The organism is Alloyangia pacifica (assembly GCF_900116195.1).
GTDB lineage: Bacteria > Pseudomonadota > Alphaproteobacteria > Rhodobacterales > Rhodobacteraceae > Salipiger > Salipiger pacificus.
Genome location: NZ_FOZW01000001.1, coordinates 112032 through 166626 on the forward strand (window position 1 = coordinate 112032; position 54595 = coordinate 166626).

Sequence of the window (54595 nt, forward strand, 5' to 3'; positions counted from 1 at the left end):
CGGGCACGCCCTGTCCCTTCTTCGGCGACGACGAAGAGGGCGGAGACGAAGACGCTGTGCTGGCGGTGCTGTGGATTTGCCTGTCGGCCAATTCCCCGGCCGAGGTCGAAGTGCAACTGACCGAGCACGTGGCGGAATGCGGCGGCGTGGCGAGCAGCATCGAGGACATCAAGCTGATCTCGTCCCCTTCTGACCTGCCGCTCGACGAGGACGGCGCGCCGGATGAGGGGCTGCTGGAAGCGTTCAGCGATCCAGACCTGGGCGACGAGATCGTCTGGGGCGAAATCTATCTCTTCGGCGAGGAGCCAGAGTCATGACCGATCAGGCCTACAACTTCGCCTATCTCGACGAGCAGACCAAGCGGATGATCCGCCGCGCACTGCTCAAGGCGCTGGCGGTGCCGGGCTACCAGGTGCCCTTTGCCAGCCGCGAGATGCCGATGCCCTACGGCTGGGGGACGGGGGGCGTGCAGGTGACTGCCGCCTGCCTCACCCCCGAGGACCGGCTCAAGGTCATCGACCAGGGCGCCGATGACACCACCAACGCCGTCTCGATCCGCAAGTTCTTTGAGCGCACCGCCGAGGTCGAGACCACCGAGCACACGGCCGAGGCGACGGTCATCCAGACCCGCCACCGCATCCCCGAACAGCCACTCGAGGAGGGGCAGATCCTCGTCTACCAGGTGCCGATCCCCGAGCCGCTGCGCTTTCTGGAACCGCGCGAGACCGAGACCCGCAAGATGCACGCGCTGGAGGAATACGGGCTGATGCACGTCAAGCTCTACGAGGACATCGCTCATAACGGTGCGATCTCCACCGCCTATGCCTACCCGGTGAAGGTCGAGGGGCGCTACGTGATGGATCCCTCGCCGATCCCCAAGTTCGACAACCCAAAGCTCGAGAGCGCGGCGATCCAGCTCTTCGGCGCGGGCCGCGAGCAGCGCATCTACGCGCTGCCGCCGCACACCAAGGTCGTCAGCCTCGATTTCGAGGATCACCCATTCGAGGCCAGCAAGGCGGACCATGACTGCGATCTCTGCGGCTGCGGCTCCAGCTACCTCGACGAGGTGATCACCGACGATGCGGGCGGGCGGATGTTCGTCTGCTCGGACACCGATTTCTGCGCCACGCGGCAGGCCGAAGGGCATCGTGGCGCGCTCTCCCCGCAGGAGGAATACGCATGACCCCGCTGCTCTCCGTCCAGGGCGTCACCAAGCACTACGGCGCGCGGCTCGGCTGCGGCGACGTGAATTTCGATCTCTGGCCCGGCGAGGTCATGGGCATCGTCGGCGAGAGCGGCTCTGGCAAGTCGACGCTGCTGTCGTGCCTGTCGGGGCAGCTTGCCCCCGACGCGGGCAAGGTGGTCTTCGACACGCGGGCCGAAGGGCCGCGCGACGTGCTCACCATGTCCGAGCCCGAGCGCCGGATGCTGGCACGCACGGACTGGGCCTTCGTGCATCAGAACGCCCGCGACGGGCTGCGCATGGGCGTCTCGGCGGGCGGCAACGTCGGCGAACGGCTGATGGCCGTGGGCGCGCGCAACTACGCCGATATCCGCGCGCAGGCGATCGACTGGCTGGGCCGGGTTGAGATCTCGGAAGACCGCGTCGACGACCGGCCGCGGGCCTTCTCGGGCGGCATGCAGCAACGTCTGCAGATCGCCCGCAACCTCGTCACCGGCCCGCGTCTGGTGTTCATGGACGAGCCGACCGGCGGCCTCGACGTTTCGGTGCAGGCGCGTCTTCTGGACCTCTTGCGCGGACTGGTGCGCGAGATGGGGCTCTCGGCGGTGATCGTCACGCATGACCTCGCTGTGGTGCGGCTGCTTGCCGACCGGCTGATGGTGATGAAGGGCGGGCAGGTGGTCGAGACCGGCCTCACCGACCAGGTGCTCGACGATCCGCAGCATGGCTACACCCAGCTGCTGGTGTCGAGCGTGTTGCAGGTATGAGCGGCGCCGGGCCCGTGGTGCGGGCGGGATGTGCGTATTTGGAAAGAGAAGAAGGGCAGAAGCGATGATCCGGATCTCGGACGTGTCGAAGAGCTTCGTGCTGCACAACCAGGGCAGCGCGGTGATCCCGGTGATGGAGGGCGCCTCGCTCTCGGTGGCACCCGGCGAATGCGTGGCGTTGGTGGGCAATTCGGGTGCCGGAAAGTCCACGCTGATGCGGATGATCTACGGCAACTACCTTGCCGGGGCGGGGCGCATCATGGTGGGCGATGTGGACGTGGCGCGGGCCGAACCGCGCGAGATCCTGACGCTGCGCCGCGAGGTGCTGGGCTATGTAAGCCAGTTCCTGCGCGTGGTGCCGCGGGTGCCGACGCTGGAGGTGGTGGCCGAGCCGGTGCTGGCGGCGGGCGGCAGCGCTGGTAACGGCGAGGCGCGCGCGCGGGAGCTGCTGGCGCGGCTCAACATCCCCGAGCGGCTCTGGAGCCTCTCGCCCACCACCTTCTCGGGCGGCGAGCAGCAGCGGGTCAATATTGCGCGCGGTTTCGCCCATGGCTTCCCGGCGCTGCTGCTGGACGAGCCGACAGCGTCTCTGGATGCCACCAACCGCGCAGTTGTGCTGGCGCTGATCGAAGAGGCCAAGGCGCGCGGCGCGGCGATCATCGGCATCTTCCACGACGCCGCGGCGCGCGAGCGGGTCTGTGACCGTGAGATCGACGTCAGCGGCTTCACCCCGGCGCGGGCGGCATGACCGGCCCGGAGCATATGGCGCCGGTCTTTGCCCTCGTCGGCCCCTCGGGGGTGGGCAAGGACAGCCTGCTCGCCGCGGTGGCGCCGCGCGTGCCCGGCCTGCATGTGGTGCAGCGGGTGATCACCCGCGCGCCGGACGCGGGCGGCGAGCCCTGCCTTGCCGTAACGCTGGAGGAATTTGAGCGGATGCTGGAGGCAGGCGATTTCGCCCTGCATTGGGGCGCGCATGATCTGCGCTACGGCATCCGCTGGTCCGAGCTGGCGCCGCGCGCGGCGGGCCGCCCGGTGGTGTTCAACGGCTCGCGCCGGGCACTGGAGCAGGCCGCGGAATTGCTGCCCGAGCTCGAAGTGCTGCATGTCACCGCGCGGTCCGAGGTGCTGGCGGAGCGGCTGGCGGCGCGCGGGCGCGAGAGCACGGCACAGATCGCGGCGCGGCTGGCGCGCGCTGCGCTGCCGCTTCCGGGCGGGCTGCGGGTGCATGAGATCGACAACTCCGGCCCGCTGGAGGTCGCCGCGGCCCGGCTGGTGGCGTTGCTTCAGCCGGTGAGAGCGTAGCGGTGCAGCAGGTGGAAACGTCCGTCCTCGGCTTCTCCGAAGAGACAGAGGTCGCGCACCTCGAAGGGCTGCGGCAGCAGCGGCGCCAGCACCGGCTGCAGCACCTCGGCGACCTGCTCCGCCTCGCCGAAGGCCAGCTTGCCGGTGAGCGTGAGGTGGAATTTGAACTCCGCCATCACGTAGGGGTATCCCCAGCGCGCGAGGTTGTCTTCCTGCGCCGGGCTCAGGCGGGCGCGGCGCCGGCGCTCCAGTTCCGCCTCGCTGGGCGGGGCGCGGTGCGGGTCGAGCGCCTCGACCACCTCTCCGGCAAGACGCGCCAGTGGCGCGGCGGCGCCAAGGGTGGTCAGCGCAAGAAAGCTGCCGATGCGCGTGAGCGCAAGGCCCGGCAAGCCAACCGGGGCAAGACGCGCCGCCAGCGCCGAGAGGTCCTCGTGCAGCGCATCAACAGGGCCGGTGAGCCGCATGGGCGGCTTCAGCGTGCCGTGGAACCCGTATTTGCGCGGGGTCTCGGTGATCTCGGCGACCGGGCGGGGCAGGCCCTGCAGCTGTGGGTGCGGCACGAGGCAACCGGCAGCCGGGTCCCAGCCCAGCCATGCGGCGGCGAACTCGGCCAGCGGCCCCGGGCGCGGGGCGTAATAGACGGCGTATCGGGAATAATTTTGCATGGCGCGCTTCATGACAGCGTCATGTCACAGATGCATGACGGCGCAAAGAGCGCCGAGAGAAAGAGGTAGAGACATGGCACGGACCATCCTGAGCAATGCGCGGATCGTGCTCGAAGACGAGGTGATCGCCGGCACGCTGGTGATGCAAGGCGGGCGGATCGAGGCGGTCGATCCCGGCAACACCACCGTGGCGGGCGCGGAGGACTGCGCGGGCGATCTGCTGATCCCCGGGCTGATCGAGCTGCATACCGACAATCTCGAGCGCCACATGCAGCCGCGCCCGAAGGTGAACTGGCCGCATGCGGCGGCGATCCTCGCGCATGACGCCGAGCTTGCCTCCTGCGGTATCACCACGGTGTTCGACGCCATGCGGGTTGGCTCGGTGGTGACCGACGGCAAGTCGAAATACGGCAAATACGCGCGGGCGCTGGCAGGCGAGCTGCTCGAGGCGCGGGATCGCGAGATGCTGAAGATCAGCCATTTCCTGCACCTGCGGGCCGAGACCTGCTCTGAGACGCTGCTCGAGGAACTGGCCGAGTTCGGTGCGGCGGACCGCGTGGGCATCCTGTCGCTGATGGATCACACGCCGGGTCAGCGGCAGTTCCGCGACATCGAGAAATACCGCGATTACATGTGCGGCAAGCACGGGCTTTCCGCGGATGATTTCGACGCGCATGTCGGCCATCTGACGCGGCTGCGCGGCGAGCTCGGAGAGGCCCATGAGGCGGGGGCGGTTGCGGCGGCGCGCCGCCTCGGCGCTGTGCTGGCGAGCCACGACGACACGACCGCCGCGCATGTGGCGGTGAGCAAGGGGCACGGCGTGCGGCTGGCGGAATTCCCGACAACGGTCGAGGCGGCGCGGGCCTGCAAGGAGGTTGGCATCGCGGTGATGATGGGCGCGCCGAACCTCATCCGTGGCGGCTCGCACTCGGGCAATGTGGCGGCGGAGGAGCTGGCGCGGCGCGACCTACTGGACATCGTCTCGTCGGACTACGTGCCGGCGGCGCTGATGGGGGCGGCCTTCCTGCTCGCCGATCTCTGGGACGACCTGCCGCGCGGCATCGCCACGGTGAGCCGCGCGCCCGCCGCCGCCTCGGGGCTGGATGACCGGGGCCGTCTGGCGCCGGGTCTGCTGGCCGACGTGGTCCGGGTGAAGCGCATCGAGGGCCAGCCCTGCCTGCGCGGTGTCTGGAGCCACGGACGCCGCGTGGCTTGACGCACAGGATAGGCGTATTTGAAAAGAGAAGAAGGACCGGGAGCGCGCCAGGTCCTTCTTCTCTTCGGAAAATACGCCGGGGGTGAGGCGCGCAGCGACGAGGGGGCAGCGCCCCCTCAGCGGCCGTGCCAATGACGCAGCGCATGAAAAAGGGGCCCAGCGGGGCCCCTTCTTGTTCAGCTACGGTGCGGCTGGGATCAGCCGTCGTAATCGACCTCTTCGACCAGCCGCAGCGCCGCGCCGCGCTGTTCGGCGAGGGTCATCAGGTTGGTGTCGTCGGCGGTGAAGCTGCCCCAGCCCTTGACCAGATCATCAGCCTCGGTGCCGGGTGCGATCGGGTACTCATAGTTGGCGTGGGCGTAGATCTCCTGCGCCTCGGGCGAGGTCAGGTATTCCATCATCTTCAGCGCGTTCTCGCGGTTCGGCGCGGATTTGGTCATCGCCACGCCGGAGATGTTCACGTGGGTGCCACCGTTCTCGAAAACCGGGAAGAGCACGTTGACCGAGTCGGCCCATTCCACCTGCTCGGGGTCGCTGAGCATCTGGCCCATGTAGTAGGTGTTGCCGAGCGAGATGTCGCATTCGCCGGCCCAGATCGCCTTGACCTGCGCGCGGTCGTTGCCTTGCGGGCGGCGGGCGAGGTTGTCCTTCAGACCCTGCAGCCACTGCTTAGCATATTCCTCGCCGTGGTGGTGGATCATCGCCGCAACCAGCGCCACGTTGTAGTCATGGGTGCCCGAACGGGTGCAGATGCGGCCCTTCCATTTCGGGTCGGCGAGATCCTCATAGCTGGTGATCTCCGACGGATCGACGCGGTCCTTCGAGGCGTAGACGATGCGTGCGCGCGTGGTCAGGCCGAACCATTGCCCGTCGGGGTCGCGGTACTGCGCCGGCACGTTCTCTTCCAGAACGGCGCTTTCCACCGGCTGGGTCACGCCCGCTTGCACGGCGGCGGCAAGCCGCGAGATGTCGACGGTGAAAATGAGATCGGCGGGCGAGCGGTCGCCTTCGGCGACGAGGCGTTCTTCAAGACCCTTGTCGATATAGGCGACGTTCACCTCGATGCCGGTGGCCTCGGTGAAGGCGTCGGTCAGCGGCTGCAGCAGCTCGGGCTGACGGTAGGAGTAGAGATTCACCTCTTCGGCAAGTGCGGGTGCGGCAGTCGCAATCAGGGCGAGGGCGGTTCCGAGACGCAGCATCAATGTCCTCCGGTCATGCTTGTCGGTTTTGGCTAGTCGCTGGAAGCCAGTTACCCGAGTGAAATTATCAGATCAATGCCTTATCGGAAAGATCAGGAATTACTCCCTGGTTGCGTGCCGTTGGAACGGGGGCTGACATGGGCGGCCTTCTGCGCCTTTTCCGCGGCCTTGGCCTCGTCCCAGAGCGCGTCCATCTCGGCCAGATTGCTGTCCTCGGGGCGCTTGCCCTGCGCTTCCAGCGCGGTCTCGATGGACTTGAAGCGGCGGGTGAACTTGGCATTGGCCCGGCGCAGCGCCTGCTCGGGGTCGATCTTCATGTGGCGCGCGAGGTTGGCCATGACGAAGAGAAGGTCGCCGAATTCCTCCTCGGCGTGATCGGGATCGGTGGCCTCGCGCAGCTCCTGCGTTTCCTCGATCAGCTTGTCCATCACCTCGTCGGTCGACGGCCAGTCGAAGCCGACGCGCGCGGCGCGGTTCTGCAGCTTCACCGCGCGCAGCAGCGCGGGCAGCCCCATGGCGACGCCGTCAAGCACGCCCTTTTCCGCCTTGGCTGCGCGTTCGGCGGCCTTGATCTTTTCCCAGTCGGCGGTCTGCTGCTCGGGGGATTTCTCGTTGCTCTCGTCGCCGAAGACATGCGGGTGGCGGGTGACCATCTTGTCGGACATGGTGTTGGCCACGTCGTCGAAGCTGAACAGGCCGCGCTCCTCGGCCATCTGCGCGTGGAAGACCGACTGGAACAGCAGGTCGCCCAGCTCGCCCTTGAGCTCGGCCCATGCCTCGCGCTCGATGGCGTCGGCGACCTCGTAGGCCTCCTCGATGGTGTAGGGGGCGATGGTGCCGAAATCCTGTTCCAGATCCCAGGGGCAGCCGGTCTCGGGGTGTCGCAGGCGGCGCATGATTTCCAGCAGGCGAGGCATGCCGCCCCTGGGATCGTGGATCAGATCGTCACGCGGATCGAGGGTCATGGACATCTCCGGCAAATCGGTATTTGACCTTTTCCTGCTTCAAAGACCTTCAGGAGTCCACCCATGCCCATCGTGAACCGGATCGCGGATTACGCCGACGAGATGCGTACCTGGCGCCGTCATCTGCACCAGAACCCGGAGCTGAGCCTCGCCTGCCACGAGACGGCGAAATTCGTCGTGGCGCGGCTGCGCGAGTTCGGGATCACGGAGATCCACGAGGGCATTGCCCAATCCGGCGTCGTGGCGATCATCGAGGGGCAGGGCGAGGGGCCGGTGACCGGGCTGCGCGCCGATATGGACGCGCTGCCGATGGACGAGGAGACCGGCGCGGAGCACGCCAGCCTGGTGCCCGGCAAGATGCACGCCTGCGGCCACGACGGGCACACCACCATGCTGCTCGGCGCGGCGAAATACCTGTCGGAGACGCGCAACTTCGCAGGCAAGGTGGCGCTGATCTTCCAGCCCGCCGAGGAGACCATCGGCGGCGGCCGCATCATGGTCGAAGAGGGCATCATGGACCGCTTCGGCATTTCCGAGGTCTATGCCATCCACACCGACCCCTCGCTGCCGCTCGGCACCATGGCGACCACCCGCGGGCCGATCATGGCGGCGGTGGACGATTTCGAGCTGGTGCTGACCGGCAAGGGCGGCCACGCGGCGCATCCCGACCTCTGCATCGACCCGGTGCCCTGCGCGCTGGCGATCGGACAGGCGCTGCTGTCGGTGCCGTCGCGAAACGCCGACCCGCTGAAATCGCTGGTGGTGTCGCTGACCACGGTGCAGGGCGGCTCGGCCACCAACGTGATCCCCGAGACCATGCGTCTTGCAGGCACGATCCGCAGCTTCGATCCCGAGATCCGCGCCATGGCCGAGCGCCGCCTGCGCGAGATCGTCGACGGTCAGGCCATGGCCTATGGCGTCACCGCGGCACTGGATTTCCAGCCGAACTACCCGCCGACCGTCAACCACGCCGCGCAGACCGATTTCGCGGTGAAGGTTGCCCAGGGCGTGGTGCCCGAGGTGCTGGACGAGATCGCGCCGTCGATGGGGGCCGAGGATTTCTCCTACATGCTCGAGGCGCGGCCGGGGGCGTTTTGCTACCTCGGGCAGGGCATCGGCCCGTCGGTCCACCATCCGAAGTTCGACTTCAACGATGAGGCGGCACCGCTTGGCGCCTCCTATTTCGTGAAACTCATCGAGACTCGGCAACCCTTGCGGGCGTAACGCTTTTCGGTCTTCATTGCGGGCAAGACGCGACCCCGGCCATCCCGGCCGGGGAGAGACCGAGAGAAGACCCCGCATGCCCGTGATCAATTCCATCGCCGCCGACGCCGAGACGCTGAAGGCCTGGCGCCGCCACCTGCACCAGCATCCCGAGCTGCAGTACGACTGCCACGAGACCGCGAAATTCGTGGTCGGGAAGCTGAAGGACTTCGGCATCGCCGAGATCCATGAGGGCATCGCGCAATCGGGCGTGGTGGCGATCATCGAGGGCCGCGGCACTGGACGCACCATCGGGCTGCGCGCCGACATGGACGCGCTGCCGATGGAGGATCTCTCGGGCACCGCCTATGCCTCGAAGGTTCCGGGCGTGGCGCATACCTGCGGCCATGACGGCCACACCACCATGCTGCTCGCCGCCGCCAAGTATCTTGCCGAGACGCGCAATTTCGCCGGTCGCGTGGCGCTGATCTTCCAGCCCGCCGAAGAGGGCGGGGCCGGGGCCAAGGCGATGATCGACGAGGGCATCATGGACCGCTTCGACGTGTCCGAGGTCTACGGCATGCACAATGCGCCGGGCGATGCGCAGGGGCATTTCCTGACCACCGCTGGGCCGCTGCAGGCCTCGGCGGACGAGTTCCGTATCGACATCACCGGCAAGGGCGGCCACGGCGCTTCGCCGCAGGATTGCATCGACCCGATCCCGGCGGGGGCGGCCATCGTGCAGGCGATGCAGACCATCGTCAGCCGCAACGTCAACGCGCTCGACCGTCTGGTGGTCTCGGTGACGGAGGTCCACGCCGGAACGACCCACAATATCATCCCCGGCACTGCCTATCTGACGGGCACCGTACGCTGCTTCTCGACCGAGACGCGCGATCTGGCAGAGCGGCGCATCCGCGAAATCGTCGATCTGCAGGCGCAGGTCTACGGCTGCACCGCCGAGCTGACCTACGACCGGGGCTACCCGGTCACCGTGAACCACCCCGAGCAGGCGGCCTTTGCGGCGCAGGTGGCGCGCGAGATCGTGGGCGCAGACAAGGTGGTGGACGATTGCGACCCGATCATGCCCGCCGAGGATTTCTCGTACATGCTCGAAGCGCGGCCCGGCGCCTATCTCTTCCTCGGGCAGGGGGACACCTTCGGCTGCCACCACCCGAAATACGATTTCAACGACGAAATTGCGCCCATCGGCGCCAGTTTCTTCGCGCGGCTGATCGAGACCGCGCTGCCGCTGCAGGAGTGAGTGCATGGCCCTCGAGGACGCGAAGACCCAGATCGACCACGCCTTCACCCGCACCGAACTGAAGGGGCCAAGTTTCGAGAACGTCTTCGGGGGTGCCGCCTCCTTCCTGCGCCGGCGCTATACCAAGGACCTCTCGGGCGCCGACATCGCGGTGACCGGCGTGCCCTTCGACCAGGCGGTGACCAATCGCACCGGCACGCGCTTCGGTCCGCGCGCGATCCGCGAGGCCTCGCTGCTGCAGCCCTGCGATGCGCCCTATGGCTGGGGCTATGACGTGCTGTCGGAGGTCGCCATCGCCGACTATGGCGACCTGGCCTTCGACTATGCCAATGTCCCGGCCTTTCCCGGCACGCTCGAGGCGCATATCGCCGGGATCCTCGCGACGGACACGGCGGTGGTGACGCTGGGGGGCGATCATTCGATCACCCTGCCGATCCTCAAGGCCCATGCGGCCAAGTACGGTCCGCTCTCGGTGATCCAGTTCGACGCCCATACCGACACCTGGGCCGACGACGATTTCGGCCGGATCGATCACGGCACCTTCATGTACAAGGCGGTGAAGCTGGGGTTGGTGGACCCGCGCCGCTCCGTGCAGATCGGCATCCGCACCGACAATCCCGACACGCTGGGCTTCAACATCATCGACGCGCGCGAGCTGCACCGGATCGGGCCGGAGGCTGCGGCGGCCAAGGCGCGCGAGATCGTGCGCGGTCATCCGGTCTATCTGACCTTTGACATAGACGCGCTGGACCCGGCCTTCGCACCGGGCACGGGTACACCGGTCTGGGGTGGGCTCTCGAGCCATCAGGCTGCGGTCTGCCTGCGTGAGCTGGCGGGGGTCAACATGGTCGGTGGCGACGTCGTCGAGGTCTCGCCGCCCTTCGACACGACCGGCGCTACCGCCATCGCGGGGGCGCATGTGGCGACCGAACTGCTCTGCCTCTGGGGCTGGACCCGCCGTTGACGCGATGGGCACAATCCCGCGAGCGGCGCGCGAGCCGCTTTGATCGCGCGCGGTATTTGTGAAATCAGGAACCATCCGCCGCCCCGAGCGCGGCGGGCGGAGAGAGATGAAAGGAACGCGTGGTGCGCATGATAATCTGGATTGTGCTTCTGCTGGTTGTCGCCGGTCTGGCCTGGATACGGCTGGCGCCGTCGGACCCCGCCGTCTGGAACGTCGATCCGCAGGTGAGCGCCGATCAGGACCTCGCCAGCGGCGTGCGCCGACGCATCCCGGGCGGCGAGGAGACCTTCGAGACGCTGCACCGCATCATCCTGGAGAGCCCGCGCACCGAGGTGCTGGCGGGCAGCCCCTCGGAGGGCCGTGCAACCTACGTCTCGCGCTCGAAATGGATGGGCTTTCCCGACTACACCACGGTGCAGCAGGATGACGGTCAGCTCGGGCTCTATGCCCGCCAGCGGTTCGGCCAGTCGGACATGGGCGTGAACAAGGCCCGGGTCGATGCTTGGCTCAGTGAATTGGTCGCCCGGCAGAACTGAGCCAGAACCGAAGGGCGCAAGGTCCTTCGAAGGACCTTGCAAATCTCTTCGAAGAGATTTGAGTGCTCACTCCGCCGCGTAGCGCGGGGCGTTCTCCTCGAAGGGCGCCAGCTGCTCTGCCAGCGCCTCGCGAAAGGCGGGGCGGGCGGTGCAGCGCGCAAGATAATCCTCCAGTTTCGGGAATTGCGCGACGATCTGCGTGTGCCGGAGCCCACGCAGCACCGTCGCCATCAGCAGGTCGGCCGCGGTGAACCGCTCGGCAACCAGCCAGTCACGCCCCTCCATCGTCGCCTGCAACTGACCCAGACGGCGTTCGACCGCCTTGCGGACCTCGCGCTCCATGATCTCGGCGGCCTCCTTGTCCACGGCGAGCCGGGTCATCTGCTGGTGCATGGTGATTGGCGGCTCTACGGTATTGAGCGCGGCAAAGACCCAGCTCAGGGTGCGGTCACGGCCGGCGCGGTCGGGTGGTAGCAGAGCGTCGCCGCCGGCCTCGGCGATGCGCCAGAGAATTGCGCCGCTCTCGAACATCGGTGTCTGTGCTGCAGTCAGCACCGGCACCTGGCCGAATGGCTGGCGGGCGAGATGTGCCGGCTCGCCCTGCGTGCCCATGGCCAGCAGTTCGACCTCGTAGGGCAGGGCGGCTTCCTTAAGGGCCCAGCGGACGCGCAGGTCGCGCACGAGCCCCTGGGCAACGGGCGGGACCCAGTCAAAGGCGGTGAGGGTGAGCGGGGTGCCGGTCAAAGTCTCGGTCATGAAAGCGGGCCTTTCGGAATGCCTGAGAGGAAATAGAAAGGTTGATATCAACTGTTGCGTTGATATCAACCTTTCTGACTCGCGTCAAACACGTGAGCCGCGGCCAGGCGGTGGCTGGCCGATCCCGGCTCTTGACCGCCGCGCGGCAATCGGGAAAGGAGGTCGGCATGATCCCCGCAGACCGCCTTCACCAGATCCGTGACCGTTTCGAGTATGTCCAGGCCTGCATGGCCGAGGGCCGTGGCGACATCGCCGCGCTGGGACGGGAGTATGCAGAGCTCAAGCCGGTGGTCGACCAGATCGCCGAATGGGAGGCGCTGCAGTCCGACCTCGCCGAGGCCGAGGAGATGCTCGCCGACCCCGAGATGAAGACGCTGGCCGAGGAGGAGCTGCCGCAGCTGCGCGCCCGCCTCCCCGAGGCGGAGCATGCGTTGCAACTCGCGCTGCTGCCCCGCGATGCCGCCGATGCCCGCCCGGCGATCCTCGAAATCCGCCCCGGCACCGGCGGCGACGAGGCGGCGCTTTTCGCGGGCGATCTTGCCCGCATGTACCAGCGCTACGCCGAGACCCGCGGCTGGCGTTGGGAGGTGATCGAGGAGCAGATGTCCGAGCTGGGGGGGATCAAGGAACTTGTCGTTCGGATCGAGGGCGAGAACGTCTTTGCCCGGCTGAAGTTCGAAAGCGGCGTGCACCGCGTGCAGCGCGTGCCCGAGACCGAGAGCGGCGGACGCATCCACACCTCGGCGGCAACGGTGGCGGTGCTGCCAGAGGCCGAGGCGGTGGACATCGAGATCAATGCAAACGACATCCGGATCGACACCATGCGCAGCTCGGGGGCGGGGGGGCAGCACGTCAACACCACCGATTCCGCCGTGCGCATCACCCACATTCCGACCGGCCTCGTGGTGACCTCGTCGGAGAAGTCGCAGCACCGCAACCGCGAGATCGCGATGAACGTGCTGCGCGCCCGGCTCTACGACATGGAGCGCCAGAAGGCCGCCGACAGCCGCGCTTCGGACCGCAAGGCGCAGGTTGGCTCGGGCGACCGCTCGGAGCGCATCCGCACCTACAACTTCCCGCAGGGCCGGATGACCGATCATCGTATCGGTTTGACGCTTTACCGGCTCGACGCCATCCTTGGCGGCGATCTCGACGAGATCATCGACGCGCTGACCGCCGACGCGCAGGCAGCGCTGCTGGCGGAACTGGCATGACCACCGGCTCGGCACTGCTCGCCCGTGCCACGGCGCGGCTCGTCGAGGCCGGGGTGGCTGATCCCGGGCGCGACGCCCGGCGGCTGCTGGCACATGTGCTGAAGGTACCGCCAGGCCGGCTGACGCTGTTCCTGCCCGAGCCGATCGCGCCCGAGCACGCGGTGATCTTTGACGCGCTGATCGACCGCCGCGCCGCCCGCGTGCCGGTTTCGCACCTGATCGGGCGGCGGCAGTTCTACGGCCGCGAGTTTCTCGTCACCCCCGAGGTGCTCGACCCGCGCCCGGAGACCGAGATCCTGATCGAGGCGGCGCTCTCCGGCCCGTTCACCCGCGTGCTCGACCTCGGCACCGGCTCTGGCTGCATCCTGCTGACCCTGCTCGCCGAGCGCGAGGGGGCGACCGGGATCGGCACGGACCTCAGCGACAAGGCGCTTGAGGTGGCCTTCTGGAACCGAAACGCGTTGCAGCTCGAGCCACGCGCAGCGCTGGCACAGGGCAACTGGTGGGGGGCGCTGGGGCAGGCGCCCGAGCGCTTCGATCTCATCGTGTCGAACCCGCCCTACATCGCCCTGTCGGAAATGCCGGGCCTCTCGCCCGAGGTGCGCGAGCATGAGCCGCGCATGGCGCTGACCGACGAGGGCGACGGTCTTGCGGCCTATCGTGCGATCACGGCGCAGGCCGCGGCACATCTGTTGCCCGGCGGACGGTTGCTGGTCGAGATCGGACCGGCCCAGGGCGCGGATGTGGCGGCGCTCTTCGCGGCGGCGGGGCTGCGCGACGTGGCGGTGATCGCCGATCTCGACGGGCGCGACAGGGTGGTCAGCGGGCGACTTGAAGCGCTTTGAGCCGTCAAATTGACCCGCTCTCCGGGAAATCGACAGATTTCGGACGATTTTTCTCTTGTCAGGCCGGTCCACAAATGATTAGCAGGAGGGGTCGGAGCGGTGGATGCCTCACAGCGGTCCCGCTCGACGTTAACCCGACATTGGAGTGATCACGGTCAAGACCGCGCCGAACAGGTGCAGCGCCGAGATCACAGGGACAGTCAGACACAAGGCTGATAGCAGACAAGATGCGATCCTCGAAATCCCGCTCGCGGTCGAAGAATAACCGCAACCGCAACACCCTTGGGAACGTCGTCAACCGCGTGTTCGACAGTTCGGGCCCGGAGGGCAAGGTGCGCGGCACGCCGCAGCAGATCATCGACAAGTACAACCAGCTTGCCCGCGATGCGGCGCTCGGCAACGACCGCGTCGCCGCCGAGAACTTCCAGCAGCACGCCGAACACTACATGCGCCTGCTCTCGGAAGCGCAGAAAGAGGCCGACCAGCGCCGCGAGCAGCAGGAGCGTGAGAACCGCGAGCGCCAGGCGCAGCGCGACCGTGACCGCTCTGATCGCGACCAAAACCGCGACCAGGGCCGCAATGACGGCGGCCATCAGGGCGGCGGGCAGCAGGGCGGCGGCCAGCAGCCCGAGGCGAGCTACGAGCAGCCGCAGCCCAAGCCGCAACCCGAGGCGGAACAGTCCGGCCTGCCGGGCCTCGGCGACCAGCCCGACGTGCTGGGCAGCGAGGATGACGACAGCGGTCTCGTCGAGACGCCGGAAAGCCGCGCGGAAAGCACGCCCAAGGCAGCAGCCAAGCCGCGGCCCCGTCGCAGCAAGAAGCCCGAGGCCAGCGAGCCCGCGGCCGAGGCCGGGGCCGAGGCGCAACCCGCCGAGAAGCCCAAGCGCCCGCGCAAGCCGCGCAAGAAGCCCGAGGAAGCCGCCAGCGACGGTGGCTCCGCGCCGGACGCCGCCGAGTGATCCGGGGTTGATGACCTCGATGACAGACCTTGCAAAGGCCCCGCCGCATGGACGGGGCCTTTTGCTTGCACGCGGATGGGCCGGGGGGTGCGGATGACCCTGCATGTGGCGCTGCTGCGCGGGCTGAACGTCGGCGGGGCAAAAGCGCTTCCGATGCTCGAGCTGCGCACGCTTTGCGAAGGGCTCGGCTGGCGGGACGTGCAGACCCACCTTGCCTCGGGCAACCTGATCTTCGAGGCGGAGGGCACGCCCGCCGCGCTGGCCGAGGCGCTGCAGGAGGCGCTCGCCGCGCGCGGTCTCGCCGTGCCGGTGCTTGTGCTGCCGCCCGATGAGATCCGCCGTGCTCTTGCCGGCTGCCCCTTCGACCCCGCCGCGTCGAAGCTCGTGCACGCCGCCTTCCTTTTCCGTCCGGCGAAGCTGGACCGGGAGGTTTTCGATCGCTTCGCCGCCCCCGGCGACGAGATCGACGAGCAAGGCGGCATTCTCTGGCTGCACACCCCGGGCGGCTTCGGGCGTTCGAAGCTGGCGACCCGGCTCGAGGCCATCGCCGGCGCGCCGCTCACCGTGCGCAACCTGTCGTCGCTTGGCAAGCTCGTGCATTTGCTGGACGCAAGGGAACAGACGCGCTAGAAGCGGCTCATGACCCTGCGCATCACCACCCTGATTTGCTGCATTACCTGCTGATTTCTTCGGCGGGCCGGTCTTCTATTCCAATCGAGAGACGAAGTTGCTAATCCCGCCGCGACCGCCGCGAAGGAGCGCGACATGACCATCTCGCTGACCAACTCGAAGACCCGCCGCAAGGAGGTCTTCACGCCGATCGATCCCGAGAACGTCCGGATGTATGTCTGCGGGCCGACGGTCTACGACCGCGCGCACCTCGGCAACGCACGCCCGGCCATCGTCTTTGACGTGCTGGCGCGGCTGCTGCGGCATGCCTACGGGCACGATCACGTGACCTACGTGCGCAACTTCACCGACGTCGACGACAAGATCAATGCCACCGCGCAGGCGCGCAAGGCGGCGGGCGATCCGCGCAGCCTCGAGGAATTGATCGCCGAGCGCACCGAGGAAACCATCGGCTGGTACCTGCAGGACATGGGCGCGGTCGGCGTGGCCGAGCCCGATCACATGCCCCGCGCCACGCAGTTCATTGCCCAGATGATCGCGATGATCGAGGGGTTGATCGCCGACGGACACGCCTATGAGGCCGAAGGGCACGTGCTCTTCGCCGTCGAGAGTTACAAGAACTACGGCGCGCTCTCGGGTCGCTCGGTTGACGACATGATCGCCGGGGCGCGGGTCGAGGTCGCACCCTACAAGCGCAATCCGATGGATTTCGTGCTGTGGAAGCCTTCGGCCGATGACCTGCCGGGCTGGGACAGCCCGTGGGGCCGGGGCCGTCCGGGCTGGCACATCGAATGCTCGGCCATGGCCTACGATCTGCTGGGCGAGAGCTTCGACATCCACGGTGGCGGCAACGACCTGATGTTCCCGCACCACGAGAACGAGATCGCCCAGAGCTGCTGCGCGCACCCGCATGGGGAGTTCGCCAAGGTCTGGCTGCACAACGAGATGCTGCAGGTCGAGGGCAAGAAGATGTCGAAGTCGCTCGGCAACTTCTTCACCGTGCGCGATCTGCTCGACGGCCACGAGGGCATGCCCGCCGTGCCAGGTGAAGTGATCCGCTTCGTGATGCTGTCGACGCATTACCGCAAGCCGATGGACTGGACCGCCGAGAAGGCGGCGCAGGCCGAGGCGACCTTGCGCGGCTGGCGTTCGGTGACATCGGGCGTGGAGCCGGGCGAGGCGGATGCCGAGCTGGTGGCGCTGCTGTCGGACGATCTCAACACGTCGGGCGCGCTGACCCGGTTGCACAAGCTGGCCAAGGAGGCCGCAAGCGATCCTGCGGTAGCGGGCGTGTTGCTGACCTCGGCGCAGCTTCTGGGCCTGCTGACGGACCAAATGGGCGATTGGGTTAGCGCCGGGCCGGACCTTTCGGGCCTCGCCGAGCACCTCGCCGATGTCCGGGTCAAGGCCATGGAGACCAAGGATTTCTCCGAGGTCGACCGGCTCAAGACCACGCTGATCGAGGCCGGGGTCGAGGTGCGCATGTCCAAGGCGGGCGTCGAGCTTCTGCCCGGCGCTGGCTTCGACGCGGCCAAGCTGGAGGGGCTGCTGTGATGCGAAGCGGGGTGACCATGTGCCGGCGGGCAGCGGGAAGCGGGGGCCAGCCCCCGCGCCCCCGGAGTATTTCCGGAAAGATGAAAGGAGGGGCGTGATGGGGAAGGACCGTCTCTATATCTACGACACAACCCTGCGTGACGGGCAGCAGACCCAGGGCGTGCAGTTCTCCACCGCTGAGAAGCATCGCATCGTCGCGGCGCTGGACTCGCTGGGGGTCGATTACATCGAGGGCGGCTGGCCCGGGGCCAACCCCACCGACAGCGCCTTCTTCGACGAAGTCGGACAGACCCGCGCCACGATGACCGCCTTCGGCATGACCAAACGGGCCGGGCGCTCGGCGGCCAATGACGATGTGCTGGCAGCGGTGCTCAACGCCGGGACGGGTTCGGTCTGCCTCGTCGGAAAGACCCACGAGTTCCACGTCACCACAGCGCTCGGCATCACGCTGGAGGAAAACCTCGAGGCGATTTCCTCGTCGATCGGCCATTGTGTCTCGCAGCAGCGCGAGGCGCTGTTCGACGCGGAACACTTCTTCGACGGCTACAAGGCCAACCCCGGCTACGCGCTGGACTGCGTGAAGGCAGCGCTGGACAATGGCGCGCGCTGGGTCGTGCTTTGCGACACCAACGGTGGCACGCTGCCCGAGGAAGTGGGGCGCATCGTGCGCGAGGTGATCGCCGCGGGCGTGCCCGGCGAGAAGCTCGGCATCCACACCCACAATGACACCGAGAACGCCGTGGGCTGCACGCTGGCAGCGATCGACGCGGGGGTGCGGCAGCTTCAGGGCACCTTGAATGGTCTTGGTGAGCGCTGCGGCAATGCCAACCTCACCACGCTGATCCCGGTGCTGCTGCTCAAGGAGCCCTATGCCAGCCGCTACGAGACCGGAGTGAGCCTCGAAGCTGTCGAGGGCATCACGCAGGTCAGCCGGATGCTCGACGAGATCCTGAACCGCGTGCCGATGCGGCAGGCAGCCTTCGTCGGCAGTTCGGCCTTTGCCCACAAGGCGGGATTGCACGCCAGCGCGATCCTCAAGGACCCCAGCACCTACGAGCACATCGAGCCGGGGCTTGTCGGCAATCGCCGGGTCATCCCGATGTCGAACCAGGCCGGCCAGTCGAACCTGCGCCGCCGTCTTGCCGAGGCGGGGCTGGAAGTCGAGAAGGGCGATCCGGCGCTGGGTCGAATCCTCGAACGGATCAAGGCTCAGGAGGCCGAGGGCTACACCTACGACACCGCTCAGGCGAGCTTCGAGCTCTTGGCGCGCGACGAGCTGGGACTGCTGCCCGAGTTCTTCGAGGTGAAGCGCTACCGGGTGACCATCGAGCGCCGCAAGAACAAGTACGACCAGATGGTCTCGCTGTCGGAAGCGGTGGTGGTGGTCAAGATCGGCGGTGAGAAGAAACTCTCGGTGTCGGACAGCCTTGACACCGAGGGGCACGACCGCGGCCCGGTCAACGCGCTGTCGAAGGCGCTGGCCAAGGACCTCGGTCCCTACCAGTCGGTGATCGACGACATGCGGCTGGTCGACTTCAAGGTGCGCATCACCCAGGGCGGCACCGAGGCGGTGACCCGCGTCATCATCGACAGCGAGGACGGCTCGGGGCGACGCTGGCAGACGGTCGGCGTCAGCGCCAACATCGTCGATGCGTCGTTCGAGGCGCTGCTCGATGCGGTGCGCTGGAAGCTGATCCGCGACTGCGACGGGGTGGCGCGTGCAGCTCAGTGACGACCTGATCGCCTGCGCCGGGCTGATCGAACGCGGCGATCCAGATCGCTTCGCCGCCGCCATGGCCGCACCGCCCGAGGCGCGGCGCGTGCTCTTTCCGCTCTACGCGTTCAACCTCGAGGTTGCCCGCGCGCCCTGGGTGACGCAGGAGACGATGATCGCCGAGATGCGCCTGCAATGGTGGCGCGACGCTCTCGAGGAGATTGCCAAGGGCGGCGAGGTGCGGCGGCACGAGGTGGTCACGCCGCTGTCGAAGGTTCTGGACCGCGATACGGCGGCGCGGCTCGATCCGCTGGTTGGCGCGCGACGCTGGGACATCTACCGCGACCCTTTCGAGGACGAAGATCACCTGACCCGCTATATCGAGGAGACCTCGGGGCTGCTTTTGCTGGCCGCGGGGCAGGCGCTTGGCGGGATGGACGAAGAGGTGGCGCTGGACGCGGGCTATGCCTTTGGCCTTGCCGCTTTCCTGCGCGCAGTACCGGAACTGGAAAGCAAGGGCCGGGTGCCGCTGCTCGATGGCCGGCCCGAGGGCGTGGCGGCGCTGGCCCGCGGTGGGCTGGAGCGGCTGCAAAAGGCGCGCATGGGCTTCGGCGCGGTGCCGAAGGCGTCCCGCCCGGCGCTGCTTGCCGGATGGCAGGCAGGGCCGCTGCTCGCGCTGGCGGCGAAGGAGCCGCAGCGGGTGGCCGAGGGGACCTTGGAGCTTTCCGAGTTCTCGAAGCGCGCGCGGCTGATGAAGGCGGGGTTCACCGGGCGGGTCTGACGTGCCGCTCCGCCCGCGCGCCGCGATGTGCTATGATACGGGTGTGGAGGGAAGACCATGACCCCTCTTGCGATCACCCTGGCCGTCTTCGCGTCGGCCGCCACGGCGCATGACTGGTACGAGCCGGTGTGCTGCAGCGGCAGGGACTGCGTCCCGATCCGCGCCAGCGCCGTCGTGACGGACGGGGGTTGGCTCGTGAGGCTCGCGCCCGCTGACCATCCGATGCTGAACGTGGGGGCCGAGTATTTCGTGCCCTACGAGGATTTCAGGGTACGGCCCTCGCAGGATGACCGCTTCCACGTCTGCATCAGCAACGTCGAGCGCTATCTGCTTTGCCTCTACGTGCCGGAGGGCAAGGGGTGATAGGCGCAACTCTCTTGAAAGAGAGTTGCAAATTCCTTCGAAGGAATTTGCCTCACTCTGCTGGCTGTTCGACCGGACGCAGCACCAGCCAGATCAGCGCGCCGCCGGCAAGCACGAGGAAGGGCACCATCGCCATGATAACGGCGTTCCAGCCCTCCTGCGGCGTGCCGCCCGAGCAGTTCATCAGCCCGCCCGAGGCCAGCGAGCCAAAGGTCACCCCGCCGAAGACGAGAAGATCGTTGAGCCCCTGCATCCGGCCGCGCTCCTCGGCGGTATGCGCGCCGGACAGCATGGTGGTCGCCCCGATGAATCCGAAGTTCCAGCCGATCCCCAGCAGCACCAAAGCGATGAAGAAATTCTCCAGCTCGACCCCGGTCATCGCCACGGCGCCCGCGCCGGCGAGGATGAAGAGGCCGAGGCCCATGACCTTCTCGACGCCGAAGCGGTTGATGATCTGGCCGGTGAAGAACGACGGCGCGAACATCGCCAGCACGTGGGCGCTGACCACATTGGCCGCGTCCGAGGTCTCGTAGCCGCAGCCGACCACCGCGAGCGGGGTGGAGGTCATCACGAGGTTCATCAGCGCATAGCTCACCATCCCGCAGATCACCGCCACGGCGATGCGCGGGGTGGTGATCAGCTGCCAGCGGCTGCGGCCGTAGTCGCTGCCGGGGGCGGGGGCCGGGGGCTTGGGGATGTCGAGGAAGAGGAACAGCAGCGCGCCCACGAGGTTGATGGCGATCACCGTGGCATAGGTGCCGAAGAAGGGGATCACGTAGGCATCAGCGGTGAGCTTCACCAGTTGCGGGCCGATCAGCGCCGAGGCCAGGCCGCCCGCCATCACGTAGGAGATTGCCTTGGGGCGGAATTCGGGGCTGGCCGTGTCGGCGGCGGCGAAGCGGTAGAATCCCTGCGCCGACATGTAGAGCCCGGTCAGCAGGCTGCCGAACAGGAAGATCGGGAAGGACTGCAGGTAGAGCCCCGTCGCGCCGACGATGCCGCCCAGCGTGCCGCCGAACGTGCCGAGGAAGAAGCCCGCGCGGCGGCCAAAACGCTGCATGAAGGCCGAAACCGGGGTGGCCGAGAGCATGGAGCCCAGCACGATCAGCGAGATCGGCAGCGTCGCGAAGCAGGGGTTCGGTGCCAGCGACTGCCCGGCGAGCCCGCCGATGGTGAAAATCATCGGCATCTGCGCGCCGAGGAAGGCCTGCGCGAGAACCAGAACGGTGACATTGCGCCGGGCGCGGGACTCTGTTGTGCTGTGCATGCGCAATCGGTAGGGCGGGCTGCGGGGGAGCACAAGAGGGCACGGCTGCGGCCTGACGCCGCTCGGCGTCTCTTCGGTGGGTCTGAGTATTTGTTGAAAGATGAAAGGGAAGGCATGACGGATGCAGTGCGGCAGGTCGGACGGATCATCCACTCGGATGCCTGTGTAGCGGAAGGCTGCGTCTGGCTCGCGGAGGCCGAGCCGCGTTTTGCCCATGCGCTCGAGCTGACCGGCCCGCTGCCCCTGCGGCGGCGCGAGGACGGTTTCGGGCAGCTTCTGTCGGCCATCGTCAGCCAGCAGGTCAGCGTTGCCTCGGCGCGGGCGATCTGGGCGCGGCTCGAGGCGGCGGGGATGATCTCGCCCGAGGCGATCCTGTCGCAGGATATCGAGGGGCTGCGGGCGCTCGGCCTGTCGCGGCAGAAGGCCACCTACGCGCAGGCGCTGGCCGCCGAGGGCATCGACTTCGACGCGCTGCGCGACGCCCCGACACCGGTGGTGGTCGAGAGGCTGACGGCGGTGAAGGGCATCGGCGTCTGGACCGCCGAGATCTACGCCATGTTCTCGCTCGGCCACGCGGATGTCTTCGCGCCGGGGGACCTGGCGCTGCAGGAGGCGGCGCGGCTGCTCTTCGAACTCGACGAACGGCCCAAGGAGCGGGCGTTGCGGCAGATGGCGGAGGCCTGGAGCCCCTGGCGGGCTGTTGCGGCGCGCGCGCTCTGGGCCTACTACCATGTGCGCAAGCAAAGAGAAGGTATTGCATGACCCGCGTTCTTCAGGCCGGCCGCAAGGGCCCCGCATCGGGTGAAACCCGTTCCTGCGTCGTTTTCCTGCACGGCTATGGCGCCAATGGCGCCGACCTGCTGGGCCTCGCCGATCCGCTGGCCGAGCACCTGCCCGACACGATGTTCGTCGCCCCCGACGCGCCGGAGGATTGCGCCGGCTCGCCGATGGGCTTCCAGTGGTTCCCGATTCCTTGGATCGACGGCTCGTCCGAAGAGGAGGCGATGCAGGGCATGGCGCGCGCGGTCGAGGATCTGAACGCCTTTCTCGACGCGCTGATGGTCGACGAGGACCTGCTGCCCGAGCAGGTGGCGCTCTTCGGCTTCTCGCAGGGTTCGATGATGTCGCTGCACGTGGCGCCCCGGCGCGAGGACGAGGTCGCGGGGGTCGTGGCCTTTTCCGGACGGCTGGTCTCGCCCGAGCTGCTCGCCGACGAGGTGGTGAGCCGCCCGCCGGTGCTGCTGGTGCATGGCGACCAGGACGAGGTGGTGCCGCCGGAATCGCTGCCCGCCGCCGCCGAGGCGCTGCAGGGCGCGGGCTGGAAAGAGGTCTACGCCCATGTGATGAAGGGCACCGGCCACGGCATCGACCCCGAGGGGCTGGGCGTGGCGCTGGCCTTCCTGCGCGACAAGTGCGGGTTCTAGGTCGCGCCTTGCGCGACCGGCGCGTGTAGCGGGTCCGCGCTGCGGACCTGCGGGCGCGCGAGAGATCGGAGGTCGGCGCGAGGCAAGGCGCGCCGGCTGGTATCAAGCTCCGCTAAGCCCAGAGCTTCGGCTCGGCCAGTTCCACGGAATTCCCCGCCGGGTCGCGGAAGTAGATCGAGCGCGCGCCGTTCGGCCAGGTGAAATCTGCCTCGATCGCGACGCCGGCGGACTGCAGCCGCCTTCGCCAGCGCTCCAGCGCCTCGCCGGGCATGGCGAGGCACACGTGCCCCGGCCCGCGCGCGCCATGGCTCGGGACGGGAAGGGTGGGGTTGCGCGGCGGCTTCTCGGTTTCCTCGGGGTTGAAGATCAGCAGCACGCCGGTGCCGACGCGGTAGAACACGTGGCGGCTGTCGACGCGGGAGATTTTCTCGAGCCCCATGATGCCGCCGTAGAAGGCTTCGGCGGCATCGAGATCGGGGCAGTAGAGCGCGGCTTCGAGGAGAAAGCCGGGCGCGGTGGCGTCGGGCAAGGGCAGATCATTCATGCGAGAAGACTAGCCGATGCCGCGCCTTGGTGTCATGCTCATGTCATGAGCATCACCTATCCACAGGGGCATCAGGGCATATAGCGAGGCTTGTCAGAGGCTTTCCGCGATATATAGTGGTCTTGTAGCTGGGGCGGGTGGTCCCGTTCTGGTGCCCTTACGAGCAGACAGAGCGGGGGACGACTCACTCATGGACGGCGACTTCAGGACACATTTCGTACGAGAGCCCTCGGCGCTCCGCCAACACCCGGCGCTGGTGCTGAACGCGGATTACCGCCCGCTCTCCTACTACCCACTGTCGCTCTGGCCATGGCAGGAAGCGGTGAAGGCGGCCTTTCTCGACAGGGTCGATATCATCGCCGAATACGACGACGTGGTCCGAAGCCCCTCGATGGTGCTGAAGATACCCAGCGTGGTCGTCCTCAAAGACTATGTAAAACCGAGAAAGCGCGTGGCCTTCACGCGCTTTAATCTTTTCTTGAGGGACCAGTTCCGCTGTCAGTACTGCGGAAGCAAGGGCGATCTGACCTTCGACCACGTGGTGCCGCGCGCCTCGGGCGGCATCACCAGCTGGGAGAACGTGGTGGCGGCCTGCTCTCCGTGCAACCTGCGCAAGGGCTCGAAGAGCTTGCGCCGGGCCGGCATGTCGCTCTACCGCGCACCGCGCCAGCCCACGGCAGGGGAGTTGCTCGACGTCGGGCGCAAGTTCCCGCCCAACCACCTGCACGACAGCTGGCTGGATTTCCTCTACTGGGATGCCGAGCTGGAGGCCTGACGCGGTCCGGGACGATCCCAGGCACGTCCCGTCGGCAGCCCCGAGGGGCATGCCGCGCGAGGAGTGGCGGGTCGCAACTGTCAGGTAGCGACAAGTGGATGGCGGGCAAAAAAAACGCCGGGCGATGCCCGGCGTCGTTGTCTCTGGTCTTGGCCTTCCGGCTCAGCCCGCGGTCGGTTCCGCGGCAGCGGCGGGGGCCGGTGCGGCCCTGCCTTTGCCGGTCGCGAGCGGATCGTCAGCGCGCTGCACCGACCCCTCGAAATGAGCACCGGATTCGATCGCGATGGTCTTGTGGATGATGTCACCCTCGACGCGGGCGGTGGCGGTCAGGCGGACCTTGAGGCCCCGCACGCGACCAACGATGCGGCCGTTGATCACCACGTCATCGGCGACGATCTCGCCCTTGATGGTGGCGGACTCGCCGACGGTCAGTAGGTGGGCGCGGATGTCGCCCTCGATGGTGCCTTCGACCTGAATGTCGCCGGTGGTCTTGATGTTGCCCGTGATGTGCAGATCGCTCGACAGGACCGAAGCCGGCGGTTTGGCTTTCGGTGCGGTCGGTTTGAACTCGGTCGACCGGGGCGCATCGGAAACAGCGGGTTTCGCCGCGGTATCCTCGGCCTTGGGCCCGGGTTCATTGATCTTGCTCTTAGAAAACATCGTTAGCAGCCTTGATGTAGATCATGGGATTGACGGGTTCCCCACCAACGCGCACTTCATAGTGCAGGTGCGTGCCGGTCGACCGTCCTGTATTTCCCATAGCACCAACCTGCTGTCCGCGCGAGACCCTTTGGCCGACCTTCACGTTGATTTTGGACATGTGGGCGTAACGCGTCTCGATCCCGAACTCGTGCTGCACCTTCACCAGGCGGCCGTAACCCGACATCCAGCCCGCGTGGGTGACCACGCCGTCGGCGGTGGCGTAGATCGCCGTTCCATGCGGGGCGGCGAAATCGGTGCCCGCGTGCAGGCGGCCCCAGCGACGGCCGAAGCCCGAGGTGAAGCGGAACGGATCCTTCAGCGGTACCGAGAAGGGAGCCTTCTCGGCGGCGATGCGGTACATGTTCAGCTTGTCCATCTCGCCGAGAATGCGGTTGGCACGCTCGGCATCGGCAGAGGGTTCCTCGCCGCGGGTGCTGAAGGTCAGCGGGGTGAGCGGGCCGCCCTGGCCGGAGTAGCCTTTGCGCACCTGCTTGATCAGGCTGTCGGGGTTCATGCCGGCGGCCTTGAACATCTTGTCCAGCGGCTCGACCGAGATCGTCATCGCGTCCTCGAGTTGCCGGAAGATGATGTCGTTCTGTTCCTCGCGCAGCCGCAACTCGGTGGCGATCTCGTCGGCGCGCACCAGCGCGTCCTGTGCATCGGCGACAACCTGATCGCGCTCGGCAGCGGTCCGCGCGAGCATGTCCGACAGCAGGTCGACCGTGCCCTCGCCGTCGCTCGCGGCTGCCGCCAGCGCGGGGCCACCGCTGGCCACCTGCGCTTCGAGCGCGGCGAGCCGGTCGCTGGCGTCTTCGCGCTGCTTCATGGCGGTGCCGAGGGTCGATTGGATGACGTCTATGCCGGTTTCCAGCTCGCGGCGGCGGGTTTCGCTGTCGAGAAGCTGGGATTGCATCTCGGAGACCTGGGCAAGTGCGGTGTTGAACCGGTCCTGCGCGGCCTTCGCCTCGGCGGCGCGGATGTCGCGCTCGCGGGACAATTCGTTGAGGCGCTGCTGGTAGGTGGTCTGGTCGCGACGGGACTGTTCGCGGAAGTTGCCGGCGCTGATGCTGTCCATCAGCAGGATCGAGGTGGCGACGATGGTCCAGCCCACGGTCAGCGCGATGCCCAGAGTCGCGATCGCCTGTGTGCCGGAACGGAGGCGGATGAACCGCGTGTCGCTGTCCGATCTCAGAAAAAGCCGACGTTCCGGAAAATAGCGCTCAAGAAGCGCGTGCCATTTTATCGCGAGCCGCGTGCGCACGTGTCTGTCCCTTGTTCCGTCCCAATACCGGCTCAGGTCCCCTAGTCCCGAGCCTGCAAAGGGACTAACAGACCCCCTCGAAATCGCAACAATTTTGGGCTTGCGATTCGTTGCGGAAAGCGGAAGCGCGCGCAAACGGCGAAAACCCGCCGATCTCAGATACTTCTTTAGGATAGTTTTTGCCCGATTTCGCGGCGCATCGTGATCGGCGGCTGACGCAGGGGCATCCAGGCCGCCGTGCGGCGGCCCGGGCTTGGAAGGTGCCGTGCCTTGGGGCACGTTCTTCGACGGACTTGCAAGTCCGTTCAAGGGGAGGTGGTTCGGCTCAGGGCTCCTTGGCCGCGGCGAGCACCTCGTCGGCATGGCCGGGCACTTTCACCTTGCGCCATTCGCGCGCGATGCGGCCTTCGCCGTCGATCAGGAAAGTGCTGCGTTCGATGCCCATGAAGGTCTTGCCGTACATCTTCTTTTCCTTCCACGCGCCGAAGGCGGTGCAGGTCTGCGCGGTCTCGTCCGACAGCAGCGGCACGGTGAGCGCTTTCTTGCGCATGAACTTCTCGTGGCTTTCCAGCGAGTCCGCCGAGATGCCGAAGACCTTCACGCCGAGGGCCTCGAACTCGGGCAGAAGCCGGGTGAAATCCTGGTTTTCCACCGTGCAGCCCGAGGTATCGTCGCGCGGGTAGAAGAAGAGCACGACCTTTTCGGGGCGCAGGGCGGACAGGGTGATCTCTCCGCCGCCGGTGACGGGAAGGGTGAAATCGGGGGCCATGTCTGACATCGTGCATCTCCTTTGGGCGGTTCGCTTTACCGGGTTCTTGGGCTAGAACCCGATGTAGGACAATAGCCAGATGAGAGCGCGCTGCCAGTGACCGCGAGCCCGACCCAGAAGAAACGACGCTCGAGACGCCGCCGCGTCGTGATCTGGGGGTGTGGCTGCGGGCTGGGGGCGCTGCTGCTGGTGGCGCTGATGATCGGCGGCGGCATCTGGTACGCGATGGGCCGTTCGGTCTCGGCGCCGGACTGGCTGCGCAGCACGATCGAGGCCCGGATCGCCGATGCGCTGCCCGGCACGGAGGTGGATTTCGGCGACCTGCGGCTGCGGTTGCAGCCCGACGGGCTGGCGCGGATCGCACTGACCGATGTCGAACTGCGCGGTGCGGACGGCACGCCAATGCTCTCGCTCGGGCTGCTCGAGGCGGGGCTGGCGCCGACCAAGTTGCTGCGCGGAGAGTATGAGCTGCGCGTGGCGCGGGTCTCGGGGGTGCAGCTGACGGCGCGCCGCGATGCCGAAGGGCGCCTGACGATGGGGTTCGACGAGCTCTTCGGCTCAGGCGCGGCAGCCCCCGATATTCCGACGCTCATGGCGCAGATCGACAGGCTCGCCGCGGACCCGCGGCTCACCGGGCTGCGCTCGGTCGAGGCGGATGCGCTGACCCTGCGCTACGAGGACGCGCGGGCCGGGCGCGCCTGGACCGTCGACGGCGGCCGCATCGGGCTGCGCCGCAATGGGGGTACACTGGCGCTGTCGGGGGATGTGGCGCTGCTTGGACGCGGTGACGTTCCGGCGACCTTGTCCTTCAATGCCGAGAGCCCGATCGGCAGCGGGTCGGCCAGCTTCGGCGTGTCGCTCGGCAGTCTCGACGCGCAGGACATTGCCTCGCAGGGGCCGGCGTTGGCCTGGCTCAACGGCTTGCGCGCGCCGATTTCCGGGGCATTGCGCGGCGCGATCACCGGTGCCGGCGATCTCGGCGAGCTTTCGGCGACCCTGCAGATCGGCTCCGGTGTCCTGCAACCACGCGCGGACACGCAGCCGATCCCCTTCGAGGAGGCGCGCACCTATTTCTCTTTCGATCCGGCCAGCGCGACGCTCACCTTCGACGAGATCTCGGTCAAGAGCGCCATCGGGACCGTTGTTTCGGACGGGCGCGCGGTGCTCGAAGGCCTGTCCCGGGGGATGCCGGACGCGATGGTCGGCCAGTTCCGCTTTTCCCGGCTGGAGGCCGATCCCGAGGGGTTCTTCGAGGACAAGCTCCGGCTTGCCGGGGCCGAGACCGACTGGCGTCTGAGTTTCGATCCCTTCCGCTTCGAGCTGGGTCGGCTGCGGGTCATCGACCCGGCGCTGCCGCTGCGCGCCAGCGGCACGCTCGCGGCGGAGGAGGGCGGCTGGCGCTTCGCGCTCGACGCCCAGCTCGACACGCTGAGCCCGGAGACCCTGCTGGACTACTGGCCTCCTTCGGCCGGCGACAAGGCGCGCGACTGGGTCGAGAAGAACATCTACGCGGGCACCTTCCACGACGTGAAGGCGGCGCTGCGACTGGAGCCGGGCGGCCGCCTGGTGCCCTACCTTCAGAGCCGGTTCACCGGTGTCGAGCTGACCTATTCGCGCACCCTGCCGCGGCTCTACGAGGGCGTGGGGCAGCTTACCTTCCTGCGCAACCGGCTAACCGTGGCGCTGGACAGCGGCGAGGTCCGGCCCGGGCAGGGCGGCGTGCTGCAGGGCAAGGGTTCGAGCTTCGTCATCCCCGACCTGACCGAGCGGCCGATGACCGGCGAGGTGATGGTGCGTGCCACCGGCAGTCTCGAGGCGGCGCTCTCCTACCTCGACGCCGAGCCGCTCGAGGTGATGAAGAAGGCCAACAAGCCGGTGGCGCTCGGCAGTGGCGAGGTCGCGGCGGACGTGCGCATCGTGACGCCTCTCAAGAAGGGGATTCAGCGCGAGGAGATCACGGTGATCGCCGACGGCACCGTCACCGGGGTGGAAAGCGCCGAGATCGTACCGGGCAAGGTGCTGACGGCGGACAAGCTCCTTGTCGCGGTGGACGACACCGGGGTGAGCGTCAGCGGTCAGGGCGATCTCTCGGGGGTCCCTTTCGACGGGGCATGGACGCAGTCCTTCACCCCCGACACGCCGGGCAGGGTCGAAGGCGAGGTGGTGCTCTCCGAGGCGGTTTCCCAGGCGCTGGGGATCGGCCTGCCCAAGGGGACCTTTTCGGGAGAGGGGCGCGGCAGGGTCGACATCACGCTCGCGCATGGCCAGCCGCCGCGTCTGGAGCTGACCTCGGACATGGCGGGGCTGGGGGTGTCACTGCCGCAGCTCGGCTGGCGGCTGTCGCAGGGCGGCACCGGCTCGCTGAAGGTTGGCGCCACGCTGGGCTCGCCGGTCGCGGTCGACACGCTGGCGCTCAGCGCGCCGGGGCTGACGGCGCAAGGGTCGGTGTCGCTCAACGCCGATGGCACGCTCGGCCGGCTGTCGCTGCCGGTGTTGCGCGCGGGCGGCTGGCTCGACGGCGAGGCGGTGTTGACCGGGCGCGGGCGCAACGCCGCCCCGGCCATGCGGATCGTCGGCAACGCGCTCGATATGCGCGGCCTGCCACTGGGCGGCGCGGGCGGCAGTGGCAGCGGCGGGCCCATCGAGGTGGCGGTCAACCGGCTTCAGGTCACCGACAAGATCGCGATCAGCAACTTCCAGGGCCAGTTCGACACGCGGCGCGGGATCAACGGCACCTTCACCGGCGCGGTCGGCGGGCGTGCCCCGGTGCGCGGCGACGTGGTGCCGCAGAATGGCGGCACGGCGATCCGCATCCGTGCCCGGGATGCCGGCGATGTGCTGAAGGGCGCGGGCGTGATGAAAAACATCCAGGACGGCACCTTCGATCTGACGCTGGTCCCGGTGAAGGGCAAGAGCGGCGAATACGACGGGCTGCTGAAGATCGGCGGCACCCGGATGCAGAAGAACCCGGCGGTGGTGCAGTTGCTCGACGGTATCAGCGTGGTCGGTATCATCGACCAGCTGAACGGGCCGGGCATCTTCTTTTCCGAGGTCGAGGCGCGGTTCCGCATGACGCCGCAACAGATCATCCTCACCCGCTCCAGCGCCATCGGCCCCTCCATGGGCATCTCGATGGATGGTTATGCCAACCTCGCCACCGGGATGATGGACATGCAAGGCGTGCTCTCGCCGATCTACGTGATCAACGGAATCGGCCAGCTCTTCTCGCGCAAGGGCGAGGGGCTGATCGGCTTCAACTTCAACCTGCGCGGCCCTGTCGCCGATCCGGCGGTCAGCGTGAACCCGCTTTCGGTCTTCACTCCGGGCATGTTCCGTGACATTTTCCGCCGCCCGCCCCCGCAGGTGAGCCAGTAGCGCGCCAGACCCTGACAAAGCCCTTCCAAGAGTTCCCAAGACCCCATGCAGCTTTCCGATTTCGACTTCCCTCTGCCCGAGGACCTCATCGCCACGCGCCCGGCGCACCCACGCTCCTCGGCGCGGCTGCTGGTGGCCGAGGGCGAGACGATCACCGATGCCGTCGTGCGTGACCTGACGGACTGGCTGCACCCCGGCGACCGGCTGGTGCTGAATGACACCAAGGTGATCCCGGCGCGACTCTCGGGTCTGCGGCACCGCTCCAGCGCGCAGGGCGAGACCGAGGCACGGATCGAGATCACATTGCTCGAGCCCCGTGCGGGCGGGCTCTGGGCAGCGCTGGTCAAGCCGCTGAAGAAGCTGCGCGAGGGCGAGACGGTGGTGCTGTCCGAGCGGCTTTCAGCCACGCTCGAAGCGCGCGAGGAGGGGCAGGGCCTCTTCCGTTTCAACCTGACCGGCGAGGATTTCGACGCCGCGCTGGCCGAGGCTGGGGCGATGCCGCTGCCGCCCTATATCGCTGCCAAGCGCGCCGCCGACGAACAGGACAAGGAAGACTATCAGACGGTCTGGGCGCGGACCTCGGGTGCGGTCGCTGCCCCCACCGCCTCGCTGCATTTCGACGAGGCGCTGCTGGCGGCGCTGACGGCGCGGGGCGTGGAATTCACCCATGTGACGCTGCACGTCGGCGCGGGCACCTTCCTGCCGGTGAAGGTCGATGACGTGACCACCCACAAGATGCACGGCGAATGGGGCGAGGTGACGGAGACCGCCGCGGCCGAGATCGCCGCCACCAAGGCGGCCGGCGGCCGGGTGATCCCCGTGGGCACCACGGCGCTGCGCCTCATCGAGACCGCCGCCCGCGGGACCGGGGCGATCGCGCCCTGGACCGGCGTGACCGACATCTTCATCTACCCCGGCTTTCAATTCCACGTCGCCGACGCGCTGATGACCAACTTCCACCTGCCCAAGTCGACGCTGATGATGCTGGTCGCGGCCTTCATGGGCAAGGCGCGCATGGACCGCGTCTATGCCCATGCGCTGGCGGAGCGCTACCGCTTCTTCTCCTACGGCGACGCCTCGCTGCTGATCCCCTGAGCCGAGGACGAGCGACCTTCCGCCGCTTCAGGGCAGTTTAACCCTAAGCTGCCTATGCGGGTGCGGGACCTGTGCATGTTTTCGCGCCATTTTATAAATCTTCTTGCGCCGAACGCGCGGGGCAGGCAGGGCAGGGCCAAGGGCGGAATCGACGCTTCGTGACGCTGCGACATTCGAACGGAACGACGGACAAGGGATCTGAGCGATGGGCGAGGTTCTGAAACACTCCTGGGCGCTGCTGCTCGGGGTCATGCTGCTGATGGTCGGCAACGGTCTGCAGGGCTCGTTGCTCGGCGTGCGCGGCGGCAGCGCCGGCTTCTCGGCCTTCTCGATGTCCGTGGTCATGTCCGGCTACTTCGCCGGTTTCCTGCTGGCCTCGCGCATGACGCCCGGGATGATCCGCCGCGTCGGCCACGTGCGGGTCTTCGCCGCGCTCGGCTCGTTCATCTCGGCGGTGCTGATCCTCTACCCTGCCTTCCCGCACCCCATCATCTGGACCATCGAGCGGATGATTATCGGCTTCTGCTACTGCGGCGTCTACGTCACTGCCGAAAGCTGGCTGAACAACGCCTCGTCGAACGAGAACCGGGGCCAGGCGCTCTCGGCCTACATGATCGTGCAGATGTTCGGCATCATCGCGGCGCAGATGCTGCTGCTGGTGCCCGACCCCTCGGGCTTCCTGCTCTTCGTGATCCCCTCGGTGCTGGTGTCCATCGCCTTCGCGCCCATTCTGCTGTCGATCACGCCGACCCCGGCCTTCGACACCACCCGCCCGATGAGCCTGCGCGAGCTCTACACCGTCTCGCCGCTGGGCATGGTGGGCATGTTCCTGCTGGGCGGGGTCTTTGCCTCGCAGTTCGGCATGGCGGCGGTCTACGGCTCCGAGGCCGGGCTGAGCCTTCCCCAGATCTCGACCTTCGTCGCGGCCTTCTACGTCGGCGCATTGGTCACACAATACCCGCTGGGCTGGCTGTCGGACCGCATGGACCGGCGCATGCTGGTGGTGATCGTGGCGATGGTCGGTGGTCTCGCTGCCGCTGCGGCGGTCTCGCTGTCGGGTCATTTCACCGTGCTTCTCGCCGCGGCCTTTTTGGTCGGTGGCGCGTCGAACCCGCTCTACTCGATCCTCATTGCCCATACCAACGACTACCTCGGCACCGACCGCATGGCGGCGGGCTCGGCGGGGCTGCTGTTCATCAACGGCCTCGGCGCCATCGCTGGCCCGCTGATCTCGGGCTACGCGATGCAGACCATGGGGCCGGGTGGCTTCTTCGTGCTGATCGCCGCGCTGATGCTGGGGCTCACCGTCTATGCCGGTTGGCGCATGACCCGGCGCCCGGCGCCGGAGTCGGATGACGCCGCCAGCGTCACCGCCGTGGGCCCTGTGTCCTCGCCCGTCGCGGTCGAGCTGGCGCAGGAAGTGGCGATCGAGGCACAGGAGGCCGCAGAGGCCGAAGCCGAGGAAGCGGCGCGGCTCGACGTTGATAGCGATCCCATTGCGCGACGGATGCCTAAATTTTGGTCGTTGCGCAAATGAAGCAGGGATTGTCGCAATTGACAGAATTTGTGACTTCGCCTTGCCGCATGGGCGAATGTAAACTTTGAGTGACAGCGGAGCGGCACGTAAGGATGGAACTATGAAAGCCCCCGAGGACATTCTGGCATTCTGGCTCGACGAAACCGGGCCCGAGCAATGGTACAAGGCGGATGAGGCGCTGGACGCCGAGATCCGCTCCCGGTTCGAGGAGACCTGGGACGCCGCGATGGAGGGACGGTTCGGCCTCTGGCTCACCTATCCCAGCGGTGCCCTGGCTTACATTCTTCTGCTCGACCAGTTCTCCCGCAACATGTTCCGCGACACGGCCAAGGCCTTCGTGGCGGACGAGATCGCGCTGGCGGCGGCCAAGCAGGCGATCTGGCGCGGCTGGGACATGAAGATCGACGAGCCGGCGCGGCAGTTCTTTTACCTGCCGCTGATGCACTCCGAGAACCTCTGCGACCAGGAGCGCTGCATCCGCCTCATGAAGGAGCGGCTGCCCGAGACCGGCGCAAGCAACCTGTTGCACGCGCGCGCCCACCGCGAGGTGATCCGCGACTACGGGCGCTTCCCGACCCGCAACGCGGCGCTGTCGCGTCCCAGCACCACGCCCGAGAGCGGTTACCTGCAGGGCGGCGGCTACGGCGAGGTGCTGCGCAAGCTGCAGGCGGACCAGGCGGCCTGACCTCCGCCACAGTAGGTTCTTGAGGGCCCGCGCGATGCGATCGCGCGGGCCTTTTTGCGTTCCCGCGTTCCGGTTTCTATCAGCGGGTTGCGCATTCGGTCCTGGACCGTCACCTTGCTCTCAGCCCGGCAGTGCCCTAGCTGCCCATGGGGAAGGCGATCTTTCGCGGGTGGCGTTGAAGCCCCCTGGGAGATGGTTTAATATCAAACTAGTTTGACTCGGCGGGAGAGAGCCATGGCTTCGCAAAGCTTCGACATGATCGTCATCGGTGCAGGACCCGGGGGCTATGTCGCCGCCATCCGCGGCGCGCAGCTCGGCCTGAAGGTGGCCGTGGTGGAGCGCGAGCACATGGGCGGCATCTGCCTCAACTGGGGCTGCATTCCGACCAAGGCGCTGCTGCGCAGCTCGGAGATCTACCACTACATGGAGCGCGCCAAGGACTACGGGCTGACCGCCGAGAAGATCGGCTACGACCTCGACGCGGTGGTCAAGCGCTCGCGCGGCGTGGCCAAGCAGCTGAACTCCGGCGTCACCCACCTGCTGAAGAAGAACAAGATCACCGCGATCATGGGTGAGGCGACGATCCCCGCCAAGGGCAAGGTCACGGTCAAGACCGACAAGGGCACCGAGGAGCTGACGGCAAAGAACATCGTCATCGCCACCGGCGCGCGCGCCCGCGAGTTGCCCGGCCTCGAGGCCGACGGCGACTGCGTCTGGACCTACAAGCACGCGCTTGTGCCCGCGCGCATGCCCAAGAAGCTGCTGGTCATCGGCTCTGGCGCCATCGGCATCGAGTTCGCCAGCTTCTACAACACGCTCGGCGCCGACACGACGGTGGTCGAGGTGATGGACCGCATCCTGCCGGTGGAGGACGAGGAGATCTCGAAGTTCGCCAAGAAGCAGTTCGAGAAGCAGGGCATGACCATCCGCGAAAAGACCATGGTCAAGCAACTCGACCGCGCCAAGGGCAAGGTCACCGCGCATATCGAGCAGAACGGCAAGACCACCAAGGAAGAGTTCGACACGGTGATCTCGGCGGTCGGCATCGTCGGCAACACCGAGGGGCTGGGCCTCGAGGCGCTCGGCGTGAAGGTCGAGCGCACCCATGTGGTGGTGGACAAGCACTGCCGCACGGGCATCGAGGGTGTCTACGCCATCGGCGACATCGCCGGCGCCCCCTGGCTGGCACACAAGGCAAGCCACGAGGGCGTCATGGTGGCCGAGCTCATCGCCGGCGGGCACCCGCATGCAGTCGAGCCCTCGTCGATCGCCGGCTGCACCTATTGCCACCCGCAGGTCGCCTCGGTCGGGCTGACCGAGGCCAAGGCCAAGGAAGCTGGCTACAAGATCAAGGTCGGCCGTTTCCCCTTCATCGGCAACGGCAAGGCGATCGCGCTTGGCGAGCCCGAGGGCATGGTCAAGACGATCTTCGACGAGAAGACCGGCGAGCTGCTCGGCGCGCATATGGTCGGCGCGGAAGTCACCGAGCTGATCCAGGGCTACGTGGTGGGCCGCCAGCTCGAGACCACCGAAGAGGATCTGATGAACACCGTCTTCCCGCACCCGACGCTGTCGGAGATGATGCACGAGAGCGTGCTCGACGCCTGGGATCGCGCGATCCACTTCTGAGATCGCCATAGGTGCGAAAACACGAAGGGGCGCCCGCGAGGCGCCCTTTTTTCATGGCCGCGAAGGCGCCGGCCGGAAGAGCAGGGGGCTCTGCCCCCGCCCGCTGGCGCGGACTCCCCCGGGATATTTGGACCATATGGAATGGCAGGACTCGTCCGCTTCCATATGGTCCAAATATCCCGGGGGTGAATTCGCCGCAGGCGAAGAGGGGGCGGCGCCCCCTTTCAGGATTTCAGTGGGAGAGCCGCGCGAGAAAGGCCTCGACCTTCGGTGCGAGCCAGTCCCAGAGCTTCGGTGCGCCGCTCTTGATCTTCGGCGCCATCTTGCGCTCGAAGACCGGCCAGGTGACCTTGTAGTCGACCCAGGAACCGCCTTGGGTGACGAGGTTCATGTTCGGCGGCTGGAAGCGGTCCACCGACTTGGCGAAGCGCGCGTCGGGGGTTTCGTTGGCCTCGAACTCGTCCCAGAGGGCGCGCAGCGCGGCGCCCTGGTCGGCGGGCAGCAGGCCGAAGAGCCGGTCGGCGGCGGCGGATTCCTCGGCCTCCTTGGCGGCCTCGTCGACCTCGCCGAAGAACGGGTTGTCGCCGGCGTCGATCTCCACGAGGTCGTGCAGCAGCAGCATCTTGATGACCCGCTCGATGGTGACCCCCTCGGGAGCATGCTCGCCCAGCACCAGCGCGAAGAGCGCCAGGTGCCAGCTGTGCTCGGCGGAGTTCTCGAAGCGCGCGCCATCCGAGGTCTTGGTGGCGCGGGTCACGGCGGAGAGGCGGCCCGCCTCGATGAGGAAGGCCATCTGTGCGTCGAGGCGGTCGGTGCTCATGCCTCGCGGGTCCCGGTCTCGTCAATGCCGCCAGCAGCCTTTGCGGCGTTCAGCCGCTCGACGAGGAAGGCCCGCGCCCGACGCTCGGCGAGGCGCACGCGCACAGAGGTGAGATAGGCTTCTTCGAGCGTGGTGGAGGAGGCGCCGATGACCTTGGCGACCTCCATGAAGAAGCGGTCGTCGCCGGTGAGCTTCATCACCTTGAACGTGTCCTCGGCCAGCTTGTCGGCAAGCTCGTTGGTCAGGCTCATGGGCGCTCCTCTTGGTCGCATGGTCTTTGGCAGTGTTGTCTTTGGGCGTGGTCGTTTTGCGCCGCCTGCCGGCCCCTTGGGGCGCGGCGGAAATGCAGAGGCCGGCGCGGGGCCGGCCTCGGGGTCTTCGATCAGCGCGTGGTCTCGGTCAGGCGCCGCTTCACGTAGCCGGTGACGCTGTCGATCATCGTCTCCATGTGCGGCTCTTCGAAGAAGTGCCCGGCACCCTCCACCTGGTCGTGGGTGATGGTGATGCCCTTCTGCTCCTTGAGCTTGTTCACCAGCGTCGTGGTGTCCGCGGGCGGCGCCACGCGGTCATTGGTGCCGTTGATGATCAGCCCCGAGGAGGGGCAGGGGGCGAGGAAGGAGAAGTCGTACATGTTCGCCGGCGGCGAGACCGAGACGAAACCGGTGATCTCGGGGCGGCGCATCAGCAGCTGCATGCCGATCCAGGCGCCGAAGGAGAAGCCCGCGACCCAGCAGTGCTTGGAATTGTTGTTCATCGACTGCAGGTAATCGAGCGCCGAGGCGGCGTCGGAAAGCTCGCCGATGCCCTGGTCGTATTCGCCCTGGCTGCGCCCCACGCCACGGAAGTTGAACCGCAGCACGGTGAATCCCATGTTGTAGAAGGCGTAATGAAGGTTATAGACGACCTTGTTGTTCATCGTCCCGCCGAACTGCGGATGCGGATGCAGGACGATGGCAATGGGGGCGTCGTTGTCTTTCTGCGGATGATAGCGGCCTTCGAGGCGGCCTTCGGGTCCGGGAAAAATGACCTCGGGCATCGGGCGGAAGTGCTCCTGATCGGTGTGCGCGAAATTGTTGACGAAATTTCTGCGGCACTTTAGAACGTTTCTAAATCCCGTGCGGGCACGGGAGAGGGCTTGATTGCAGATATGCAATTGCCCGGTCAAGGTCAATCGGTTGGGCGCGATCGCGTCCGGGAGGCATGCGTGAAGCTCAGCACCAAGGGACGTTACGCGATGGTCGCGCTGGTCGATATCGCCCTGCAGCCCGAGGGGGACCTCGTGACGCTCGGCGATATCTCGAAGCGCCAGGACATTTCTCTGCCCTATCTCGAGCAGCTCTTCGTCAAGCTGCGGCGCGCGGGTCTGGTGGCCTCGGTCCGTGGTCCCGGTGGCGGCTACCGGCTGGCGCGCACGCCCGACGAGATCCGCGTGGTCGATATCCTCGGGGCCGTCGACGAGACGGTGGACGCGATGCACAAGGGGGCGGGTGCCTCGGGTGGTGCCTCGGGCAGCCGCGCGCAGTCGCTGTCGAACCGTCTCTGGCAGTCGCTCTCGGCGCATGTCTACGTCTACCTGCACCAGGCGCGGCTCTCGGATGTGGTCGGCAACGCCCTGGCGCCCTGTCCGGCGGTCCCCTCGCTCTTCGATGTTGTCGACGAGCAGGACGAGCTGCCGGTGGCCCAGGTTGGCGCAGCCGAGGTCTGAAGCGGGTCCGCCCGGGCGGCGGGCCGCGTATTTGTGGAACAATGAAAGAGGGGCGGCGTGACGCGGGCCTATCTCGATTGGAATGCCACGGCGCCGCTGCGCGCCGAGGCGCGCGACGCGATGATCGCGGCGATGGACGTGGTGGGGAACCCTTCTTCGGTGCATGCCGAGGGGCGCGCCGCCAAGAGCCTGATGGAGACGGCGCGGGCACAGGTCGCCTCGGCGCTTGGGGCCGACGGGGCCGATGTGGTTTTCGTCTCGGGTGCCACCGAGGCGGCGGCGCTGGCCTGCGCCGGGCGCGGGCTGCATGGTGCCGACATCGAGCATGACGCCATGGCCGCCTGGCTTACCTGCGATCTGCCGGTGGACCGGCAGGGGAGGGTGACCGTGAGCGATCCGGCGGTGACTGCCCTGCAGGCGGCGAATTCCGAGACCGGCGTCGTGCAGGAGCTGCCGCAGGGGCTGGCCGTGGTCGATGTCACGCAGGTCTTCGGCAAGCTCCCCTTTGCCTTCAACTGGTCCGGAGCGCAGATGGCCATCGTCTCGGCGCACAAGCTGGGCGGGCCGAAGGGAATCGGCGCGCTGGTGATGAAGCGCGGAACCGATCTGCCGCCGCAGATGAGAGGCGGCGGCCAGGAAATGGGCCGGCGGGCCGGCACCGAGAACCTGGTCGGCATAGCGGGATTTGGCGCAGCCGCAGAGGCAGCCGCGCGTGATCTGGCCGATGACGTATGGACAGGAATCGAAAAACTTAGAACAATTCTAGAAAACGCTATTGCGGCTGCCGCTCCAGAGACTATTTTTGTCGGGAATGGTGCGTTGCGCCTGCCGAACACCTCCTGCTTCGCCCTGCCGGGCTGGAAGGGAGAGACGCAGGTGATGCAGATGGACCTCGCCGGTTTCGCGATCTCGGCGGGATCGGCCTGTTCCAGCGGCAAGGTCCGCGCCTCCCGCGTGCTGCGGGCAATGGGATTTGACGACGACGTGGCCGGCAGCGCGATCCGCGTGAGCCTGGGCCCGACGACACGGGAAGAGGACGTGCTGCGCTTCGCCGAAGCCTGGGCACGTCAGTATCGGAAGAAATACGCGCCGGCCTCCTGAGGCCACGCGCGTCACCGGAAACGCAGGGCAGCCCGCATGGTGCGCCCCGGGACGACAGGAGATAAAGGCTGATGGCAGCTTTTGACAACATCACCGTGAAGGAAGGTGTCGAGCAGGAGACCGTGGACGCGGTCGAGGCCGTCTCGACCTACAAATACGGCTGGGACACCGACATCGAGATGGAATACGCACCGATGGGCCTCAACGAGGACATCGTGCGTCTGATTTCGTCGAAGAATGAAGAGCCCGAGTGGATGACCGAATGGCGCCTCGAGGCCTACCGCCGCTGGCTGCAGAAGGAAGAGCCCAGCTGGGCGATGGTCGACTATCCCAAGATGGACTTCCAGAAGCAGTATTACTATGCGCGCCCCAAGAGCATGGAGACCAAGCCGAAGTCGCTGGACGAGGTCGATCCCAAGCTGCTGGCCACCTATGAGAAGCTCGGCATCCCGCTCAAGGAGCAGATGATCCTGGCCGGTGTCGAGGGCGCCGAGAACGCCGCCCCCGCCGACGCGGGCAAGGATGCCGTCTCGGAGCTGTCCGAGACCGCAAGCTCGGGCCGCAAGGTCGCCGTCGACGCGGTCTTCGACTCCGTCTCGGTGGGCACCACCTTCCAGAAGGAGCTGGAGAAGGCGGGCGTGATCTTCTGCTCGATCTCCGAGGCCATCAAGAAGCACCCCGAGCTGGTCAAGAAGTACCTCGGCTCCGTCGTGCCGGTGTCGGACAACTTCTACGCCACGCTGAACTCGGCGGTCTTCTCGGACGGCTCCTTCGTCTACGTGCCGCCGGGCGTGCGCTGCCCGATGGAACTGTCGACCTACTTCCGCATCAACGCCGAGAACACCGGCCAGTTCGAACGTACGCTGATCATCGCGGACAAGGGGTCCTACGTCTCCTACCTCGAGGGCTGCACCGCGCCGAAGCGTGACACCGCGCAGCTGCACGCGGCGGTGGTCGAGATCATCATCGAGGAAGACGCCGAGGTGAAATACTCGACCGTCCAGAACTGGTTCCCCGGCGACGAGGACGGCAAGGGCGGCATCTACAACTTCGTCACCAAGCGTGCCGATTGCCGTGGCGACCGCGCCAAGGTGATGTGGACTCAGGTCGAGACCGGCTCGGCCGTGACCTGGAAGTACCCGTCGTGCATCCTGCGTGGCAACGAGAGCCAGGGCGAGTTCTACTCGATCGCCATCGCCAACAACCACCAGCAGGCCGACACTGGCACCAAGATGATCCACCTTGGCAAGAACACCAAGAGCCGGATCGTCTCGAAGGGCATCTCGGCGGGCGTGGCGCAGAACACCTATCGCGGTCTCGTGTCGATGCACCCGAAGGCGAAGAACTCGCGCAACTACACGCAGTGCGACAGCCTGCTGATCGGCGACAAATGCGGGGCCCACACGGTTCCCTACATCGAGGTGAAGAACAACTCCTCGCGCGTCGAGCACGAGGCGACCACCTCGAAGGTGGACGACGACCAGCTCTTCTACTGCCGCCAGCGCGGCATGGACGAGGAAGAGGCGGTGGCCCTGGTGGTCAACGGCTTCTGCAAGGAAGTGCTGCAGGCGCTGCCCATGGAGTTCGCCATGGAAGCCCAGCAGCTCGTCGCCATCTCGCTCGAAGGCTCGGTGGGCTAAGGCCCGCCGAAGGGGAGACGCCGGATGCTGCAACAGCTGGTACTCGACTCCGCCGGGGCGGCCATCGGGATCTTTCTCGGTGTGCTGATCGGTCTGGGCATGCGCAAGCGCAAGGGCAACACCGAGGGGCTTCTGGCCAACTCGGTGATGCTCACCGCGAGCGCGGCCGCCGGGCTGGCGCTGATCGTCATGATGGCGTTCCGCTACTTCCTGGGCTGAGGGCCGGCAGATGATCGTCACCACCACCCCGAACGTCGAAGGCCACCGCATCACGTCCTACAAGGGCGTGGTCGTGGGCGAGGCGATCATGGGGGCCAACGTGGTGCGCGATCTCTTCGCCCGGGTCACCGACGTCATCGGCGGGCGCTCCGGCGCCTACGAGACGAAGCTGCAGGATGCCCGCGAGGTTGCGATGCGCGAGCTCAGGGAGCGCGCCATCGCGCTCGGGGCAAACGCGGTGGTCGGCGTCGATCTCGACTACGAGGTGGTGGGCGACTCGATGCTCATGGTCTCGGTGTCGGGCACGGCCGTGGTGATCACGCCATGACCGAGCTGCTGACCCGGCCCGAGCTGACCCTGCCCGAGGCGGAGGCGGCGCTGCTGCGCGCGGAATACCAGCGTGCGGAGGTGATCCTCGAATACGGCTCGGGCGGCTCGACCGTTCTGGCCGGCGAGATGCCCGGCAAGACCGTCTTCTCGGTCGAGTCGGACAGGGACTGGGCGCAGATGATGCGCCGCTGGTTCACCGAGACCCCGCCCGCCGAGGGGGCCGAGGTGGACATCATCTGGTCCGACATCGGGCCGACCAAGGAATGGGGCCACCCGGTCGACGAGATCGAGTGGCGCAGCTTCCCGGAGTACCCGCTGAAGGTCTGGGAACTGCCCGAGTTTCGCCAGCCCGACGTGGTGCTGGTGGATGGCCGCTTTCGCGAGGGCTGCGCGCTTGCCGCCGCCTTCAGGGCTGAGAAACCGCTGGTGCTGCTCTTCGACGACTACGCGCCGCGGAAACATTATCACAAGGTCGAGCACTGGCTCGGCCGACCGCAAATGACCGGCCGCATGGCCCGGTTCGAGATCGTCCCTCAGGCCTTCCCGGTGAAGGATCTGCTGCGGATCATGAAACTGACCGTGCGGCCCTGACCGCACCCCCAAGGAGGGAAACCTATGCTGGAAATCAAGAACCTTCAGGTGAAGCTGGAAGAAGAGGACAAGCAGATCCTCAAGGGTGTGGACCTGACCGTGGAGCCGGGCAAGGTGCATGCGATCATGGGCCCGAACGGCTCGGGCAAGTCGACCCTGTCCTACGTGCTCTCGGGCAAGGACGGCTACGAGGTCACCGGCGGTGAGGCGCTGCTGGAAGGCCAGGACATCCTCGAGATGGAGCCCGAAGAGCGCGCCGCGGCGGGCCTTTTCCTGGCGTTCCAGTACCCGGTGGAAATCCCCGGCGTCGGCAACATGACCTTCCTGCGCACCGCGGTGAACGCGCAGCGCAAGGCCCGCGGCGAGGAGGAAATGTCCTCGACCGAGTTCCTCAAGGTCGTGCGCGAGAAGGCCAAGTCGCTGAAGATCGATGCCGAGATGCTCAAGCGCCCGGTCAACGTCGGCTTCTCGGGCGGTGAGAAGAAGCGCAACGAGATCCTGCAGATGGCGATGCTCGAGCCGAAGATGTGCATCCTCGACGAGACCGACTCCGGCCTCGACGTCGACGCCATGAAGCTGGTCGCGGACGGTGTGAACGCGCTGCGCGGCGAAGGCCGCTCCTTCCTGGTGATCACCCACTACCAGCGCCTGCTCGACCACATCAAACCGGACGTGGTGCACATCATGGCGAACGGCCGCATCATCAAGACCGGCGGCCCCGAGCTGGCGCTCGAGGTCGAGAACAACGGCTACGCAGACCTGATCGAGGAGGAGGCGTAATGGCACTTCCCCAAGTCAAGCAGACCGCGACCGACGCGCGTCTGGCCGCGCTCAGCCTGCCCGAGGGCGGCTGGTCGCGTCCGGCCCGCGAGGCGGCGCTGGCGCGCGTGCAGGCGATGGGCCTGCCCGGGGCCCGCGACGAGTACTGGAAATACACCCGCCCCGACACGCTGACCGCTGTCGAGGCACCTTCGGCCGCCGTGCTGAACGTCACCGACGAAGCACCGGTCTTCGGTGAGCGCGACCGCCTCAAGGTGGTCTTCGTCGACGGTGTGTTCAGCGCCGAGGACTCCGATGACCTGGCCCTCGAAGGGCTGACCATCGAGCGCCTGTCGGAAGCCTCGGACATCCATTGGGCCAAGGACCTCTACGGCACGCTGGAAGCAAACGGCCAGAGCCCGGTCGAGCGCCCGCTCGCCGCGCTCAACACCGCCTTCGCGACCGACGGCCTGCTGATCCGCGTGACCGGCAAGGTCGCCAAGCCGCTGCACCTGCTCTATCGCCACGAGGACGACTCCTCGGACGCGATCCTGCACCACGTGGTGAAGGTCGAAGAGGGCGGCGACGTGACGGTGCTGGAATCCGGTCCCGCCGCAGCGCGCTTCAACAAGGTGATGGAAGTGGACGTCGCCGATGGTGCCGGCTTCCACCACATCCGGGTTCAGGGCCGTGACCACGAGCGCCGCGCCGCGACGCATATCTTCGGCCGCCTCGGCACCGAGAGCACCTTCAAGACCTTCACCCTCACGGTGAATGGCGTGCTGACCCGCAACGAGTGCGTGCTCGAGCTGACCGGCGACGACGCGGTGTGCCACGTCGCGGGCGCCTGCATGGGCGACGGCGACTTCCACCACGACGACACGGTGTTCATCACCCATGACGCGGTGAACTGCGAAAGCCGCAAGGTCTTCAAGAAGGTGCTGCGCAACGGCGCCACCGGCGTCTTCCAGGGCAAGATCCTGGTCAAGCCCGACGCGCAGAAGACCGACGGCTACCAGATCAGCCAGTCGCTGCTTCTGGACGATGACAGCCAGTTCCTCGCCAAGCCGGAACTCGAGATCTACGCCGACGACGTGGCCTGCTCGCACGGCTCGACCTCGGGCGCGATCGACGAGGACGGCCTGTTCTACCTGCGTGCCCGCGGCGTGCCGCGCGGCATCGCCGAGGATCTGCTGACCATCGCCTTCATCGCCGAGGCGGTGCAGGAGGTCGAGGACGAGGGCATCCAGGAAGAGATCAACGAGCTGGTCGCGGCCTGGCTGGGCCGTCGCCGCGGCTGATGTCGCTCTCGCGCGAGATCGTCGCCACCTACCGGGGGCCGGGCGCGGTGATGCGCCGCCTGCTGTCGCAGGGCCCCCGCGAGGACCGGGCGCTGATGTTCGTCATGGCAGCCTGCGCGATGTTCTTCGTCGCGCAGATGCCGGCGCTCGCGCGGCAGGCGCATCTCGAGGGCACCGAGCTCAACCCGCTCATGGGCGCCTCTCTGCTCGCCTGCATGGTGATCCTGCCGCTTGCGCTCTACGTGCTGGCGGCGCTGAGCCACCTGGTGGCAAAGCTCTTCCGCGGCCGTGGCACTGGCTACGGCGCACGGCTGGCGCTCTTCTGGGCACTTGTGGCGGCCAGCCCGCTGCTGCTGCTCAACGGGCTTGTGGCGGGGTTCGTGGGACAGGGCGTGCAGCTCTCGCTCGTCGGGCTGCTGTGGTTCCTGGTGTTCCTGTGGTTCTGGGTCAGTTCGCTGAGGGTGGCCGAATGGCCAGCGGACCAGATGGCCGAACGGCCCGCCACATGACCGTGGCGGGTTTTCTGTCTCTGGCCTGGCAGACCCTGGTCGCACCGCGCGAGGTGGCGCGGATGCTGCTCGGCCTGCAGCTGTCGCGCGAGGCGCTGCTGACCGGCTTCGGCCTCGTGGTGGTGCTGAACGCGCTGATCGTCGGGTTGATGCAGATGGGCGGCGAGCTGGCGGCCATGGGCGGGCTGATGCCGGTCTCCATGGGGCTGCTGCTGGCGGTGATGCTGGCCGGGACCATCGGGGCGCTGACCTGGGCCGGGCGCAGCTTCGGCGGCAGGGCGCGGCTCGAGGATGTGGCGGTGCTGTTGATCTGGCTGCAGGGGTTGCGCGCGGTGGCGCAGGTCGGCGTGGCGCTGGTCGGGGCCGTCTCGGGCGGGCTGGCGGTGCTGCTGGTGCTGGCAGCGCTGCTGGTGGGGCTGTGGATCCTCGTGTGCTTTGTCGACGAGGCACATGGGTTCGGCAGCCCTTTAAAGGCACTTCTTGTGCTGATACTCGCGACCGCGGTGCTGGTCGCGGCGCTGATGATGATCGTCTCCCTGATGGGAGTGGGCCCGAACGGGATGGCTAGCTATGTATGACGTGCAGAAAATCCGCGAAGACTTTCCGATCCTCGCCCGCGAGGTGAACGGCAAGCCGCTGGTCTACCTCGACAATGGTGCCTCGGCACAGAAGCCGCAGGTGGTGATCGACGCGGTCACCCGCGGTTACGCCGAGGAATATTCCAACGTGCACCGCGGGCTGCACTACCTGTCGAACCTCGCCACCGAGAAATACGAGGGCGTGCGCGGCACCATCGCGCGCTTCCTCGGCGCGAAGGACGAGGAAGAGGTGGTCTTCACCAACGGCTCGACCATGGGCATCAACCTCGTCGCCTACGGCTGGGCCATGCCGCGCATGCAAGCCGGCGACGAGATCATCCTGTCGGTGATGGAACATCACGCCAATATCGTGCCCTGGCATTTCCTGCGCGAGCGGCAGGGCGTGGTGATCAAATGGGTCGATGTGGACGCCAGCGGCGCGCTCGACCCGCAGGCGGTGCTCGACGCGATCACCCCCAAGACCAAGCTGATCGCCGTCACGCAGGTGTCGAACGTGCTGGGCACGGTGGTCGACATCAAGGCGATTTCGGCGGGGGCGCGCGAGAAGGGCGTGCCGGTGCTGGTCGACGGCTCGCAGGGGGCGGTGCACATGCCGGTCAACGTCGAGGAGCTTGGCTGCGACTTCTACGCCATCACCGGCCACAAGCTTTACGGCCCCTCGGGCTCGGGCGCGATCTGGATCCGCAAGGACCGCCAGGCCGAGATGCAGCCCTTCATGGGCGGCGGCGACATGATCCGCGAGGTGCACAAGGACGGCATCACATACGCCGAGCCGCCGATGAAGTTCGAGGCGGGCACCCCCGGCATCGTGCAGCAGATCGGGCTTGGCGTGGCGCTGGAGTACATGATGGGCCTCGGCATGGAGAACATCGCCGCGCATGAGGCCAAGCTCGCGAAATATGCCGCCTCGAAGCTGCAGGGGCTGAACTGGCTCAACGTGCAGGGCACCACGCCCGGAAAGGCGGCGATCTTCTCCTTCACGCTCGACGGCGCGGCGCATGCGCATGACATCTCGACGATCCTCGACAAGAAGGGCGTCGCGGTGCGCGCGGGCCATCATTGCGCCGGGCCGCTAATGGATCACCTCGGCGTCTCGGCGACCTGCCGGGCATCGTTCGGGCTCTACAACACCGAGGCCGAGGTCGACACGCTGGTCGAGGCGCTGGAGCTGGCGCACGAGCTCTTCGCCTGAACCCTTGCCCTTGGGCGCGCCCGGCGGAGCTGCCGGGCCTGCGTATTTGGAAAGAGAAGGAGCCCCGGGGTCGCGCAGACCTCCGGGGCTTTTCCATTCAGCGCTTCCACATGGTTCAAATATCCCGGGGGAGTCCGCGAAGCGGACGGGGGCAGGGCCCCCTCTGCCTGGGACCGGGGCGCCGTTTACTCCACCGTCACCGATTTCGCGAGGTTGCGCGGTTGGTCGACGTCGGTGCCCTTGGCGATGGCGGCGTGATAGGCCAGCAGCTGCGCCGGCAGCGCGTAGAGCAGCGGTGCAAGCCGCTCGTCGACCTCGGGCAGGGTGATGCTCTGCCAGATGCCGTCCCCGGCCTCCTCGATCCCACGCGCGTCGGAGATCAGGCAGACCTTGCCACCGCGCGCCATCACCTCCTGCATGTTCGACACGGTCTTGTCGAAGAGCCCGTCGCGGGGCGCCATGACGATCACCGGCACCGACTTGTCGATGAGCGCGATCGGCCCGTGCTTCAGTTCTCCGCTCGCATAGGCCTCGGCGTGGATATAGCTGATCTCCTTGAGCTTCAGCGCGCCTTCGAGGGCCAGCGGATACATCATGCCGCGGCCGAGGAAGAGCACGTCGCGCGCCTCGGCGATCTGCCGCGCGGCGCTGGCGATGGTCGCGTCACGGTCGAGGGCGGCGTTGAACAGGCCGGGCAGGGCGCGCAGCTGCGCCAGAAGCTCGGACTTCTCGGCGGAGGCCATGCGCCCGCGCGCCTCGGCGGCCTTGATGGCGAGCAGCAGCAGCACGTTGAGCTGGCAGGTGAAGGCCTTGGTCGAGGCGACGCCCACTTCGACGCCGGCGTGGATCGGCAGCGCCAGATCGCTCTCGCGGGCGATGGTCGAGGTCTCGACATTGACCACCGAGACGATCCTGTCGGCCCGACCGGCGCAGTAGCGCAGCGCCGCGAGGGTGTCGGCGGTCTCGCCCGACTGGCTGACGAAGAGCGCCACGGTGCCTTTGGTCACCGGCGGCTCGCGGTAGCGGAATTCCGAGGCGATATCCACCTCGACCGGGATGCGCGCAAGCTTCTCGAACCAGTACTTGGCGGTCAGGCAGGCGTAATAGGCGGTGCCGCAGGCAACCAGCACCAGCCGGTCGACCTCGGCGAAGTTGAGCCCGGGAGCGGGCAGCTCGATCTCGTCGCCCTTGAGGTAGGCGCCGAGCGCCTCGGCCAGCACGGTCGGTTGCTGGGCGATCTCCTTGGCCATGAAATGCTTGTAGCCGGCCTTGTCGACTTGCGTCTGGTCGAGGCGGACCTGCTTGATCTCGCGCTCCACCGGCGTGCCGGTCTCGTCGAAGATCTCGGCGCCGGCGCGGGTCACCACGGCCCAGTCGCCTTCCTCAAGGTAGGTGATGCGGTCGGTCATCGGGGCGAGGGCAATGGCGTCGCTGCCCACGAACATCTCGCCCGAGCCATGGCCGATGGCCAGCGGCGAGCCCTTGCGGGCGGCGACAATGAGGTCCTCCTCGCCATCGAAGAGGAAGGCGAGGGCAAAGGCGCCCTCAAGCCGTCCAAGCGCCTTGGAGGCCGCCTCGACCGGGTTCAGGCCGCTGCCGAGGTAGTGAGAGACCAGCATGGCGACGGTCTCGGTGTCGGTGTCGGTCTCGGGGGCGAGCCCGGCGCGGGCAAGTTCCTCGCGCAGCTCGCGGAAGTTCTCGATGATGCCATTGTGCACGACAGAGACCTTGCCCGCCCGGTGCGGGTGGGCGTTGCGCTCGGTGGGAGCGCCATGGGTGGCCCAGCGGGTGTGACCGATCCCGGCCTTGCCCGCCAGCGGCTCGTGCACCAGCAAGTCCTGCAGGTTCACCAGCTTGCCGACGGCGCGGCGGCGGTCGAGCTTGCCGTTCTGCACGGTGGCGATGCCCGCGCTGTCATAGCCGCGGTACTCGAGACGCTTGAGCGCCTCCACCAGCATGGGGGCAACCTCGTGCTTGCCCAGAACGCCGACGATTCCGCACATGTGCTTATTCTCCCTTGGCGTCTTTGGGGGCGGTCTTCTGGGCCGCTTTCTTGGCCTTCAGCATGTCCCGCAATCTGGTGGCAAAGCCGGGCTTGGTCACCTGCTTCGTGCGTCCCAGCGCCAGCGCACCGGCGGGCACGTCCTCGGTCACCACCGAGCCGGAGCCTGTCATCGCGCCGTCGCCGACGGTGACCGGGGCGACCAGCATGGTGTCGGAGCCGATGAAGGCATTCTTGCCGATGGTGGTGCGGTGCTTGAAGAAGCCGTCGTAGTTGCAGGTGATGGTGCCGGCGCCGATGTTGGTCCGCTCGCCGATGTCCGCATCACCGATGTAGGTGAGGTGGTTGGCCTTCACGCCCTCCGCCAGATAGGCGTTTTTCACCTCGACGAAGTTGCCCACATGCACCTCCTCGGCCAGCTCGGCGCCCGGTCGCAGGCGGGCATAGGGGCCGACGATGGCGCCGCGGCTGACGTGGCAGCCCTCGAGGTGGCTGAAGGCGCGGATGCGGGCGCCGGTCTCGACGGTCACTCCGGGGCCGAAGACCACGTTGGGTTCGACCTCGGCATCGCGGCCGATATAGGTGTCCCAGGCGAAGAAGACGGTGTCGGGGGCGGTCATCAGCACGCCCTCGTCCAGCAGGTCCGCGCGCTTGCGGGCCTGGAAGGCGGCCTCGGCGGCGCGCAGCTCGGCGCGGGAGTTGATGCCCAGCGTCTCGGCTTCATCGCAGCGCACGACACCGGCAGAGAGACCGCGGGAGCGGGCGATCTCGACGATGTCGGTGAGGTAGTATTCGCCCGAGGCGTTGTCGTTGCCCACGGCATCGATCAGATCGAAAAGCGTCTTGCTGTCGGCGCAGACCACGCCCGAGTTGCACAGGGTGATGGCGCGCTCGGCGTCGGAGGCGTCCTTGAACTCGACGATGCGCTCCAGCGCGTCGCCCTGAGTCACGAGCCGCCCGTAGCGGCCCGGATCGACGGCCTCGAAGCCCAGAACCACGACATCATGCTGCGCGCGCGCCTCGCGCATCGCCTGCAGCGTCTCCTCGGAGATGAAGGGCGTGTCGCCGTAGAGCACCAGCGCATCGCCGTCGAAGCCGTCCAGCACGGGTTTCGCCTGCGCCACGGCGTGGGCGGTGCCGAGCTGTTCCTGCTGGATCACCACCTGCGCCTCGGGGGCGAAGTCGGCGGTGGAGGCGGTGACCTCCTCGGCGCCATGCCCGGCGACCACCACCGAGCGCGAGGGCTCCAGCGCCTGGCCGGCGCGCAGCGCGTGCCACAGCAGCGGGGCCTGGCCGAGGCGGTGCAGCACCTTGGGGAGGTCGGAGTCCATCCGGGTGCCCTTGCCCGCGGCAAGGAGGATCAGCGCGATGCTCATGCGGTTTCCTGTTTGTCTTCTGCCTGCGCCCGTTTTATCCGCTTGGGGCAGGGGGGCAAGGTGCCCCATGTCACGTTGGATTTCAGCCTGTGACAGGGCGGGGCGAAAGGGACAAGCAGAATGCGCACGGTGGTCTTCGATCTCGACGGCACGCTTGCCGACACCAGCGGTGACCTGATCGCCGCCGCCAACGCCTGTTTCGAGGGCATGGGGCTCGAGGTGCGGCTCGATCCGCAGGCCGACGCCGGGATCGCGGTGAAGGGCGGACGGGCCATGCTGACCGCCGGGCTGGAGCGCGCCGAGGCCTTCTCCGAGGAGCTGATCGCGCGCTGGTATCCCGAGCTTCTGACGGTCTACGGCGAGGCGATTGACCGCTACACCCGCTTCTACCCCGGCGCGCTCGAGGCCGTCGCGGGGCTGCGCGAGGCGGGCTACAAGGTCAGCATCTGCACCAACAAGCCCGAGGGGCTGGCCGAGACGCTGATGCAACGCATGGGCGCGCGGGCGCATTTCGATGCGCTGATCGGCGCGGACACGCTGCCGGTGCGCAAGCCCGACGCCGCGCCCTACGTCGCTGCCGTGGAGCGCGCCGGTGGACAGGTCTCGCAGAGCCTGCTTGTCGGAGACACCGCGACCGACCGCAACACCGCGCGGGCTGCGGGCGTGCCCTGCATCCTCGTCGGCTTCGGTCCCGACGGCGAGGCGGTCTCGGCGCTGGAGCCCGAGGCAATGATCGGCCATTTCGACGAGCTGGCCGGGGCGGTGGCCCGGCTCATCGGCTGAGCCGGGCGACTCCTGCCGGTATGCTGCGCAGCAGCGTCGCTAGCTTGCGTGCGACCCGCAGCGGTATTCCCAGTACGCGACGGCGTTTCGCCCGTCGGATCCTTGTGACCTCCGCCTGAGCGGCGGCCCGCTCGCGGGCGTAGTCGGTGTCGGGCTGACGCGCCTTGCGCATTGGCTGCAAAAGCACCTGCATGAGCGTCTTCCTTCTGATATTGAAAGATGTACGGCGCCTGACCCCAGTATGTTTGGGTGAGTGGCCGGCCGTTAGCCGCGAAGACGCGAAGGGGACTTTCAGAAATGAAAACCACTCCCAGCCTCGACGACATCGCGCTGTTCCTTGCGGTGGCCGACGCGGGCACCCTTGCGGGGGCTGCAAAGCGCAGCGGGGCGAGCCAGCCCACCCTCAGTCGCCGCATGACCGAGCTCGAGCGGCAGCTCGGCCAGCAGCTCTTTCAGCGCGGCGCGCAGCGCTACGGGCTCACCGCGGAGGGCCGACAACTGGCCGAGGAGATGCGCGGGCTGCGCGAGGTCTCTGCCCGGCTTGGGCGCTGGCAGCAGGGCACCGCCGGGCCCGTGCGCGTGCGGATCACCGCCGGGCTCTGGACCTCGCGCTTCCTCGCGCGCGGGCTGGCGCACGTCTGGTCGCCGGAGGCACCGTGGCTGCCGGAGTTCACCGCCTCCAATGCCGATCTCGACATAGCCCGCCGCGCCGCCGATATCGGCGTGCGCAACCGCCGGCCCGAGCAGCCCTGGCTGGCGGGCCGCCGCACCCGGCGGCTGGCCTATGCCGCCTATGGGCGGGATGCACAGGTGCAGGGTTACGTGACCCTGCCGCCTGGCGCCGCGACCACACCCTCGGAACGCTGGCTGCGCGAAACCCATCCGGACGAGATCGTCACCCATGCCTCCGACGCGCGGCTGGCGCTCGACATGGCGCTGGCGGGGGTCGCCCGGATCGTCATGCCCTGCTTTGCCGGTGACACCGAGCCCGGCCTCCTGCGTCTGTCTGATCCCATCGAGACGCTCTGCCACGACGAATGGCTCGTCGCCCACCACGAGGCCCGCCACGACCCGCCGGTGCGCGCCGCGCTCGACGCCTGCCACGCGCTGCTGACCGCGCCGGACCGGGCGGGCACATCGGCGTGATCCGTTCCGCATTGACCGCGGCGCGGTGCGGGCGCATCAATGCCCCATGACCGAGACGCCCATGATCGACAGCTTCGCGCCGGAACGGTTCACCGGCAGTTTCACCCAGCAGGAGCCGATCCCCGAGGCAGGGATCGCCGCGGCGCTGGAGGTGCTGCGCCATGGCCGGCTGCATCGCTACAACACCGCCGCCGGCGAGACCGCCGAGACCGCGCTGCTCGAGCAGGAGTTCGCCGCCTTCACCGGCGCGCGCTATTGCGTCGCCGTGGCCTCGGGCGGCTATGCGCTCGGCTGCGCCCTGCGTGCGCTCGAGGTGCAGCCCGGCGACAAGGTGCTGACCAATGCCTTCACCCTCGCGCCGGTGCCGGGGGCGATCGCCGCCCTGGGCGCGGTGCCGGTTTTCGTCGGGGTGACCGAGGATCTGGTGATCGACCTCGACGATCTCGCCGGCAAGCTGCCGCAGGCGCGGGTGCTGATGCTCAGCCACATGCGCGGGCACCTGTGCGACATGGACCGCCTGATGGCGCTTTGCGATGCCGCCGGGGTGCAGGTGGTCGAGGATTGCGCCCATACGATGGGGGCGTCCTGGAACGGCACGCCCTCGGGGCGGCACGGGGCGATCGGTTGCTACTCGACGCAGACATACAAGCACATGAACTCTGGCGAGGGCGGTTTTCTGGTCACCGATGACGAGGATCTGGCCGCCCGCGCGGTGATGCTCTCGGGCAGCTACATGCTCTACGAGCGCCACCTCGCTGCGCCCGGGCCGGAGGCCTTTGAGCGGGTGAAATACGTCACTCCCAATGTCTCGGGCCGGATGGACAACCTGCGCGCCGCGCTGCTGCGCCCGCAGCTTGTCGATCTGCCGGCGCAGATCGCGCGCTGGAATGACCGCTACCGGGTGGTCGAGGACGGTCTGCGCGGCACCCCCGGCCTGACGGTGATCGGCCGCCCTGCGCCCGAGCGGTTCGTCGGTTCCTCGATCCAGGCGCTGCTGCTGGACTGGACGCCCGAGGCGATCGGCGAGGTGCTCTCCCGCTGCGCCGCGCGCGGCGTCGAGCTGAAGTGGTTCGGGGGTCAGGAACCCGTGGCCTTCACCTCGCGTTACGACAGCTGGCGCTATGCCCCGTCCGAGCCGATGCCCGCCACCGACCGCATCCTGACCGGCATTCTCGACATGCGCCTGCCGCTGACCTTCAGCCTCGAGGATTGCGCGCTCATTGCCCGCATCATCCGCGCCGAGGTCTCGGCGGTTTACCAGCGGGCAAACTGAGCGCAGGGGCGGAGCCACTGCCCCAGGCCGCAACCCAGACGCGGAGGAGCGTTTGTCATGACCGACAGCACGACCGATCCGAAAGCCGCGAGCATCCGCGACTTCGACGCCATCCCCGAAACCGCGCTCGCCTGGCACCGCGCCGGCCGCAGGGCCGCGCTGGCCACGGTGATCCAGACCTGGGGCTCCGCCCCGCGCCGCACCGGCGCGCAGCTCGCCATCTCCGGCGACGGCGAGATCGAAGGCTCGGTCTCCGGTGGCTGCGTCGAGGGGGCGGTGATCACCGAGGCGCTTGAGGCGCTGGACGAGGGCAAGTCCCGCGAGCTGGAATTCGGCGTCTCGGACGATGATGCCTTCGCCGTCGGCCTGGCCTGCGGCGGCACCATCCGCGTGCTGGTCGAACCGGTGGGCTCGGCGTTGCCCGAAGCGCTGCTCGCCGAGCTCTGCGAGGCCCGCGCCGCCCGCACCCCGGTGGCTTACCTTGTCGACCTCGACAGCCAGGCGCGCGCGCTTGCCTACGACGGGCACGAGACGGCCTTCCGCATGGACCGTTCGGGCTTCGCCCCGGAGAGCCGGACCTTCGTCGCGATCCACAATCCGCCGTTGCGGCTGCTGGTGGTCGGCGCCGTGCATATCGCCCAGGCGCTGCTGCCCATGGCGCGCATCGCCGGCTACGATCCGGTGCTGATCGACCCGCGCGGGGCCTTCGGCTCCGAGGCGCGCTTTCCCGGTGAGACCATCCTCGACGACTGGCCCGACGAGGCGGTGACGAAACTGGGCCTCGACACCCGCACCGCGCTTGTGCTGCTGACCCATGATCCCAAGCTCGACGACCCGGCCATCGAGGCCGCGCTGCGCTCGAAGGTGTTCTACATCGGCGCGCTCGGCTCCACGCGTACCCATGCAAAGCGCGTGGCGCGGCTTTCGGAGGCGGGCTTCACCGAGGCCGAGATCGCGCTGATCCACGGTCCCATCGGGCTCGACATCGGCGCCTCGGGCCCAGCAGAGATCGCCGTGTCGATCCTCGCCGAGATGACCCGGGTGCTGAGGAAGGGCGCATGAAATTCGGCTCCGTGGCGCTGGCCGAGGCCGAGGGCGCGGTGCTGGCGCATTCCGTGGCGCTGGCCGACGCGAAGCTGAAGAAGGGCCACGTGCTGACCGGCGCGGATCTCGCGAAGCTGCGCGAGGCAGGCCTCGTCGAGGTCGTCGTTGCGCGGCTCGGGGCCGGCGACGTGCCGGAGGACCGGGCGGCGCAGCGGCTGGCCGAGGCGCTGCTGCCCGATCCCGCCGGCGCGCAGCTGCGCATCGGCCCGGCGACCACGGGCCGGGTCAACCTGCACGCACTCGGACCCGGCGTGCTGGAGGTGGACGCGGCACGTATCAATGCCGTCAACGCGGTGCACCCGATGATCACCGTGGCGACGCTGCGCCCCTGGCAGCGCTGCGCGCCGCGCGCCATGGTTGCGACGGTCAAGATCATCTCCTACGCGGTGCCCGAGGCGGCGCTGGAGGCCGCCTGCGCCGCTGCGCGCGGCGGTGCGCTGCGTCTGCACGTGCCGGTGGCGAAGACCGCCACGCTGATCGAGACCGATGTGGGCTCCGATCCCGGAGACAAGGGCCGGCGCGCCACCCGGGCGCGCCTCGACCGCTTCGGCACCGCGCTCGGGCCGCGCGTGCTGGTCCCGCACCGAACCGAGGCGCTGGCCGAAGCGATCCGCGCGGCACCGGGTGACATCCTCCTCATCCTCACCGGCTCGGCCACCTCGGACCTGCACGACGTCGCTCCCGAGGCGCTGCGCGCGGCGGGCGGTGAGGTCAGCCATTTCGGCATGCCGGTCGATCCCGGCAACCTGCTGTTCTACGGATACCTCGGTGCCCGCCCGGTGATCGGCCTGCCGGGCTGCGCCCGGTCTCCGGCGATCAATGGGGCCGACTGGGTGCTCGAGCGGCTGATCTGCGGCCTCGAGGTCGCCCCGGCCGAAATCGCGGCGATGGGCGTTGGCGGCCTGCTCAAGGAGCCGCCCTCGCGTCCGCGCCCGCGCGAGGCGTAGGACGCGCTGGCAGTTTCCACCCGGCAGCTTCCACATGGTCAAAGTATCCCGGGGG

At 67.7% G+C, this 54595-nt stretch carries 57 protein-coding genes (1 of these 57 running past the window's edge); 42 read left to right on the plus strand and 15 right to left on the minus strand.

Annotated features, from left to right (window positions below; translation table 11 throughout):
- The 5 genes from BM397_RS00515 to phnN form a co-directional block, all read left to right on the plus strand.
- On the plus strand, positions 1-317 hold the 3' portion of the coding sequence (locus BM397_RS00515) for a hypothetical protein (RefSeq protein ID WP_092426615.1). Its footprint begins 88 nt before the window's first position; only the last 317 of its 405 coding nucleotides appear in the window; its start codon lies off the left edge, out of view; its stop codon occupies positions 315-317.
- Positions 314-1183, plus strand: a complete 870-nt coding sequence (locus BM397_RS00520) for an alpha-D-ribose 1-methylphosphonate 5-phosphate C-P-lyase PhnJ (RefSeq protein WP_092426612.1) — start codon at positions 314-316, stop codon at positions 1181-1183. Before BM397_RS00515 ends, BM397_RS00520 begins: the two co-directional genes overlap by 4 nt.
- Positions 1180-1950: a phosphonate C-P lyase system protein PhnK gene (phnK, locus tag BM397_RS00525; RefSeq protein ID WP_092426610.1), complete on the plus strand. Its 771-nt coding sequence runs from the start codon at positions 1180-1182 to the stop codon at positions 1948-1950. The genes BM397_RS00520 and phnK overlap by 4 nt, the downstream gene beginning before the upstream one ends.
- Before the next feature lie 64 nt (positions 1951-2014).
- Complete coding sequence (phnL, locus tag BM397_RS00530; RefSeq protein ID WP_092426609.1) at positions 2015-2698, plus strand: phosphonate C-P lyase system protein PhnL; 684 nt, start codon at positions 2015-2017, stop codon at positions 2696-2698.
- Positions 2695-3252 (plus strand): phosphonate metabolism protein/1,5-bisphosphokinase (PRPP-forming) PhnN, encoded by a 558-nt coding sequence (phnN, locus tag BM397_RS00535; RefSeq protein ID WP_245696121.1) that lies wholly within the window; start codon positions 2695-2697, stop codon positions 3250-3252. The genes phnL and phnN overlap by 4 nt, the downstream gene beginning before the upstream one ends.
- Here the strand turns inward: phnN and BM397_RS00540 are convergent.
- Complete coding sequence (locus BM397_RS00540) at positions 3234-3917, minus strand: DUF1045 domain-containing protein (RefSeq protein WP_176806713.1); 684 nt, start codon at positions 3915-3917, stop codon at positions 3234-3236. The two genes, phnN and BM397_RS00540, sit on opposite strands and share 19 nt — an antisense overlap.
- A 73-nt stretch (positions 3918-3990) precedes the next feature.
- Between BM397_RS00540 and BM397_RS00545 the strand changes: the two genes are divergently transcribed.
- On the plus strand, positions 3991-5133 hold the full coding sequence (locus tag BM397_RS00545; protein WP_092426605.1) for an alpha-D-ribose 1-methylphosphonate 5-triphosphate diphosphatase: 1143 nt from the start codon (positions 3991-3993) through the stop codon (positions 5131-5133).
- A 197-nt stretch (positions 5134-5330) separates the two neighbouring features.
- On the opposite strand, the gene BM397_RS00550 is transcribed toward BM397_RS00545, so the two are convergent.
- Together BM397_RS00550 and mazG are read right to left on the minus strand one after the other, a co-directional pair.
- Entirely contained in the window at positions 5331-6332 is a 1002-nt protein-coding gene (locus BM397_RS00550) for a Fe(3+) ABC transporter substrate-binding protein (protein WP_176806711.1), read from the minus strand.
- Between the two features lie 92 nt (positions 6333-6424).
- Complete coding sequence (gene mazG / locus BM397_RS00555) at positions 6425-7297, minus strand: nucleoside triphosphate pyrophosphohydrolase (protein ID WP_092426826.1); 873 nt, start codon at positions 7295-7297, stop codon at positions 6425-6427.
- Positions 7298-7360: 63 nt separating this feature from the next.
- On the opposite strand from mazG, the gene BM397_RS00560 reads away from it, so the two are divergent.
- The 4 genes from BM397_RS00560 to BM397_RS00575 all read left to right on the plus strand — a co-directional run bounded on the left by BM397_RS00560 (position 7361) and on the right by BM397_RS00575 (position 11264).
- Complete coding sequence (locus tag BM397_RS00560; protein ID WP_092426603.1) at positions 7361-8521, plus strand: M20 aminoacylase family protein; 1161 nt, start codon at positions 7361-7363, stop codon at positions 8519-8521.
- 76 nt (positions 8522-8597) lie between these two features.
- Positions 8598-9764, plus strand: coding sequence for a M20 aminoacylase family protein (locus BM397_RS00565; protein WP_092567345.1), 1167 nt, complete (start codon positions 8598-8600; stop codon positions 9762-9764).
- A gap of 4 nt (positions 9765-9768) precedes the next feature.
- The gene (speB, locus tag BM397_RS00570; protein ID WP_092426599.1) at positions 9769-10728 is read left to right on the plus strand and encodes an agmatinase; all 960 of its coding nucleotides are present in this window, start codon (positions 9769-9771) and stop codon (positions 10726-10728) included.
- A gap of 128 nt (positions 10729-10856) precedes the next feature.
- On the plus strand, positions 10857-11264 hold the full coding sequence (locus tag BM397_RS00575) for a DUF1499 domain-containing protein (protein WP_092426824.1): 408 nt from the start codon (positions 10857-10859) through the stop codon (positions 11262-11264).
- Positions 11265-11330: 66 nt separating this feature from the next.
- Here BM397_RS00575 and BM397_RS00580 read toward each other — a convergent pair whose 3' ends face one another.
- A complete protein-coding gene (locus BM397_RS00580; protein WP_092426597.1) occupies positions 11331-12020 on the minus strand; it encodes a glutathione S-transferase family protein in 690 nt (229 codons plus the stop codon).
- A gap of 167 nt (positions 12021-12187) precedes the next feature.
- Between BM397_RS00580 and prfA the strand changes: the two genes are divergently transcribed.
- The 8 genes from prfA to BM397_RS00620 all read left to right on the plus strand — a co-directional run bounded on the left by prfA (position 12188) and on the right by BM397_RS00620 (position 20080).
- Complete coding sequence (gene prfA, locus BM397_RS00585; RefSeq protein ID WP_092426596.1) at positions 12188-13234, plus strand: peptide chain release factor 1; 1047 nt, start codon at positions 12188-12190, stop codon at positions 13232-13234.
- Positions 13231-14079, plus strand: coding sequence for a peptide chain release factor N(5)-glutamine methyltransferase (gene prmC, locus BM397_RS00590; protein WP_092426594.1), 849 nt, complete (start codon positions 13231-13233; stop codon positions 14077-14079). Before prfA ends, prmC begins: the two co-directional genes overlap by 4 nt.
- A 227-nt stretch (positions 14080-14306) precedes the next feature.
- Positions 14307-15038 carry a DUF4167 domain-containing protein gene (locus BM397_RS00595; RefSeq protein ID WP_092426592.1) on the plus strand — a complete coding sequence of 244 codons (732 nt, stop codon included), beginning with the start codon at positions 14307-14309 and terminating at the stop codon, positions 15036-15038.
- 93 nt (positions 15039-15131) lie between these two features.
- Positions 15132-15668, plus strand: coding sequence for a DUF1697 domain-containing protein (locus tag BM397_RS00600; RefSeq protein WP_176806710.1), 537 nt, complete (start codon positions 15132-15134; stop codon positions 15666-15668).
- Positions 15669-15803: 135 nt separating this feature from the next.
- Positions 15804-17222, plus strand: coding sequence for a cysteine--tRNA ligase (gene cysS, locus BM397_RS00605; RefSeq protein ID WP_092426588.1), 1419 nt, complete (start codon positions 15804-15806; stop codon positions 17220-17222).
- A 97-nt stretch (positions 17223-17319) separates the two neighbouring features.
- Positions 17320-18954, plus strand: a complete 1635-nt coding sequence (gene cimA / locus BM397_RS00610; protein ID WP_092426586.1) for a citramalate synthase — start codon at positions 17320-17322, stop codon at positions 18952-18954.
- The gene (locus BM397_RS00615) at positions 18941-19717 is read left to right on the plus strand and encodes a squalene/phytoene synthase family protein (protein WP_092426585.1); all 777 of its coding nucleotides are present in this window, start codon (positions 18941-18943) and stop codon (positions 19715-19717) included. Before cimA ends, BM397_RS00615 begins: the two co-directional genes overlap by 14 nt.
- 57 nt (positions 19718-19774) lie before the next feature.
- Entirely contained in the window at positions 19775-20080 is a 306-nt protein-coding gene (locus BM397_RS00620; RefSeq protein ID WP_092426583.1) for a hypothetical protein, read from the plus strand.
- A gap of 52 nt (positions 20081-20132) precedes the next feature.
- On the opposite strand, the gene BM397_RS00625 is transcribed toward BM397_RS00620, so the two are convergent.
- Positions 20133-21347, minus strand: a complete 1215-nt coding sequence (locus BM397_RS00625; protein WP_092426581.1) for an MFS transporter — start codon at positions 21345-21347, stop codon at positions 20133-20135.
- Between the two features lie 114 nt (positions 21348-21461).
- Between BM397_RS00625 and BM397_RS00630 the strand changes: the two genes are divergently transcribed.
- Together BM397_RS00630 and BM397_RS00635 are read left to right on the plus strand one after the other, a co-directional pair.
- The gene (locus tag BM397_RS00630) at positions 21462-22109 is read left to right on the plus strand and encodes a DNA-3-methyladenine glycosylase family protein (RefSeq protein WP_092426579.1); all 648 of its coding nucleotides are present in this window, start codon (positions 21462-21464) and stop codon (positions 22107-22109) included.
- Complete coding sequence (locus BM397_RS00635; RefSeq protein WP_092426577.1) at positions 22106-22771, plus strand: alpha/beta hydrolase; 666 nt, start codon at positions 22106-22108, stop codon at positions 22769-22771. The genes BM397_RS00630 and BM397_RS00635 overlap by 4 nt, the downstream gene beginning before the upstream one ends.
- Positions 22772-22883: 112 nt before the next feature.
- On the opposite strand, the gene BM397_RS00640 is transcribed toward BM397_RS00635, so the two are convergent.
- Complete coding sequence (locus BM397_RS00640) at positions 22884-23315, minus strand: VOC family protein (protein ID WP_092426575.1); 432 nt, start codon at positions 23313-23315, stop codon at positions 22884-22886.
- A 190-nt stretch (positions 23316-23505) separates the two neighbouring features.
- On the opposite strand from BM397_RS00640, the gene BM397_RS00645 reads away from it, so the two are divergent.
- Complete coding sequence (locus BM397_RS00645; RefSeq protein ID WP_092426574.1) at positions 23506-24090, plus strand: HNH endonuclease; 585 nt, start codon at positions 23506-23508, stop codon at positions 24088-24090.
- 162 nt (positions 24091-24252) lie between these two features.
- Here BM397_RS00645 and BM397_RS00650 read toward each other — a convergent pair whose 3' ends face one another.
- The 3 genes from BM397_RS00650 to BM397_RS00660 form a co-directional block, all read right to left on the minus strand.
- Positions 24253-24750, minus strand: a complete 498-nt coding sequence (locus tag BM397_RS00650) for a bactofilin family protein (protein ID WP_092426572.1) — start codon at positions 24748-24750, stop codon at positions 24253-24255.
- Entirely contained in the window at positions 24740-26053 is a 1314-nt protein-coding gene (locus BM397_RS00655) for a M23 family metallopeptidase (protein ID WP_092426570.1), read from the minus strand. The genes BM397_RS00650 and BM397_RS00655 overlap by 11 nt, the downstream gene beginning before the upstream one ends.
- A gap of 325 nt (positions 26054-26378) precedes the next feature.
- Complete coding sequence (locus BM397_RS00660; RefSeq protein ID WP_092426568.1) at positions 26379-26831, minus strand: peroxiredoxin; 453 nt, start codon at positions 26829-26831, stop codon at positions 26379-26381.
- A gap of 87 nt (positions 26832-26918) precedes the next feature.
- On the opposite strand from BM397_RS00660, the gene BM397_RS00665 reads away from it, so the two are divergent.
- The 5 genes from BM397_RS00665 to lpdA all read left to right on the plus strand — a co-directional run bounded on the left by BM397_RS00665 (position 26919) and on the right by lpdA (position 35143).
- Entirely contained in the window at positions 26919-30197 is a 3279-nt protein-coding gene (locus BM397_RS00665; protein WP_245696120.1) for a YhdP family protein, read from the plus strand.
- Positions 30198-30242: 45 nt separating this feature from the next.
- Complete coding sequence (gene queA, locus BM397_RS00670) at positions 30243-31292, plus strand: tRNA preQ1(34) S-adenosylmethionine ribosyltransferase-isomerase QueA (RefSeq protein WP_092426566.1); 1050 nt, start codon at positions 30243-30245, stop codon at positions 31290-31292.
- Positions 31293-31497: 205 nt separating this feature from the next.
- Positions 31498-32829 carry an MFS transporter gene (locus tag BM397_RS00675; protein ID WP_092426564.1) on the plus strand — a complete coding sequence of 444 codons (1332 nt, stop codon included), beginning with the start codon at positions 31498-31500 and terminating at the stop codon, positions 32827-32829.
- Positions 32830-32929: 100 nt separating this feature from the next.
- Positions 32930-33514: a DUF924 family protein gene (locus BM397_RS00680; RefSeq protein WP_092426563.1), complete on the plus strand. Its 585-nt coding sequence runs from the start codon at positions 32930-32932 to the stop codon at positions 33512-33514.
- A gap of 234 nt (positions 33515-33748) precedes the next feature.
- On the plus strand, positions 33749-35143 hold the full coding sequence (lpdA, locus tag BM397_RS00685) for a dihydrolipoyl dehydrogenase (RefSeq protein WP_092426561.1): 1395 nt from the start codon (positions 33749-33751) through the stop codon (positions 35141-35143).
- Positions 35144-35375: 232 nt separating this feature from the next.
- On the opposite strand, the gene BM397_RS00690 is transcribed toward lpdA, so the two are convergent.
- The 3 genes from BM397_RS00690 to BM397_RS00700 all read right to left on the minus strand — a co-directional run bounded on the left by BM397_RS00690 (position 35376) and on the right by BM397_RS00700 (position 36999).
- On the minus strand, positions 35376-35963 hold the full coding sequence (locus tag BM397_RS00690; protein ID WP_092426559.1) for an HD domain-containing protein: 588 nt from the start codon (positions 35961-35963) through the stop codon (positions 35376-35378).
- On the minus strand, positions 35960-36214 hold the full coding sequence (locus tag BM397_RS00695; RefSeq protein WP_092426557.1) for a hypothetical protein: 255 nt from the start codon (positions 36212-36214) through the stop codon (positions 35960-35962). Before BM397_RS00695 ends, BM397_RS00690 begins: the two co-directional genes overlap by 4 nt.
- Before the next feature lie 131 nt (positions 36215-36345).
- Positions 36346-36999 carry an alpha/beta hydrolase gene (locus tag BM397_RS00700; protein ID WP_092426555.1) on the minus strand — a complete coding sequence of 218 codons (654 nt, stop codon included), beginning with the start codon at positions 36997-36999 and terminating at the stop codon, positions 36346-36348.
- A 168-nt stretch (positions 37000-37167) separates the two neighbouring features.
- Here BM397_RS00700 and iscR point away from each other — a divergent pair, with 168 nt between their 5' ends.
- From iscR to BM397_RS00755, 11 genes are all read left to right on the plus strand, one after another.
- Positions 37168-37668, plus strand: a complete 501-nt coding sequence (gene iscR / locus BM397_RS00705) for a Fe-S cluster assembly transcriptional regulator IscR (RefSeq protein WP_092426553.1) — start codon at positions 37168-37170, stop codon at positions 37666-37668.
- Positions 37669-37725: 57 nt separating this feature from the next.
- Positions 37726-38769, plus strand: a complete 1044-nt coding sequence (locus BM397_RS00710) for a cysteine desulfurase family protein (protein WP_092426551.1) — start codon at positions 37726-37728, stop codon at positions 38767-38769.
- Positions 38770-38840: 71 nt separating this feature from the next.
- Complete coding sequence (gene sufB / locus BM397_RS00715; protein ID WP_092426550.1) at positions 38841-40409, plus strand: Fe-S cluster assembly protein SufB; 1569 nt, start codon at positions 38841-38843, stop codon at positions 40407-40409.
- 24 nt (positions 40410-40433) lie between these two features.
- Positions 40434-40628, plus strand: coding sequence for a hypothetical protein (locus BM397_RS00720; protein WP_092426548.1), 195 nt, complete (start codon positions 40434-40436; stop codon positions 40626-40628).
- A 10-nt stretch (positions 40629-40638) separates the two neighbouring features.
- Positions 40639-40956: a heavy metal-binding domain-containing protein gene (locus BM397_RS00725; RefSeq protein WP_092426546.1), complete on the plus strand. Its 318-nt coding sequence runs from the start codon at positions 40639-40641 to the stop codon at positions 40954-40956.
- Complete coding sequence (locus BM397_RS00730; RefSeq protein WP_092426544.1) at positions 40953-41549, plus strand: hypothetical protein; 597 nt, start codon at positions 40953-40955, stop codon at positions 41547-41549. Before BM397_RS00725 ends, BM397_RS00730 begins: the two co-directional genes overlap by 4 nt.
- A 24-nt stretch (positions 41550-41573) precedes the next feature.
- The gene (gene sufC, locus BM397_RS00735; protein WP_092426542.1) at positions 41574-42329 is read left to right on the plus strand and encodes a Fe-S cluster assembly ATPase SufC; all 756 of its coding nucleotides are present in this window, start codon (positions 41574-41576) and stop codon (positions 42327-42329) included.
- Entirely contained in the window at positions 42329-43609 is a 1281-nt protein-coding gene (locus BM397_RS00740; RefSeq protein WP_092426540.1) for a SufB/SufD family protein, read from the plus strand. Before sufC ends, BM397_RS00740 begins: the two co-directional genes overlap by 1 nt.
- Positions 43609-44118, plus strand: coding sequence for a YIP1 family protein (locus BM397_RS00745; protein ID WP_092426538.1), 510 nt, complete (start codon positions 43609-43611; stop codon positions 44116-44118). The genes BM397_RS00740 and BM397_RS00745 overlap by 1 nt, the downstream gene beginning before the upstream one ends.
- The gene (locus BM397_RS00750; protein ID WP_245696119.1) at positions 44079-44696 is read left to right on the plus strand and encodes a YIP1 family protein; all 618 of its coding nucleotides are present in this window, start codon (positions 44079-44081) and stop codon (positions 44694-44696) included. The genes BM397_RS00745 and BM397_RS00750 overlap by 40 nt, the downstream gene beginning before the upstream one ends.
- Positions 44689-45909, plus strand: a complete 1221-nt coding sequence (locus tag BM397_RS00755) for a cysteine desulfurase (RefSeq protein ID WP_092426534.1) — start codon at positions 44689-44691, stop codon at positions 45907-45909. Before BM397_RS00750 ends, BM397_RS00755 begins: the two co-directional genes overlap by 8 nt.
- Positions 45910-46094: 185 nt before the next feature.
- Here BM397_RS00755 and glmS read toward each other — a convergent pair whose 3' ends face one another.
- A complete protein-coding gene (gene glmS, locus BM397_RS00760; RefSeq protein ID WP_092426532.1) occupies positions 46095-47912 on the minus strand; it encodes a glutamine--fructose-6-phosphate transaminase (isomerizing) in 1818 nt (605 codons plus the stop codon).
- A 4-nt stretch (positions 47913-47916) separates the two neighbouring features.
- The gene (glmU, locus tag BM397_RS00765) at positions 47917-49287 is read right to left on the minus strand and encodes a bifunctional UDP-N-acetylglucosamine diphosphorylase/glucosamine-1-phosphate N-acetyltransferase GlmU (protein ID WP_092426530.1); all 1371 of its coding nucleotides are present in this window, start codon (positions 49285-49287) and stop codon (positions 47917-47919) included.
- Between the two features lie 120 nt (positions 49288-49407).
- Between glmU and BM397_RS00770 the strand changes: the two genes are divergently transcribed.
- The gene (locus BM397_RS00770; protein ID WP_092426529.1) at positions 49408-50070 is read left to right on the plus strand and encodes an HAD-IA family hydrolase; all 663 of its coding nucleotides are present in this window, start codon (positions 49408-49410) and stop codon (positions 50068-50070) included.
- On the opposite strand, the gene BM397_RS00775 is transcribed toward BM397_RS00770, so the two are convergent.
- Positions 50060-50263, minus strand: a complete 204-nt coding sequence (locus BM397_RS00775) for a hypothetical protein (RefSeq protein WP_092426527.1) — start codon at positions 50261-50263, stop codon at positions 50060-50062. The genes BM397_RS00770 and BM397_RS00775 overlap by 11 nt on opposite strands.
- Before the next feature lie 104 nt (positions 50264-50367).
- On the opposite strand from BM397_RS00775, the gene BM397_RS00780 reads away from it, so the two are divergent.
- From BM397_RS00780 to BM397_RS00795, 4 genes are read left to right on the plus strand one after another with little or no spacing between them, the layout of a single operon-like run.
- Positions 50368-51216 carry a LysR family transcriptional regulator gene (locus BM397_RS00780; protein ID WP_092426526.1) on the plus strand — a complete coding sequence of 283 codons (849 nt, stop codon included), beginning with the start codon at positions 50368-50370 and terminating at the stop codon, positions 51214-51216.
- 46 nt (positions 51217-51262) lie between these two features.
- The gene (locus BM397_RS00785; RefSeq protein ID WP_245696118.1) at positions 51263-52489 is read left to right on the plus strand and encodes a DegT/DnrJ/EryC1/StrS family aminotransferase; all 1227 of its coding nucleotides are present in this window, start codon (positions 51263-51265) and stop codon (positions 52487-52489) included.
- A 57-nt stretch (positions 52490-52546) separates the two neighbouring features.
- Complete coding sequence (locus BM397_RS00790) at positions 52547-53551, plus strand: XdhC family protein (RefSeq protein ID WP_092426524.1); 1005 nt, start codon at positions 52547-52549, stop codon at positions 53549-53551.
- Complete coding sequence (locus BM397_RS00795; protein ID WP_092426522.1) at positions 53548-54540, plus strand: molybdopterin-binding protein; 993 nt, start codon at positions 53548-53550, stop codon at positions 54538-54540. Before BM397_RS00790 ends, BM397_RS00795 begins: the two co-directional genes overlap by 4 nt.
- The last annotated feature ends 55 nt before the right edge of the window (positions 54541-54595 follow it).

Coding starts and splice junctions, on each gene's coding strand:
- BM397_RS00520 (WP_092426612.1), top strand. CDS start 314: ATGACCGATCAGGCCTACAACTTCGCCTATCTCGACGAGCAGACCAAG.
- phnK (WP_092426610.1), top strand. CDS start 1,180: ATGACCCCGCTGCTCTCCGTCCAGGGCGTCACCAAGCACTACGGCGCG.
- phnL (WP_092426609.1), top strand. CDS start 2,015: ATGATCCGGATCTCGGACGTGTCGAAGAGCTTCGTGCTGCACAACCAG.
- phnN (WP_245696121.1), top strand. CDS start 2,695: ATGACCGGCCCGGAGCATATGGCGCCGGTCTTTGCCCTCGTCGGCCCC.
- BM397_RS00540 (WP_176806713.1), bottom strand. CDS start 3,917: ATGCAAAATTATTCCCGATACGCCGTCTATTACGCCCCGCGCCCGGGG.
- BM397_RS00545 (WP_092426605.1), top strand. CDS start 3,991: ATGGCACGGACCATCCTGAGCAATGCGCGGATCGTGCTCGAAGACGAG.
- BM397_RS00550 (WP_176806711.1), bottom strand. CDS start 6,332: ATGCTGCGTCTCGGAACCGCCCTCGCCCTGATTGCGACTGCCGCACCC.
- mazG (WP_092426826.1), bottom strand. CDS start 7,297: ATGACCCTCGATCCGCGTGACGATCTGATCCACGATCCCAGGGGCGGC.
- BM397_RS00560 (WP_092426603.1), top strand. CDS start 7,361: ATGCCCATCGTGAACCGGATCGCGGATTACGCCGACGAGATGCGTACC.
- BM397_RS00565 (WP_092567345.1), top strand. CDS start 8,598: ATGCCCGTGATCAATTCCATCGCCGCCGACGCCGAGACGCTGAAGGCC.
- speB (WP_092426599.1), top strand. CDS start 9,769: ATGGCCCTCGAGGACGCGAAGACCCAGATCGACCACGCCTTCACCCGC.
- BM397_RS00575 (WP_092426824.1), top strand. CDS start 10,857: ATGATAATCTGGATTGTGCTTCTGCTGGTTGTCGCCGGTCTGGCCTGG.
- BM397_RS00580 (WP_092426597.1), bottom strand. CDS start 12,020: ATGACCGAGACTTTGACCGGCACCCCGCTCACCCTCACCGCCTTTGAC.
- prfA (WP_092426596.1), top strand. CDS start 12,188: ATGATCCCCGCAGACCGCCTTCACCAGATCCGTGACCGTTTCGAGTAT.
- prmC (WP_092426594.1), top strand. CDS start 13,231: ATGACCACCGGCTCGGCACTGCTCGCCCGTGCCACGGCGCGGCTCGTC.
- BM397_RS00595 (WP_092426592.1), top strand. CDS start 14,307: ATGCGATCCTCGAAATCCCGCTCGCGGTCGAAGAATAACCGCAACCGC.
- BM397_RS00600 (WP_176806710.1), top strand. CDS start 15,132: ATGACCCTGCATGTGGCGCTGCTGCGCGGGCTGAACGTCGGCGGGGCA.
- cysS (WP_092426588.1), top strand. CDS start 15,804: ATGACCATCTCGCTGACCAACTCGAAGACCCGCCGCAAGGAGGTCTTC.
- cimA (WP_092426586.1), top strand. CDS start 17,320: ATGGGGAAGGACCGTCTCTATATCTACGACACAACCCTGCGTGACGGG.
- BM397_RS00620 (WP_092426583.1), top strand. CDS start 19,775: ATGACCCCTCTTGCGATCACCCTGGCCGTCTTCGCGTCGGCCGCCACG.
- BM397_RS00625 (WP_092426581.1), bottom strand. CDS start 21,347: ATGCACAGCACAACAGAGTCCCGCGCCCGGCGCAATGTCACCGTTCTG.
- BM397_RS00630 (WP_092426579.1), top strand. CDS start 21,462: ATGACGGATGCAGTGCGGCAGGTCGGACGGATCATCCACTCGGATGCC.
- BM397_RS00635 (WP_092426577.1), top strand. CDS start 22,106: ATGACCCGCGTTCTTCAGGCCGGCCGCAAGGGCCCCGCATCGGGTGAA.
- BM397_RS00640 (WP_092426575.1), bottom strand. CDS start 23,315: ATGAATGATCTGCCCTTGCCCGACGCCACCGCGCCCGGCTTTCTCCTC.
- BM397_RS00645 (WP_092426574.1), top strand. CDS start 23,506: ATGGACGGCGACTTCAGGACACATTTCGTACGAGAGCCCTCGGCGCTC.
- BM397_RS00650 (WP_092426572.1), bottom strand. CDS start 24,750: ATGTTTTCTAAGAGCAAGATCAATGAACCCGGGCCCAAGGCCGAGGAT.
- BM397_RS00660 (WP_092426568.1), bottom strand. CDS start 26,831: ATGTCAGACATGGCCCCCGATTTCACCCTTCCCGTCACCGGCGGCGGA.
- queA (WP_092426566.1), top strand. CDS start 30,243: ATGCAGCTTTCCGATTTCGACTTCCCTCTGCCCGAGGACCTCATCGCC.
- BM397_RS00675 (WP_092426564.1), top strand. CDS start 31,498: ATGGGCGAGGTTCTGAAACACTCCTGGGCGCTGCTGCTCGGGGTCATG.
- BM397_RS00680 (WP_092426563.1), top strand. CDS start 32,930: ATGAAAGCCCCCGAGGACATTCTGGCATTCTGGCTCGACGAAACCGGG.
- lpdA (WP_092426561.1), top strand. CDS start 33,749: ATGGCTTCGCAAAGCTTCGACATGATCGTCATCGGTGCAGGACCCGGG.
- BM397_RS00690 (WP_092426559.1), bottom strand. CDS start 35,963: ATGAGCACCGACCGCCTCGACGCACAGATGGCCTTCCTCATCGAGGCG.
- BM397_RS00695 (WP_092426557.1), bottom strand. CDS start 36,214: ATGAGCCTGACCAACGAGCTTGCCGACAAGCTGGCCGAGGACACGTTC.
- BM397_RS00700 (WP_092426555.1), bottom strand. CDS start 36,999: ATGCCCGAGGTCATTTTTCCCGGACCCGAAGGCCGCCTCGAAGGCCGC.
- sufB (WP_092426550.1), top strand. CDS start 38,841: ATGGCAGCTTTTGACAACATCACCGTGAAGGAAGGTGTCGAGCAGGAG.
- BM397_RS00720 (WP_092426548.1), top strand. CDS start 40,434: ATGCTGCAACAGCTGGTACTCGACTCCGCCGGGGCGGCCATCGGGATC.
- BM397_RS00725 (WP_092426546.1), top strand. CDS start 40,639: ATGATCGTCACCACCACCCCGAACGTCGAAGGCCACCGCATCACGTCC.
- BM397_RS00730 (WP_092426544.1), top strand. CDS start 40,953: ATGACCGAGCTGCTGACCCGGCCCGAGCTGACCCTGCCCGAGGCGGAG.
- sufC (WP_092426542.1), top strand. CDS start 41,574: ATGCTGGAAATCAAGAACCTTCAGGTGAAGCTGGAAGAAGAGGACAAG.
- BM397_RS00740 (WP_092426540.1), top strand. CDS start 42,329: ATGGCACTTCCCCAAGTCAAGCAGACCGCGACCGACGCGCGTCTGGCC.
- BM397_RS00745 (WP_092426538.1), top strand. CDS start 43,609: ATGTCGCTCTCGCGCGAGATCGTCGCCACCTACCGGGGGCCGGGCGCG.
- BM397_RS00750 (WP_245696119.1), top strand. CDS start 44,079: ATGGCCAGCGGACCAGATGGCCGAACGGCCCGCCACATGACCGTGGCG.
- BM397_RS00755 (WP_092426534.1), top strand. CDS start 44,689: ATGTATGACGTGCAGAAAATCCGCGAAGACTTTCCGATCCTCGCCCGC.
- glmS (WP_092426532.1), bottom strand. CDS start 47,912: ATGTGCGGAATCGTCGGCGTTCTGGGCAAGCACGAGGTTGCCCCCATG.
- glmU (WP_092426530.1), bottom strand. CDS start 49,287: ATGAGCATCGCGCTGATCCTCCTTGCCGCGGGCAAGGGCACCCGGATG.
- BM397_RS00770 (WP_092426529.1), top strand. CDS start 49,408: ATGCGCACGGTGGTCTTCGATCTCGACGGCACGCTTGCCGACACCAGC.
- BM397_RS00775 (WP_092426527.1), bottom strand. CDS start 50,263: ATGCAGGTGCTTTTGCAGCCAATGCGCAAGGCGCGTCAGCCCGACACC.
- BM397_RS00780 (WP_092426526.1), top strand. CDS start 50,368: ATGAAAACCACTCCCAGCCTCGACGACATCGCGCTGTTCCTTGCGGTG.
- BM397_RS00785 (WP_245696118.1), top strand. CDS start 51,263: ATGACCGAGACGCCCATGATCGACAGCTTCGCGCCGGAACGGTTCACC.
- BM397_RS00790 (WP_092426524.1), top strand. CDS start 52,547: ATGACCGACAGCACGACCGATCCGAAAGCCGCGAGCATCCGCGACTTC.
- BM397_RS00795 (WP_092426522.1), top strand. CDS start 53,548: ATGAAATTCGGCTCCGTGGCGCTGGCCGAGGCCGAGGGCGCGGTGCTG.